At 47.0% G+C, this 57671-nt stretch carries 52 protein-coding genes and 1 tRNA gene (1 of these 53 running past the window's edge); 17 read left to right on the top strand and 36 right to left on the bottom strand.

The window, feature by feature from the left end; all coding sequences use genetic code 11:
• The 6 genes from LSG37_RS08910 to rlmD form a co-directional block, all read right to left on the bottom strand.
• Window positions 1-369 carry the start of a hypothetical protein gene (locus LSG37_RS08910; protein ID WP_233079539.1) on the bottom strand. It extends 537 nt beyond the left edge of the window, so only the first 369 of its 906 coding nucleotides appear in the window; it begins with the start codon at window positions 367-369; its stop codon lies off the left edge, out of view.
• Window positions 370-415: 46 nt separating this feature from the next.
• Window positions 416-748: a hypothetical protein gene (locus LSG37_RS08905; RefSeq protein WP_233079538.1), complete on the bottom strand. Its 333-nt coding sequence runs from the start codon at window positions 746-748 to the stop codon at window positions 416-418.
• Window positions 749-840: 92 nt separating this feature from the next.
• Entirely contained in the window at window positions 841-981 is a 141-nt protein-coding gene (locus tag LSG37_RS08900) for a hypothetical protein (RefSeq protein ID WP_233079537.1), read from the bottom strand.
• A gap of 319 nt (window positions 982-1300) precedes the next feature.
• Complete coding sequence (gene mazG / locus LSG37_RS08895; protein WP_366515552.1) at window positions 1301-2089, bottom strand: nucleoside triphosphate pyrophosphohydrolase; 789 nt, start codon at window positions 2087-2089, stop codon at window positions 1301-1303.
• Between the two features lie 66 nt (window positions 2090-2155).
• Window positions 2156-4348: a GTP diphosphokinase gene (gene relA, locus LSG37_RS08890; RefSeq protein WP_233079536.1), complete on the bottom strand. Its 2193-nt coding sequence runs from the start codon at window positions 4346-4348 to the stop codon at window positions 2156-2158.
• Window positions 4349-4351: 3 nt separating this feature from the next.
• Entirely contained in the window at window positions 4352-5692 is a 1341-nt protein-coding gene (rlmD, locus tag LSG37_RS08885; RefSeq protein ID WP_233079535.1) for a 23S rRNA (uracil(1939)-C(5))-methyltransferase RlmD, read from the bottom strand.
• 86 nt (window positions 5693-5778) lie between these two features.
• Here rlmD and barA point away from each other — a divergent pair, with 86 nt between their 5' ends.
• Entirely contained in the window at window positions 5779-8553 is a 2775-nt protein-coding gene (gene barA, locus LSG37_RS08880; protein WP_233079534.1) for a two-component sensor histidine kinase BarA, read from the top strand.
• On the opposite strand, the gene LSG37_RS08875 is transcribed toward barA, so the two are convergent.
• The 16 genes from LSG37_RS08875 to rpoE form a co-directional block, all read right to left on the bottom strand.
• Window positions 8550-9224, bottom strand: coding sequence for a hypothetical protein (locus LSG37_RS08875; RefSeq protein WP_233079533.1), 675 nt, complete (start codon window positions 9222-9224; stop codon window positions 8550-8552). The two genes, barA and LSG37_RS08875, sit on opposite strands and share 4 nt — an antisense overlap.
• Before the next feature lie 96 nt (window positions 9225-9320).
• Complete coding sequence (locus LSG37_RS21390; protein WP_233079532.1) at window positions 9321-10973, bottom strand: GGDEF domain-containing protein; 1653 nt, start codon at window positions 10971-10973, stop codon at window positions 9321-9323.
• Between the two features lie 99 nt (window positions 10974-11072).
• Window positions 11073-11348 (bottom strand): hypothetical protein, encoded by a 276-nt coding sequence (locus tag LSG37_RS08865; protein ID WP_233079531.1) that lies wholly within the window; start codon window positions 11346-11348, stop codon window positions 11073-11075.
• Between the two features lie 140 nt (window positions 11349-11488).
• The gene (locus LSG37_RS08860; RefSeq protein WP_233079530.1) at window positions 11489-12007 is read right to left on the bottom strand and encodes a GNAT family N-acetyltransferase; all 519 of its coding nucleotides are present in this window, start codon (window positions 12005-12007) and stop codon (window positions 11489-11491) included.
• Complete coding sequence (locus LSG37_RS08855; RefSeq protein WP_233079529.1) at window positions 12004-12798, bottom strand: SAM-dependent methyltransferase; 795 nt, start codon at window positions 12796-12798, stop codon at window positions 12004-12006. The genes LSG37_RS08860 and LSG37_RS08855 overlap by 4 nt, the downstream gene beginning before the upstream one ends.
• 132 nt (window positions 12799-12930) lie before the next feature.
• Window positions 12931-13308 carry a holo-ACP synthase gene (gene acpS, locus LSG37_RS08850; RefSeq protein WP_233079528.1) on the bottom strand — a complete coding sequence of 126 codons (378 nt, stop codon included), beginning with the start codon at window positions 13306-13308 and terminating at the stop codon, window positions 12931-12933.
• Window positions 13308-14039 (bottom strand): pyridoxine 5'-phosphate synthase, encoded by a 732-nt coding sequence (gene pdxJ, locus LSG37_RS08845; protein WP_233079527.1) that lies wholly within the window; start codon window positions 14037-14039, stop codon window positions 13308-13310. The genes acpS and pdxJ overlap by 1 nt, the downstream gene beginning before the upstream one ends.
• A gap of 2 nt (window positions 14040-14041) precedes the next feature.
• A complete protein-coding gene (recO, locus tag LSG37_RS08840; protein ID WP_233079526.1) occupies window positions 14042-14722 on the bottom strand; it encodes a DNA repair protein RecO in 681 nt (226 codons plus the stop codon).
• A gap of 1 nt (window position 14723) precedes the next feature.
• Complete coding sequence (gene era, locus LSG37_RS08835) at window positions 14724-15620, bottom strand: GTPase Era (RefSeq protein WP_233079525.1); 897 nt, start codon at window positions 15618-15620, stop codon at window positions 14724-14726.
• Window positions 15610-16284, bottom strand: coding sequence for a ribonuclease III (gene rnc / locus LSG37_RS08830; RefSeq protein WP_008898016.1), 675 nt, complete (start codon window positions 16282-16284; stop codon window positions 15610-15612). Before rnc ends, era begins: the two co-directional genes overlap by 11 nt.
• The gene (gene lepB / locus LSG37_RS08825; RefSeq protein ID WP_233079524.1) at window positions 16284-17207 is read right to left on the bottom strand and encodes a signal peptidase I; all 924 of its coding nucleotides are present in this window, start codon (window positions 17205-17207) and stop codon (window positions 16284-16286) included. The genes rnc and lepB overlap by 1 nt, the downstream gene beginning before the upstream one ends.
• A 14-nt stretch (window positions 17208-17221) precedes the next feature.
• Complete coding sequence (lepA, locus tag LSG37_RS08820; RefSeq protein WP_233079523.1) at window positions 17222-19021, bottom strand: translation elongation factor 4; 1800 nt, start codon at window positions 19019-19021, stop codon at window positions 17222-17224.
• Window positions 19022-19181: 160 nt separating this feature from the next.
• Window positions 19182-19640, bottom strand: a complete 459-nt coding sequence (locus LSG37_RS08815; protein WP_233079522.1) for a SoxR reducing system RseC family protein — start codon at window positions 19638-19640, stop codon at window positions 19182-19184.
• Window positions 19641-20564, bottom strand: coding sequence for a MucB/RseB C-terminal domain-containing protein (locus LSG37_RS08810; protein ID WP_233079521.1), 924 nt, complete (start codon window positions 20562-20564; stop codon window positions 19641-19643).
• A 2-nt stretch (window positions 20565-20566) separates the two neighbouring features.
• Window positions 20567-21205, bottom strand: coding sequence for a sigma-E factor negative regulatory protein (locus LSG37_RS08805; protein WP_233079520.1), 639 nt, complete (start codon window positions 21203-21205; stop codon window positions 20567-20569).
• A 23-nt stretch (window positions 21206-21228) separates the two neighbouring features.
• On the bottom strand, window positions 21229-21804 hold the full coding sequence (gene rpoE / locus LSG37_RS08800; RefSeq protein ID WP_008898022.1) for an RNA polymerase sigma factor RpoE: 576 nt from the start codon (window positions 21802-21804) through the stop codon (window positions 21229-21231).
• A 212-nt stretch (window positions 21805-22016) separates the two neighbouring features.
• Between rpoE and nadB the strand changes: the two genes are divergently transcribed.
• Window positions 22017-23615 (top strand): L-aspartate oxidase, encoded by a 1599-nt coding sequence (gene nadB, locus LSG37_RS08795; protein WP_233079519.1) that lies wholly within the window; start codon window positions 22017-22019, stop codon window positions 23613-23615.
• Here the strand turns inward: nadB and LSG37_RS08790 are convergent.
• Window positions 23612-24013, bottom strand: a complete 402-nt coding sequence (locus LSG37_RS08790; protein ID WP_233079518.1) for a protein YgfX — start codon at window positions 24011-24013, stop codon at window positions 23612-23614. The two genes, nadB and LSG37_RS08790, sit on opposite strands and share 4 nt — an antisense overlap.
• A 22-nt stretch (window positions 24014-24035) precedes the next feature.
• Window positions 24036-24287, bottom strand: a complete 252-nt coding sequence (locus tag LSG37_RS08785; protein ID WP_233079517.1) for an FAD assembly factor SdhE — start codon at window positions 24285-24287, stop codon at window positions 24036-24038.
• A gap of 115 nt (window positions 24288-24402) precedes the next feature.
• Here LSG37_RS08785 and ygfZ point away from each other — a divergent pair, with 115 nt between their 5' ends.
• From ygfZ to LSG37_RS08770, 3 genes are all read left to right on the top strand, one after another.
• Window positions 24403-25377: a tRNA-modifying protein YgfZ gene (gene ygfZ / locus LSG37_RS08780; RefSeq protein WP_233079516.1), complete on the top strand. Its 975-nt coding sequence runs from the start codon at window positions 24403-24405 to the stop codon at window positions 25375-25377.
• An 11-nt stretch (window positions 25378-25388) separates the two neighbouring features.
• On the top strand, window positions 25389-25874 hold the full coding sequence (locus LSG37_RS08775) for an FKBP-type peptidyl-prolyl cis-trans isomerase (protein WP_233079515.1): 486 nt from the start codon (window positions 25389-25391) through the stop codon (window positions 25872-25874).
• Between the two features lie 87 nt (window positions 25875-25961).
• A complete protein-coding gene (locus LSG37_RS08770; protein ID WP_233079514.1) occupies window positions 25962-26426 on the top strand; it encodes a CreA family protein in 465 nt (154 codons plus the stop codon).
• 2 nt (window positions 26427-26428) lie between these two features.
• Here the strand turns inward: LSG37_RS08770 and LSG37_RS08765 are convergent, their stop codons facing one another.
• Both LSG37_RS08765 and LSG37_RS08760 read right to left on the bottom strand, forming a co-directional pair.
• Window positions 26429-27496, bottom strand: a complete 1068-nt coding sequence (locus LSG37_RS08765; RefSeq protein WP_233079513.1) for an efflux RND transporter periplasmic adaptor subunit — start codon at window positions 27494-27496, stop codon at window positions 26429-26431.
• A complete protein-coding gene (locus tag LSG37_RS08760) occupies window positions 27483-30566 on the bottom strand; it encodes an efflux RND transporter permease subunit (RefSeq protein ID WP_233079512.1) in 3084 nt (1027 codons plus the stop codon). Before LSG37_RS08760 ends, LSG37_RS08765 begins: the two co-directional genes overlap by 14 nt.
• Before the next feature lie 199 nt (window positions 30567-30765).
• Here LSG37_RS08760 and LSG37_RS08755 point away from each other — a divergent pair, with 199 nt between their 5' ends.
• From LSG37_RS08755 to LSG37_RS08745, 3 genes are all read left to right on the top strand, one after another.
• Window positions 30766-31572, top strand: coding sequence for a copper resistance protein NlpE N-terminal domain-containing protein (locus tag LSG37_RS08755; RefSeq protein ID WP_233079511.1), 807 nt, complete (start codon window positions 30766-30768; stop codon window positions 31570-31572).
• A 104-nt stretch (window positions 31573-31676) separates the two neighbouring features.
• Window positions 31677-32849 (top strand): S-methyl-5-thioribose kinase, encoded by a 1173-nt coding sequence (mtnK, locus tag LSG37_RS08750; RefSeq protein WP_233079510.1) that lies wholly within the window; start codon window positions 31677-31679, stop codon window positions 32847-32849.
• A 12-nt stretch (window positions 32850-32861) separates the two neighbouring features.
• Window positions 32862-33227 (top strand): VOC family protein, encoded by a 366-nt coding sequence (locus LSG37_RS08745; protein ID WP_233079509.1) that lies wholly within the window; start codon window positions 32862-32864, stop codon window positions 33225-33227.
• Here LSG37_RS08745 and LSG37_RS08740 read toward each other — a convergent pair.
• Together LSG37_RS08740 and LSG37_RS08735 are read right to left on the bottom strand one after the other, a co-directional pair.
• On the bottom strand, window positions 33224-35338 hold the full coding sequence (locus tag LSG37_RS08740; protein ID WP_233079508.1) for a peptidase domain-containing ABC transporter: 2115 nt from the start codon (window positions 35336-35338) through the stop codon (window positions 33224-33226). The two genes, LSG37_RS08745 and LSG37_RS08740, sit on opposite strands and share 4 nt — an antisense overlap.
• A 93-nt stretch (window positions 35339-35431) precedes the next feature.
• A complete protein-coding gene (locus tag LSG37_RS08735) occupies window positions 35432-36691 on the bottom strand; it encodes an HlyD family secretion protein (protein ID WP_233079507.1) in 1260 nt (419 codons plus the stop codon).
• A 168-nt stretch (window positions 36692-36859) separates the two neighbouring features.
• Here LSG37_RS08735 and LSG37_RS08730 point away from each other — a divergent pair, with 168 nt between their 5' ends.
• Together LSG37_RS08730 and LSG37_RS08725 are read left to right on the top strand one after the other, a co-directional pair.
• Window positions 36860-37816 carry an exo-alpha-sialidase gene (locus tag LSG37_RS08730; protein WP_233079506.1) on the top strand — a complete coding sequence of 319 codons (957 nt, stop codon included), beginning with the start codon at window positions 36860-36862 and terminating at the stop codon, window positions 37814-37816.
• Window positions 37817-38055: 239 nt separating this feature from the next.
• A complete protein-coding gene (locus tag LSG37_RS08725; RefSeq protein WP_233079505.1) occupies window positions 38056-40317 on the top strand; it encodes a TonB-dependent receptor in 2262 nt (753 codons plus the stop codon).
• 114 nt (window positions 40318-40431) lie between these two features.
• On the opposite strand, the gene ppc is transcribed toward LSG37_RS08725, so the two are convergent.
• Window positions 40432-43062, bottom strand: a complete 2631-nt coding sequence (ppc, locus tag LSG37_RS08720; RefSeq protein ID WP_233079504.1) for a phosphoenolpyruvate carboxylase — start codon at window positions 43060-43062, stop codon at window positions 40432-40434.
• Window positions 43063-43342: 280 nt separating this feature from the next.
• Here ppc and LSG37_RS08715 point away from each other — a divergent pair, with 280 nt between their 5' ends.
• Both LSG37_RS08715 and LSG37_RS08710 read left to right on the top strand, forming a co-directional pair.
• Window positions 43343-44230: an alpha/beta fold hydrolase gene (locus LSG37_RS08715; RefSeq protein ID WP_233079503.1), complete on the top strand. Its 888-nt coding sequence runs from the start codon at window positions 43343-43345 to the stop codon at window positions 44228-44230.
• 6 nt (window positions 44231-44236) lie between these two features.
• On the top strand, window positions 44237-45373 hold the full coding sequence (locus LSG37_RS08710) for an RNA polymerase sigma factor (protein ID WP_233079502.1): 1137 nt from the start codon (window positions 44237-44239) through the stop codon (window positions 45371-45373).
• 20 nt (window positions 45374-45393) lie between these two features.
• Here the strand turns inward: LSG37_RS08710 and LSG37_RS08705 are convergent, their stop codons facing one another.
• Together LSG37_RS08705 and LSG37_RS08700 are read right to left on the bottom strand one after the other, a co-directional pair.
• Window positions 45394-47394 (bottom strand): cation:proton antiporter, encoded by a 2001-nt coding sequence (locus LSG37_RS08705; protein ID WP_233079501.1) that lies wholly within the window; start codon window positions 47392-47394, stop codon window positions 45394-45396.
• 33 nt (window positions 47395-47427) lie between these two features.
• The gene (locus tag LSG37_RS08700; protein WP_233079500.1) at window positions 47428-48168 is read right to left on the bottom strand and encodes a fumarylacetoacetate hydrolase family protein; all 741 of its coding nucleotides are present in this window, start codon (window positions 48166-48168) and stop codon (window positions 47428-47430) included.
• Window positions 48169-48226: 58 nt separating this feature from the next.
• Here LSG37_RS08700 and LSG37_RS08695 point away from each other — a divergent pair.
• Window positions 48227-48300 (top strand) — tRNA-Gly (locus LSG37_RS08695).
• A 63-nt stretch (window positions 48301-48363) separates the two neighbouring features.
• Here LSG37_RS08695 and bfr (LSG37_RS08690) read toward each other — a convergent pair.
• Window positions 48364-48831, bottom strand: coding sequence for a bacterioferritin (gene bfr / locus LSG37_RS08690; RefSeq protein WP_233079499.1), 468 nt, complete (start codon window positions 48829-48831; stop codon window positions 48364-48366).
• A gap of 2 nt (window positions 48832-48833) precedes the next feature.
• Window positions 48834-49310, bottom strand: coding sequence for a bacterioferritin (bfr, locus tag LSG37_RS08685; RefSeq protein WP_008898045.1), 477 nt, complete (start codon window positions 49308-49310; stop codon window positions 48834-48836).
• A 310-nt stretch (window positions 49311-49620) separates the two neighbouring features.
• Between bfr (LSG37_RS08685) and LSG37_RS08680 the strand changes: the two genes are divergently transcribed.
• Window positions 49621-50316, top strand: coding sequence for a VC0807 family protein (locus LSG37_RS08680; protein ID WP_233079498.1), 696 nt, complete (start codon window positions 49621-49623; stop codon window positions 50314-50316).
• Between the two features lie 57 nt (window positions 50317-50373).
• Here LSG37_RS08680 and LSG37_RS08675 read toward each other — a convergent pair whose 3' ends face one another.
• Together LSG37_RS08675 and LSG37_RS08670 are read right to left on the bottom strand one after the other, a co-directional pair.
• Window positions 50374-51546, bottom strand: coding sequence for a cystathionine beta-lyase (locus LSG37_RS08675; protein WP_233079497.1), 1173 nt, complete (start codon window positions 51544-51546; stop codon window positions 50374-50376).
• A gap of 51 nt (window positions 51547-51597) precedes the next feature.
• A complete protein-coding gene (locus LSG37_RS08670; protein WP_233079496.1) occupies window positions 51598-52368 on the bottom strand; it encodes an EAL domain-containing protein in 771 nt (256 codons plus the stop codon).
• Between the two features lie 216 nt (window positions 52369-52584).
• Between LSG37_RS08670 and ubiD the strand changes: the two genes are divergently transcribed.
• Genes ubiD through fre form a run of 3 tightly spaced genes read left to right on the top strand, consistent with a single transcriptional unit; the run spans window position 52585 to window position 55082 of the window.
• On the top strand, window positions 52585-54096 hold the full coding sequence (gene ubiD, locus LSG37_RS08665; RefSeq protein ID WP_233079495.1) for a 4-hydroxy-3-polyprenylbenzoate decarboxylase: 1512 nt from the start codon (window positions 52585-52587) through the stop codon (window positions 54094-54096).
• An 8-nt stretch (window positions 54097-54104) separates the two neighbouring features.
• Window positions 54105-54371, top strand: a complete 267-nt coding sequence (locus tag LSG37_RS08660) for a 2Fe-2S iron-sulfur cluster-binding protein (protein ID WP_233079494.1) — start codon at window positions 54105-54107, stop codon at window positions 54369-54371.
• Window positions 54372-54386: 15 nt separating this feature from the next.
• Window positions 54387-55082, top strand: a complete 696-nt coding sequence (gene fre / locus LSG37_RS08655; protein WP_233079493.1) for an NAD(P)H-flavin reductase — start codon at window positions 54387-54389, stop codon at window positions 55080-55082.
• A gap of 69 nt (window positions 55083-55151) precedes the next feature.
• Here the strand turns inward: fre and LSG37_RS08650 are convergent, their stop codons facing one another.
• Complete coding sequence (locus LSG37_RS08650; protein ID WP_233079492.1) at window positions 55152-57179, bottom strand: S9 family peptidase; 2028 nt, start codon at window positions 57177-57179, stop codon at window positions 55152-55154.
• Window positions 57180-57671: the final 492 nt, after the last annotated feature.

The following is a 57671-nucleotide window of genomic DNA, read 5'->3' as shown; positions in this document are numbered from 1 at the left end:
AGAGACTGTCATTTCGTTTTGCAGCACTTTCCAGCTGATCACACCAAAACCAGCTTTGGCTAACGAGCTTTCAATTTGTGCCATTTCGACACCACAAGTGGTTTGCATGACGTTGGTTTCAGCCCGGGCTGTACCTGTGCGTTGTGACTGAGATTCACTGACACAAAAGTCCGGTGCTTTTACAGCAATAGTAGCAATACGCGGGAAGTTGGCTTCAAAACCCTGGCCTTTGGTAATAGTAGCGGGCACTCTTTCGGCCGCTGCACTCATTTTAAAGTTCGATTCCACCTGATAATAGCTATAAGAGCTACAACCCGTCATCAATACCGCAAAGCCGCTCAGGCAAATAAGTTTCAACAGATTCTTCATACCTTTATTCCTTTTTCTTTTAATGGATGTTGCTCTACAGAAAGCCTCAATAGATTTGCCAATACAGATCCGGCGGGGTCGACACTTCGGCCTGGCGGCCAACCACCCTGCCTTCTTTATTAAAAGCTTCCAGATTACTGCACGTCACAGCCAAGGGGATCACCAAACTGCGGCCGGTTTTCAGCTCTCGCGCCAATATTCTGTCGTTGCTGTCGTCATTGGCATCGCAGGAACGTTCGACAATACGGTCTATGGTTTCGCCTGTGGAGTTCACTACCGTCAGTTCGGGGGCTTTAACAGTGGGACTGTAAGGTTCTGCGCAAGACGCTATAAAAAACAGGCAGAAACCGGAAAGAAGAATGGGAGATATCTTAGTCATTGATCTGGCTTTGTATTTTAATTATTCCAGACCAGAGTATTGAACAAATTAAAAAAGCGTCAAGTTTTGATCAATTTTTAATCGTTAAATTTTTATTTTTCCTTGTTTTTCCAGTTTTTTACCTCTAACCACAACAGCTCCATTTCATCTAAGTACTTCAGGTTCAGGTCTGCAGTGTGCGTCATTATGGCTTTTTGCTCTTTACTGTCTATCACCGGAAAAATCAATTCCAACTACCGGCACCAATCCCCCATTGGGTGCTGCTTTATACTCACTTCGTTCGTACCCCTTCGGGGCCAGCTAAAGCTGTTCAACGCAAGCGTTGTCGCTGCGACCTGGGGTCGCCTTTTATGAATTACATCCATGTAATTCACCCTACGGGCCAGCCTTCGGCTGTTAGAAAGTGCTTCCTGCACTTTCTTGCTTTGCGCCGCTTTCTTTTGGCGAAGCAAAAGAAAGTATCTCGCCAAAGGCGAAAGCTTTAAAACAAATAATCAGACTTCATTGAATTCATTGTTGTACTGCCGCTTCGCGTCGAGTACAACCTACAGTTTATGTATTGCCCTGCTTTTCCTGCCGCTTCACCATCTCCCACAACCCATCCATTTCCGCCAAATCACTCTGTGCCGGGCTCGAACCTTGTTCTACCAGCGCCTGCTCTACCTGACGAAAACGCCGCTCAAACTTTTGATTGGCCTGACGCATCACTTTTTCCGGATCAAAACCTTGTTTACGCACTACATTGACCAGCGCAAACATTAAGTCCCCTAACTCTTCTTCCAGTTCGGCAGCACCTGCAGGTAATTCAGCCACTTCCTGAATTTCTTCCTGCACTTTATCCCAGGCCCCTTGTACATCAGGCCAGTCAAAGCCGACCTGCGCACAACGTTTTTGCAGTTTGTAAGCACGGCTTAATGCCGGCATAGCCAGCGGAATATTATCCAACACTGATGTTTTGCCAGAAGCAGTGCGTTCTGTGGTTTTTATCGCTTCCCAGTTTTGCAGCACAGCTTTGCTGCTGTCCAAATTCATATCAGCAAAGACATGAGGATGGCGGCGGATCAGCTTGTCATTAATTGCGGCAGCGCAGTCGTCAAACTCAAAACGGCCTTCTTCTTTGGCGATCTGGGCGTAAAACACCACCTGAAACAATAAGTCACCCAGCTCATCTTTTAACTCGGCATAGTCTTCACGAGCTATAGCGTCGGCCACTTCATAGGCTTCTTCCAGCGTATAAGGCACTATGGTCTGGTAAGTTTGTTCTTTATCCCACGGGCAGCCGTTTTGTGGGTCCCGCAGTCTGGCCATAATGGCCAATAGTTGTTGAAGTGGTTGTGACACGGTAGATCCTGCAGAAGAAGCAACCGGAGCTAAAACTCCGGTGCTGTTGGTTATTCAATTCACCAATTAATGAAAACGTTTGGCTTCGATCACATCATCAATCTGGCTAACTTTGGTCAGCAGTTTGTTCAGTGAATCCAGGTTATACAGCTCCATCGTCATAATGATAGTGGCCGTTTGCTGGGAGATATCTGAGTTACTGCTCATCCGCAGCACGTTGGCTTTTTCATTGGCCAGAATGCTGGTGATATCCCGTAACAAACCATTACGGTCATGCGCCACTATACGAATAGTCACTTCATAACCTGAGGCGTATTTATCGCCCCAGGTGGCTTCAACCACCCGTTCACGATGCGCTTCCTGCAAAGTTTTAAACTGGTCACAGTCATCGCGGTGCACAGCTATACCGCGGCCCTGAGTGATATAACCAACTATCGCATCACCAGGCAGCGGCTGACAACAACCGGCCATATGGGTTAATAAGTTACCAACGCCCTGCACCACCACATGGCTTTTTGGCTGAGCCGACATAGGTTTGCTAATCAGGCGCGGGTCGATTTCAGGCTGTTGAATTTTGCCCGACTGACTTTGCACATAATGCACAACCTGGGTGACTTTAATTTCACCGCCACCAATACCAGCCAGTATCTCTTCCATGCTGTTAACGTTAAAACGCGCCAGCACTTTAGGAATATTGTCGATACTCAAATTCAACCGGCTTAATTCGGTGTCCAGCAGCTCTTTCCCTGCTGCTATGTTTTTATCTCTGTCCTGCAGACGGAACCAATACTGCACTTTGGAACGGGCACGACTGGATTTTAAATAGCCTGAGTTTGGGTTTAACCAGTCGCGGCTTGGGTTAGGTTCGCGGCCTGTTAAAATTTCAATTTGATCGCCGGTTTTCAGCTGATAGGTAAAAGGCACTATACGACCGGAAATTTTCGCGCCTATGCAACGGTGGCCCACATTGGAGTGCACATAATAGGCAAAATCCAGCGGCGTTGAGCCTACAGGTAAGTCAACAATATCGCCTTTAGGTGTAAACACATAAACCCTGTCTTCTGTGACCTGGTTTTTTAACTCTTCGGCTAAATCCGAGCCATCGACCAGCTCTTCCTGCCAGGCCAGCAGTTTGCGTAACCAGCTGATTTTCTCATCCAGTTGGCCTTCGCGAGCTGCATGACCAGCGCCTTCTTTATAGCGCCAGTGCGCCGCTACACCCAGTTCGGCATCGTCATGCATCTGATGGGTACGAATTTGAATCTCCACAGGGCGACCGGCAGGGCCAAGCACCACGGTATGAATAGACTGGTAACCATTTTGTTTAGGTGTGGCTATGTAGTCGTCGAATTCTTTTGGCAGATGACGCCAGGACGTATGCACTATACCCAAAGCGGCGTAGCAGTCCTGCACTTTAGTGGTGACTATACGCACGGCGCGAATATCGTACAGCTGATCAAAAGCCAGCTGCTTTTTCTGCATCTTTTTCCAGATGCTAAAAATATGTTTAGGCCTGCCGTACACTTCAACCGAAATAGCAGCGTCCTGCATTTTTTGCCGCACTGAGCCGACAAAATCCTGCATATATTGTTCGCGGTCTAAGCGTTTTTCTTCCAGCAAACTGGCAATTTGTTTGTAGGTTTGCGGGTGCAGGTAACGGAAAGCTAAATCTTCCAGCTCCCATTTAATTTGGCCTATGCCTAAGCGGTTGGCCAGCGGGCCAAAAATAGCGTTAGTTTCTTTGGCAGCCAGTACCCGGGTTTCTTCGTCGGCGTTTTTAACAGAGCGCAAGTAACAAATTTGTGCGGCCAGCTTTAACACCACTGCTCGCACATCTTCCACCATGGCCAATAACATACGGCGCAGGTTGTCGGCTTGTTGTGGATTGCTGCTTTGATTTGGGCCGACTGGAATAGAACGAATGGCTTCCATCTGGCGCACTGCGTTTAGCATGGTCAACACGGCGGAACAAAACTGGGTTTCCACCTGCTCCAGATCAATAAGTTTGGCTTCGACCAAAGGAAACAATAAGGCAGCGGTTAAGGCATCTTTGTCCATACGCAAATCAGCCAGAATTTCGACCATTTCCCAGCCCGTCTGAACTTCGGGCTCTTGATCAGTTAAATTCTGTTGATGTAACCAGAGTTCGACATCCAGCAGTGCATTAATTTTTGCTTCAGGTAAACCTAAAGCACTTAACCAGCTCTGAGTGCCGCCTGGGTGGTATTCGGCGCTATGTGATTGCCTTACCGTTACCATTCGCTACTTTCTCCTGTAAAACAAAGCCATCAACTCCAGATGGCTGGTTTGTGGAAACATGTCCATCGCACTGATTTTATCCAGCTGATAACCACAAGCCAGTAAAACTTTTGCATCCCGGGCAAAAGTGATCGGATTGCAGGACACGTACAATATCTGTGCCGGACTTAAAGCCGCTATTTGCTCCACTGCCCCCACAGCACCAGCACGGGCTGGATCGAGCAGTACTTTTTGGTACTTCGGCTTATTCCAGTCGGCTTTGGGCCAGGGCAAATGCAAATCAGCCTGACTAAAACTCAGATTGGTCAGGCCATTTAGTCCTGCATTACTTTCCGCCCGCTGCACCATAGTGGTGACGCCTTCTAAAGCATGCACCCATTTGGCGCGCTGCGCTAAAGCCAGACTGAAGTTACCTATACCAGAGTACAGCTCTAACACTTGATCGTCAGGTTGAAGATTGAGCCAATCCAGTGCCTGCTGCACCATTTGCTGATTAATGCTCTGATTTACCTGAATAAAATCAGCGGCAGAAAACTTCAGCTTTAAACCCAGTGCTGGCAACTCATAACAAGGTTCTGCAGTTCCGACTTGCCAATGCTGATAAAGTTCAGGCTCTGCTTCGCCTATCCATAGGGCGCCGGGCCAGGTCTGGATCAGTGCTTGTTGATCGGATTCTGGTAAAGGCCGGATATGCCGCACTATTAAATACACCTGACCATCAGCATCCAGCGCTTCAACATGAGTAATAGCAGAGCCTTGTTGCAGTTTTGGCAGCTGTTGTTGTAATACGCTAAACACAGAAGTTAAAGCCGGACTGAGCACCATACAGTGTTCAATTGTGGTAATAACTTTGTCGTTGGCTTTACGAAAACCCACTGTAAATTGCTGCGTTTTTTTATCAAACCAAACGCCAATGCGGGCTTTACGTCTATAACCCTGGCCTTCGCTTTTCAGCGGGGACTGCCAGGGTAAACTGGTTAAACCGGTTTGATGGCGGATCAGTTGATCCACGCCCTGCTGTTTTAATTCCAACTGATCTTCTGCCGACAGATACTGCAGTTGACAACCACCGCACTCGGCAAAATGCTTACATAACGGAGCTTGGCGCAATGGTGAGGCTTGCAGCACTTTGACTACTTTACCTTTGGCCGATTTATCTTTTTGTTCGGTCAACTGCACTTTTACCCGTTCACCAGGCAAAGCACCACTGACGAATACGATACGCTTTTGCTCAAAGCCTATGCCCTGAGCTTCGTGATCCAGACGCTCGATCTGCACTTCGATTTGTTTTAACTGTTGAGGTTTATCTCTGGTGCCTTTGGCAGCCTGATAAATTTTGACCATCTGGACTTAGTACCTGTGGTGGGCTTTTGGTAAGCCTTGTGTCATTATAAATTCGCTCCGGACTATTCTATCAAGCAGCGCTACAGATGACGAAAATTGGTTTAAGAGATTGGGTCTTATTGACCACCCTAGTGCCGACCTTGCTGGTCAGTTTATGCCTTGGGGGTTATTTTAGCTATGCCCGCCATCATGATTTAGCCCAGTATCTGGAAGATCAGGCTGAAAACATTGCTGTGCCTTTAGCTATAGCCAGTGAACATGCCTTATTACATAACAGCAGGCAAGACGTCAAACGTTTGCTGGATGTCAGCCACAGAAAAAACTCAGCGCTGGTGAAAAGTATCGCCATTTTTAATGCCGACCACGAGCTCTTTGTCACCACTAATTATCATAAAGACTTTGCCATGCTGAAGTACGAGCCAGACAGTGCTATTCCGCAGCAAAGCACCATCACCGACCTTGGCAACTGGCTGGTGATCCGCACGCCTATTTTGCCGGAACAAGCTGATTTCAGCACAGATCCGGCCGACCAGCCGCTAGGTTACATCTCAGTGCAGGTCGCTAAAGACAAAGTGATGCTGGCGCAGCAAACCTCTTTGCTCAGCAGCTTGCTGATTATTTTGGCAGGGCTTGCCGCTTGTGTGTATTTCAGTTTGCGCCTGATTAAACGTGTTAGTCGTCCTCTGCAACAAATGGGGGATGTGATAGACCAACTGCGCGAAGGTCAGTATCAAAGCCAGTTACAGCAGCCGTTTTTAGGCGAACTGGAGCAATTGCGCTCTGGCATTAATGCACTGGCAACGGCGCTGAAAACCCATGACGAAGAAATGCAGCAAAGCATTGAACAGGCGACCAGCGACTTACAACAAAGTATGGAACAGCTGGAGATGCAAAATATCGAGCTGGACCTGTCCCGTAAAAAAGCCATGGAAGATAACCGCAGCAAATCTGACTTCCTTGCCAAAATGAGTCATGAATTACGCACACCACTGAATGCTGTTATTGGCTTTGCCCGTCAGTTGCTGAAAACCAACCTGACGCACAACCAGCAGGATTATCTGGCCACTATTCAAAAATCTGCCAACAGTTTGTTAAGCCTGGTCAATGACGTGTTGGATTACGCCAAACTGGAAGAAGGCAGAATGCCGATTAACCCCGAGCCTTTTTCATTACGCGATTTATTAAATGATTCGGTGGAGTTACTGGCCTCGAATGCCTTTGATAAACAGCTGGAACTGGTCTTGCTGGTTGAGAACAGCTGCCCCGATGATTTAATAGCCGACCCCATGCGGATTAATCAAATTCTGACCAATATTGCCGGCAATGCGATTAAATTCACCGAACAAGGCAGTGTAGTGATCCGCGTTAGCTGTCGCCCTATGCCGGATGAACAATGGCAACTGCGCTTTTCAGTGCAGGACACAGGTATAGGTATTCATGAAGAGCAGCAAAAAAGTTTGTTTGGCGGTTTCACTCAGGCCGACAACAGCATAGGCCGTCGTTATGGTGGCACAGGCTTAGGCTTAGTGATTTCGCAGCGTTTAGTCACAGCTATGGGCGGTAAAATTGGCTTCGACAGCAAAGCAGGCGAAGGTTCGACCTTCTGGTTTACGTTGCTGTGCAAACGTCATCACCTATCCATAGCTGAACCTTTGCCTTTGGCAGAGCTGAAGCAAAAAACTGTGTTGTATTTTGAGCCTCAGCAGTATTCCCGTGAAGCCATGTTGGCTCAGCTGGATCATTGGGGACTCAATATCATCAGTTGCAGCAATATGAGCCAGTTGAGCCAGACTTTGGCTTTACAGCCGCAAATTGATATGGCGCTGATTGGCCGCTCTATTTCACTGAATCAGGTGAATCAGGTGATTGAATTGCTGCAGCAGTTACAGCTACACAGCGAACAGCTGTATTTGCTGGTTAATACCTTGTCGCCGAATTTACGTGAAGTATTACAAGCCTCAGGCGCCAAAGCTGTGTTATCCAAGCCAGCACATTACCGCAAACTAGCGATGACGCTGGCTCAGCCTTATTTAGATTTCCCAGAGCAAAACCCGTTACAGGACAAACCCAAAGCCCGCTTACGGGTGCTGTCAGTGGATGATAACGAAGCCAACTTAAAACTGATTAATACCCTGCTGTCTGAAATGGTCGAGCAGGTCGATTCAGCCCGTAATGGCGCTGAGGCTTGGCAAAAGGCCAACCAGCAGCACTACGATCTGATTTTTATGGATATTAATATGCCGGTGATGGACGGCATTCAGGCTTGTCAGCGTATTCAGCAAAGTTCGCTGAATGAAGCCACCCCTATTATTGCTGTGACTGCTCATGCCTTAGAGGGCGAAAGAGAGAGGCTTTTAGCTTTAGGTTTTTGTGAATTTTTAACCAAACCCCTGGATGAAAAATTACTGCATTACACCTTGCGTGAGTGTTGCCCTGATTTCCAACAAGCGTTGGCAGCTTCTGTCAGTGAAACTCAGTTGCCACAAAGCAAACAGCTGGACTGGACTCTGGCTTTGCAAAGAGCGGGCGGCAAACTGGACTTAGCCAAAGAAATGTTATGGATGCTGGTGCAGTCTTTACCTGAAAGCCTGGCTTTGATTCAACAGGCGATGCAACAACAGGATGCAGAGCAATTGCTGCAGCATATTCATAAACTGCATGGAGCCAGCTGCTACACAGGTTTGCCAGTCATCAAACAACTGACAGAACTGATTGAAACAGAACTGAAAAAAGGTAAACAAGCTGAACAACTGGAACCTGAGTTATTTGAACTACAGGACAGGGTCCAATCCTTATTGCAGGACGCCAAAAACTGGCCGCCGTTGGTCACTGAGCCAGCACCAACAAAAGTATCAGGCTAATCATTAGCGTAAGTGCGACGTTTCTGCAAAATATCCTTGATTTGATCCACCGTGGTATCGTCATTGCAGGATGTGCCTGCAAATAACCATAGTGCATTTTTACCTGCATCAGGAGGCGGCACTCTCCAACACACCCCATGCGCATTAATCAACGAACTGCCGTCGGTAAAGGCTTTTACTGGTTTAAACATATCAGGCGCCAGATCAGTATCGACCGGATTGATGGATCTGACCACCACTTCACGTTGTTGGTTCCACTCTGTCATTGGCTCTGAGGCTTTAGCCGTCACAGAAGCAAGTGCGCGATCTGCCAGCGACATAGGGCCAGCCGCTTCGGTTGGTTTTTCCTCACGCATTTCTGCATTGGCTGTGGCTTCAAGGGCTGATTTTAGTTCAGCAGCCGGAGTCACGGCTGTGGTTTCAGAAGTTTTGGCCTTGCTAACGGCCGTATTTTTTTTAGCTGAAAGCACAGATTGTGGTGTTTTGTTTTTAATGATCACTTGCTGTTCAGCTGCAACAATGGCTGGCGCTGGTTTCGCCCGAATTGCAGTGTAACTGTAACTTTGAATAACAGTTGAAGCTGAGGGCTTTTCAGGCGTTGGGATCACCACAAAGGAGAGCGCCCACAGCAATAAAGCATGAACTACAATAGAAAATATCCATATCTTCACAACAGCACTCCGATGTCAGGCTGAGGTTTCTGACATCGGAGCAACTCAAAGATTCAATAGGGCAGAAAAAAGTTACCAACTAAGGTATTGATAATATTAACCTTGGAAGAACTGGACTTTGTTACGCCCTTGCTGTTTTGCCTGATACATGGCGGTGTCGGCATCTTCAATCAGCTTGGTAAAATGATAACCAGATATTTGCGCTGAAGTGACACCAAAACTGGCGCTTAACTTAAACTCATAACCCGAAACGGCGGTATCTATATTGCTGATCGCATCCCGGCAAATATCGGCCAGCAAGTGCGCTTTATCGCTTTGGCAGCCCGGTAATAAAATGGCAAATTCTTCCCCGCCAATACGACCAAACACATCGTTATTGCGCATAAAGTTGCGACAGGTGTCCACTGTCTGACGTAAAGCCCAATCACCAGCGGCATGACCATACTGGTCGTTTATTTGCTTAAAATGGTCCAAATCAAACACAATAAGGGCGGCGGGTAACTGACCTTTTTCGCATAAAGCTAGAGCTTCTTTGGCCGAAGCAGAAAAGTGATACCTGTTGCTGATTGCCGTTAAATCATCGTATTCAGCCAAAGCTTTAAAGCGCTGACGGGCAACAAAACTGCGGTAAGCCATAAAGGCAAGACCCAGTACCAGCAGCACTAAAGCAACAATCAACAGTTTGTTAAAGGTAGCCTGATGTTTAAGTGCAGTTTGTTCGTACTGCAGCAACTGATTGTCTTTATCCAGCAAAGCAATTTTTTGATTTTGCGCCAGAATTTCTGAGTGGGCTGTGTGATAAGCCATTTGTTGTGCTGACTTATCATCCATATAAGCGGTAAAAGCTGCCATATATTGCTCATTGTACTCTAGAGCTTGTTGGTAGTTTTTTTCGGTTTTAGCAATTTGATGCAATACCGCAAATGTTTCCGCCGCGACTAAGCTGGATCTGTCTTGTTTTAAAGCATCAGTAACTTTTATCGCATGTTCTTTTGCTAAATCAACCTGACCAAGACCGTAGTAGGCTTGCGCAAGGACACTATCAAATTTAAGTATCAATGAATAATAGCGGGTAGATTCAACCTGATTATTATGAGACAGCAGCAAGCTGATCGCACCTTGATAATCGTTCAGGTCTATCTTGTGTCTAGCGATAAGGGCCACGATGATGTTTGCCCATAAAGGTTCATTGTGTTCTGTGCAGTAGGTCAGACCTTCAGCAGATTTCAACTGAAAATCATCTGTACGGCCAGACAGATACAGCGCTTCAGCTCTCAATTGATGCGCGGCGCATACCGCATTTGAACTGGGCTTTTCATTAATTAGCTGATCGATATAACTTAATGACAAATCATGTTTGCCTATCAGGTTGTACATCAGAGCGATCACCCTCATCCCCTGCTCACGGGCTTCCGGCTGAGAGACCATATCCAGTTGGATGATGAGTTGTTCAAGGTACACAAAGGCATCAAGATAGCGGCGCACCAACACCAAACTATTGATGGCCAGAGCTTTTGCTCTGAACGAAATAACAGCATCTGCCTGTTCAATCAGTGGCATCAAAATGCTCAGAGCTTGCTGAGTATTGCCCTCATACACTGCACTGTATGCTTTCAGCAGCGTTAAATACTCTTGTTCAAAGCCTGACAGTTGATTTTCGTCAGCCTTCAGCTCATTCAGCTTTACGGAAAACTCTTGAAAATCACTGCTTTTAATTCTGTCTAAATACAACAGTTTATCAAGCCACACTGTGGCGAGGACAGGTGTAGAAAAACAAGCAAACAGAAGCGGCAGCAGAAAAAGCCGCACACCTCTGATAAACCTGGGGTTGATTGTTAAAAACAACATTTATCCAACTTTCAGAAAGCTGATTTTCTCTGTTTCTGGTTCTTGCTCCGGCTCTGCCGGTTCATCACCATCTGGTTGATCTGCTGGATGCACACCACAAACAACATTAGTACGGGCTCCTAACATTTGCTCTAAGGCTTGCTGGTCTCCACTGATTACAGCTGCTACAAGCATAGGATCGGTGTCCGCCATTAACTCTGCTAATTGCTCTGCATCAGCGTAACGTAACTCTGAGCTTTGACCCATTTTTTCTAATAACTGAATAACAACTGACATAGTAACTCCCTGACTTTACGAGAAAGATCTGCAATATGTCGCAGACAGGCTCAACAACCGAATCCACTGTAAAACGATAAAATTAAAAGCACAAGGAAAGCAGGTCATCCTGCTGAAAATAGCTATAAAGATACTTTGACTCAGTCTGGTGTATACCAGTACCTGCCATACTGAGCGGGATCAGCACTATAGCCAGCAGCAATGTTCGAGCGGACTGCAGCCTTGTTGTCCGGATTAGTCTGAGTCCATACCTTCACGCCAGTGAACACTTGGAGCACTCGTTGACTGAACGCTAGTTTAGCCTCAGTGCCATACCCCAGACCTTGCCAGTCAGGTAATAACATCAAGCCCACTTCAGCAGTGGCCGTCTCTGATTGCCACTGATTGACCGCACATAAACCTATAGGGTGGCCATCACGGCATATCGCCAGAAATAATCGCTTAAAAGGCATTTTAGTATTGAGGCGCAACGCAATCTGAAAGCTATTTTTGGCTTTTTCTGTATCAAGGGGTGGACCAATAAAGGCCATCACTTCAGCGCTGGTGTATAAATCCAGATACAGCTGCTGGTCTTGTGGCATAAAAGGCCGGATCAATAAGCGCGGTGTTTGGATCACAAAGTTATCTGCAACAGCAGCTTTAGCCCAGTCCGCTGTCATACCAGGCCTTCTTGCGCCACCACAGCTTTTAACTTATCCAGAATAACCTGATTGGCTTTGGCTACAGTAGCCGGAGGTATAACTAAGGTAGTTTTTAAATCCATCTGGGCTTTGGGTAAGTCAGACAAAGGGATACGCTCGATACGGGGTTGTTGAATAGGTAAAGTGACGGCTTCGTATAAAATCACCTGATGATCCAGCGGGTACCATTGGCTTAGCAGTTCTACTAACACATCACGATAGGCGCTGCCGGTCGTGAATTTAGCCAACGACTTATCACCTGCCACCCCTGGTTGCCATAAAATTAAATAGGCAGCGGTATCGATCGTTCGCTGGTAAAACATCAGATTGCTGGCTTCGTAATGCTGGCAGCCATAAGTGCCAGGGTCTAAACCCAAATCTGCATATAAACAGTCTTCGGCTGAAATGCCTGGCTCCATATGAGCCCGATAGCCTTCAGCTATAGCTTCTTTAATAGCCTGATGTGGCACCCAGGCAAACACTCCTGGGTGACCATAAAAAGCCCCACAGACTTTTTTGCCAGCATGTACTTCCGCCAGCATAGCAGCCACCATTTGTTTGTAGGTGATCATGCGGGATTGGCCTTCAGAGTAATAAGGCTGCAGGCTTCGTACATCAGCATTCATGCCCTGGATCCACAGCTCAGTAGTACCATCAGCCACCAATACAAAAACAACATCAGCTTGTTCTATATAACTGCGGGATAAAGGACTGATATGAGAACCCAAAGTCATACCTGTACCTACACAAACTAAACTGCCTTTTTGCATTTACTTCAACTCCTGCCGTAAGTGAAGTACTTATACCCTAATTAGGCAGGAAATTGGTAGGGGCGCGGGTTTATCCCCGCCCGTCTCAAATTACAATTCAATGTCGCACGAGTTTATCCCCGCCCGCAGAGCTTAGGATTCTAAAATAACAGTAGCACAGGCATAAGCCTGCTCGTCGCTGATGGAGAGCCAGACTGAACGCACTTGCATTGAATCGGCCAGCTCTTTGGCCGGGCCTGTGAGTTCAAGTTGAGGGCGACCTGAAGGGTCGTTGCTGACTATAAAATGTTGAAAGGAGATACCACGGCCTATGCCGGTACCAAGCGCTTTAGCAGCTGCTTCTTTGGCGGCAAAACGTTTGGCGAAATAACGGGCTGGCTGGCCATGAGCAGCTAAGATTTGCTGCTCAGATTCAGTGAGGACCCTTTGTATTAAACGGGGTGAGCGCGTCAGGCTTTGCTCTATACGCGCTATTTCGATGATGTCGGTGCCTAAACCAACAATGGCCATTAACGGCGCGCCTCCACCATCAGGCGTTTCATTTCAGCCACAGCTGGGCCTAAGCCAGAGAAAATGGCGCGGGCAACAATAGCATGACCAATATTCAGCTCGTACATTTGAGGAATGGCGGCTATAGGCTGCACATTATGGTAATGCAGGCCATGACCAGCATTGACTGTTAAACCTAAAGAGGCAGCATAAGCCGCGGCTTCGGTAATGCGCTCAAGTTCCGCTTTTTGTTTTTTCGGATCCGTCGCTTCAGCGTATTGGCCTGTGTGAATTTCAATATAAGGCGCGCCAGCTTTAGCCGCTGCTGCTATTTGTTTTTCATCGGCGTCGATAAACAACGAGACTAAAATATTGTCCTGCTGCAGGCGTAATACTGCTTCCTGAATTTTATCGAACTGGCCTGCTACTTCCAAACCACCTTCTGTGGTCAGTTCCTGGCGTTTTTCCGGCACTAAACAGCAGAATTCAGGTTTTAACTGAGCGGCAATACCTAACATTTCTTCAGTCACAGCCATCTCAAAATTCAGACGAGTAGCGATGGTTTGGCGCAATACAAATAAATCGCGGTCCTGAATATGGCGGCGGTCTTCACGTAAATGCACAGTGATACCATCAGCGCCAAATTGCTCAGCCAATAAGGCAGCATGCACAGGTTCAGGGTAATAAGTACCACGGGCCTGACGTAAAGTGGCGACGTGATCGATATTGATACCTAAATAAATGGCGCTCATAGCTAGTTCCTGACAGGTTGAAATAATGCTCTGCTGGTTAAAGGTTTACTGCCAAGCAAAGGGGCTAACAATAAGCGGCTTAACTGCTTGGCGGTTTTTAATACGTCGTCTTGCTGCCATTGCTGCTGGCCTATAGCTTTCAGATTTTCGCCTTTCCAGCCTTTACCTGAAATTTGCCAGCCTTGCTCCGGCCACCACTGATACAAAGCGCCGTCCTGTATAGCTTCGCCCTGAGAATCGTAATCCCAGTCCACTGGCTGACCTAATTCAGTCAATAATGAAAACTCAAACTGACGTAGACAAGGCTCCAGATCGTTAGTTAACAGTTGCTGCAAGGTCTGCTGGTACAACTCAAATAAAGCGTCGGAACCTACATTTTCCGGCCATAAGCGGCAAATCAGCTCGTTTAAATACATGGCACCAAACAGCTTTTCACCTTGCAGCAAAAAGGCTGGGCCTGCTTCTTCAGCTTTACTGACAGTTTTTAATTCAGAACGACCCAGCAGTTCCAGTTGTAACAACTGAAAAGGCTGCAATGACAAACGTTGTTGTTTTTTACTGCTGGATTTGCGGATCACAGCACTGACCCGGCCCAGTTCAGGCACCAGCAGCTGCAATAACAACTGCTGTTCCTTAAAAGCGCGGCTGTGCAGAATAAAAGCTGGCCAGCTGCGATTGTCCATTTTAGTCTTCGCCGTAACCTAAGCTGCGTAATGCACGCTCGTCATCAGCCCAACCTGATTTCACTTTCACCCATACCTGTAAAAATACCGGCTGTTCAAACAAGGTTTCCATATCTTTACGGGCTTCAGTGGCTATGGTTTTTATCCGTTCGCCTTTTTTACCTATCACCATCTGCTTTTGTGTGTCACGTTCAACCAGCACTAAAGCGGCGATATGGTAATGTTTTTCTTCCCATTTAAAGCGTTCAATTTCAACTGTCACTGCATAAGGCAATTCGTCGCCAAGGAAACGCATCAGCTTTTCGCGCACTATTTCCGAGGCCATAAAGCGGCTGCTGCGGTCAGTGACATATTCTTCAGGGAAGAAAAATTCACAAGGCGGTAATTGTTTTTGTACCAGCTCGCGTAACGACTGTACATTGGTGCCTTTTTCCGCGGACAAAGGGATGATTTGCTGAAAATCGAGCTGACTGCCAAGCCATTGTAAATGCGGCAGCAAGTCTTCTTTGTCTTTGTACAAATCGACTTTATTCACCACCAACAGCACTGGTTTTTTTGCCGCGATCAAACGGTTTAATACCATCTGATCGTCGTCCGTCCAGCGAGTGCCTTCCACCACAAAAATAATCAGCTCTACATCCAGTATGGTACTGGCAGCCGCTTTATTCATCAGACGGTTAATGGCGCGTTTTTCTTCGATATGTAAACCTGGCGTGTCGACATACACAGTCTGGTAATTATCCTGTGTGTCTATACCAACAATACGGTGGCGGGTGGTCTGTGGTTTACGTGACGTAATACTGACCTTCTGACCCACCAGCTGGTTTAATAAAGTGGATTTACCCACGTTTGGACGGCCAACTATGGCAACCAATCCGGCAAAAGTCTCAGAGGTCATTTTTTACTTGTTCCAACAAAATCCGCGCTGAATCCTGTTCAGCTTTACGTCTGGAATTGCCAGACGCGGTAACAGGCGCTCTGCCCTGCACAGTACAACGCACGGTAAATATTTGATCGTGATCGTCGCCTTGCGTATCTATCACTTCATACAAAGGTAAAGGCAAACGACGCCCTTGCAGGTATTCCTGCAACTGGGTTTTACTGTCTTTATGCACGCCTGGCTGAATCACAGTTAAACGGCTGCCATACCAACTTAATATCCGCTCTTTACAGGCTTCAATGCCAGCATCTAAAAAGATAGCACCTAAAATGGCTTCGACGGCATCAGCCTGAATGGATTCACGGCGTAAGCCACCGCTTTTCATTTCACCAGGGCCTAAGCGCAGGAATTCGGCCAGCTCCAGTTCTTTGGCAATTTCAGCTAGCGTAACGCCTTTCACTAAAGACGAACGCATGCGGGTTAAGTCGCCTTCGCGGGCTTTCGGAAAATGGATATACAGGGCTTCGGCAATCACCATACTTAATATGGCGTCGCCTAAAAATTCCAGCCGCTCGTTGTGCTCACCTTTACAACTACGGTGAGTCAGGGCTTGTTCGAGTAACGCGACCTGTTGAAACTGGTAACCCAGCTTTTTCATCAGGCCGCTAACAGGTTTTTGCATTAATTAATTTTGCCTAAACGTTCAAAACGCACGCCAACCGGCACCCATGAAGGCAACCAGTTATCCGGGTCTTCACTAAATTCAAAACTCATCCAGATAAATACCGCTTTACCCACCAGATTTTCTTCAGGCACAAAACCCCAGGCACGGCTGTCACGGCTGTTATCGCGGTTATCGCCCATCGCAAAATAGTGACCTTCAGGCACAATAAACTCTTCGATGGCAGTCCCTGGCTGTTTGTAGTACTGCATTAAATCTTCTGCTTTAAACGGATGCTGCAGTATGTCGTGTTTATGCTCGCCAAATTGCTCGGAGTAGCGTTTGGTTGGCAATTCGCCATCCATAAACTCGCCTTCAGCTTGCAAAGTCAAAGGCACTGCTTCTAAACCAGGGCAGGTACTTTTGTCGGCTGCAGCACAAGCAGGCTGGATAAACAGCTGCTTGTTTTTGTAGATAATGCGATCACCAGGTAAACCCACAGTACGCTTGATAAAATCAATAGTAGGTTGTTCCGGGTATTTAAATACAATCACATCACCCCGTTCTGGCCGGCCTGTGGTGATCAGCGGCTTACGCCACACTGGATCCTTCACGTCGTAGGAGTACTTTTCCACCAGAATAAAGTCGCCGACCAATAAGGTGGGCATCATCGAGCCTGATGGGATCTGAAACGGCTCGTATAAAAACGAACGGATAATGGTAATAGCTAAAATCAGCGGGAAAATTTCTTTGGCAGTTTCTGCCAGATAAGAAGGTTTTTCCAGCTCTTCAATAGCGCTTAATGGCAGACCACCCGCTGCAGCCGCCTGAGCGGTTGCAACTTTAACTTTACGTTTTGGCGCAAATACCAGTATATCAATCAGCCAGATCAAACCACTGACTAAGGTCAATACTACGAGGAAAATTGCAAAATAACCTGCCATAACTACCCTTGTTGTTATTTACCGACTTTCAGAATGGCAAGGAAGGCTTCCTGTGGAACTTCCACATTACCTACCTGCTTCATACGTTTTTTACCGTCTTTCTGTTTCTGCAACAGCTTTTTCTTCCGGCTGATATCGCCGCCATAACATTTAGCTAATACGTTTTTACGTAATTGTTTTACCGTAGTACGGGCAATCACGTGTGCACCTATAGCCGCCTGAATAGCGATATCAAACATCTGACGCGGGATCAGCTCTTTCAGTTTTTCAGCCAACTCACGACCACGGCCCTGAGCAAAGTCTTTATGGCTGATAATAGCCAAAGCATCAACACGCTCACCGTTGATCAGAATATCAACCCGTGACATCTCAGAGGTCTGGAAACGTTTAAAAGCATAATCCAGCGACGCATAACCGCGGCTGGTGGACTTTAAGCGGTCAAAGAAATCCATCACCACTTCAGCCATTGGCAGTTCGTACACTACGGCGACCTGACGACCGTGGTAGGTCATATTCATCTGCACACCACGTTTTTCAATACAAAGGTTAATGACGTTACCTAAGTATTCTTGTGGGACCAGAATATGAGCTTCAACTATTGGCTCACGGATTTCATCGATATTGCCCACAGGCGGCAGTGCGCTTGGGTTATCAACCATCACTGTTTCGCCAGCTTTGGTGACCACTTCATACACTACGGTAGGTGCTGTGGTGATTAAGTCCAGATCGTATTCACGCTCTAAACGTTCCTGAATAATTTCCATGTGTAACATACCAAGGAAACCAATACGGAAACCAAAACCTAAAGCGCTGGAGCTTTCTGGTTCATAAAACAGGGAAGAGTCGTTTAAGCTGAGTTTTTCCAATGCATCACGGAAATCTTCGTAATCGTCTGAAGACACAGGGAATACACCTGCATACACCTGTGGCTTAATACGTTTAAAACCAGGTAAAGGCTCAGTGGCTGAGTTTTTCGATAAAGTTAAAGTATCGCCCACCGGCGCGCCTTTAATTTCTTTAATACCACAGATAACAAAACCTACTTCACCTGTATTTAAGATACCTGTGTTGTTGGCTTTAGGGGTAAATACACCCACTTTGTCCACTTCGTAGACCATGCCAGTCGACATGACTTTGATTTTGTCTTTTAACTGAATTTTACCATGTTTTACACGCACCAGTGACACGACGCCCTGGTAAGGGTCAAACCAAGAATCGATGATCAAAGCCTGAGTTGGGCCATCCGGATTACCTTCAGGGCATGGAATATTGGCGACTATAGTCTCCAGCACATCTTCGATACCTAAACCGGTTTTGGCAGAACACTGCACAGCGCCTATGGCTTCGATACCGATAATGTCTTCAATTTCTTCGGCAACGCGATCTGGATCGGCTTGAGGTAAGTCGATTTTATTCAGAATTGGTAAGACTTCGAGGTTCATTTCCAAGGCTGTGTAGCAGTTGGCTACGGTTTGAGCTTCAACACCCTGGCCCGCATCAACCACCAATAAAGCACCTTCACAGGCTGCTAAAGAACGGCTGACTTCATAAGTAAAGTCAACGTGGCCTGGCGTGTCGATAAAGTTCAGCTGATAAGTTTCGCCGTCTTTGGCTTTGTAATGCAAAGTTACGCTTTGCGCTTTAATGGTGATACCACGCTCACGTTCCAGATCCATTGAATCTAAAACCTGCGCCTGCATTTCACGATCGGTTAAACCACCACAAAACTGGATCAGACGATCCGACAGCGTCGATTTGCCGTGGTCTATGTGGGCTATGACTGAAAAGTTACGAATATGAGTAATTTTTGGCATTTTTTCCGCTAAAGCTGCTATCAGGTGGCCCCACTCTGACCCTTATGGTCACAAACCGGGCGAACACCAAAGTTGATTCAGATAAATTTGCCGCGAATTGTACTCGATCTCGGCATTGGTTGCTATGTGTTCAGATGTTACAGCGGATTTCAGCGGAGTATTAATCTGTGATACGGATATGTTGTACCGCCAGTTCCGGCAATACCGCAAGGATCTCTATTTGCTCTTGCTGTGCCGATGGACCACTGATGAAGCGCGCCACAGCAAAACCAGCAGCTAATGCAGATAAAGAACCCAGCACTATGACAGTCTCTGCCAATTGCAGCCGACTTAATAAAGCAGCCACTGCAATCAGACAAAACAAGGGGAATAAATACAGCAAAGCCGCAGCAGACAACAGATGTTGTTCGCTGACAGCTATTTTGACTTTTTGCCCTTCCAGTAACTGCAACTGACTTTTGACAAAAAACAGATTTTCACGTGGGGTTAAAGCTTTAGCTACCACACCAGTACCACAGTCGTTATTAGACTGACAGGCATTGCAGCTACTGATACTTTGAGTTTTCAGCCAGACACCATCGCTCTGGCTTTTCATCACAGTAGCAATTTCTTCCAGCATTTAACGCACCGATTCGGCGATTTGTCGGGCCGTCTCAATAGACACAGGGCCTATCACAGTGACATCAAACTGGTTTTTTGGCATGACAAATATAGTGGTCGCTCCATCGCGGAAAGCCTGAGCAGGCAAACTTGCACTGGGCTGCACAAATACAGACACCTGATGTAAGCCGTCATATAACAACCATTGCTCCAGAACCTGTTGCGGCACCATAGCTGCCGTGACAGAAACTTCCTGATAACCATCAGGTAACCAGGACAATTCCAGCGGGCTTTGCGGCAAAGCTACGTTGGGTATTGTTTCAGCAACAGCTGGTAATTCCGCATTGGCAGCCACATTCAGTATTTCAGGCAAAGTGGCGTGGGGCAAAATATGGGTAACCACCCACCGCTCCAGCACTTCATTCTGAACAGTTAAAGTGTCTATTTTCAGCGGAAAACCTGTCTGACTGTCTAACCACAACCAATAGCCCGGCCTGCCACTTTGCAAAGGCGTTAAACGCAATAACTGAGCAGAACGACCCGATAATTGAGTCGCACCGCCAGGCACTGCATCGTATAAGGTTTTGATGGATTCGATATCACGATACAACAGAGCAGGAAGTTCTTTGATAGTACTGCTGCTGGTTGCCAGAGGCGCTTTTTCAGGTGCAATGTAATACACCATCTCACCACGACGCAAAATTTCAACGCCACTTTGTTCCAGTGGCATCAGTTGCTCTATCTCTGAATCATTGTGTACGCCATGCACCCAACGGTAGCTGTCTACCTGATTGGGTTTGATGACAACAAAGGAAGCTTCAAAATTAAATTGACGAACCGAACTCTGACTTCGCTCAAACCACTCCCATCCCGAGACTTCGGCGAAGCTCAGGCTGGAGTAACACAAGATGATCAAGGCACTGCTTAAGCCTTTCCAACCCATATTTATTGCTCTTGTCTTGGTTTCTCAGCTGGAGTTTCTGGAGTGTTCTGCTGTGCAGTGTCCATTACTCTGATTTGCTGACGATGTGCCTGCAGCAGTTGCTGCAAACGTTGTTGCTGTTCCAGCATAGCCTGACGTTGTTCCTGTTCAAAACGGGAATTTACTGACGTCTGACTCAAACTAACAGGTGTGGCAAAACCAGCAACAGGCTGAGTTTGTAACACAGGTAAAGGTGAATTCAGATCTGCATCCTGGCCTGCCCCCTGGAACTGTTGAACACCTAGCACAGCAACTAATGCCACGCTGGCGGCTACAGTGCCTTGAAAACCAGTTTTAAACCAACCCGTATTGGCGGCTTCACCCAGTTTTTTCCAGAACGACACAGCTGTTTGTTGTCCCTGTACTAGTGGGCTGCTTTCTAACTGATAAGCAGGCTCTTGATCCAACAGGCTGGCAAAGTTATCTGCAAACTGCATATCCAGTTGAGCTGGCAATTCATTACGAATGGCAGCACCAATCAAATGATAACGCGCAAAGCTCTGCTGTAATTCAGCGTCTTGCAGTAATCTGTCTAATTGTTCCGGACTGATTGCCTGGTTATCACTAGCAGCCGAGAGCCAATCTGATTTTTCTGACGACATACCGATTCCTGTTTAGTAGAGGTTCAACTAATGAGCGGTTTTAACTGCGCATCAATAGCTTCACGTGCACGGAAAATTCGACTTCTGACTGTTCCTATTGGGCAGCCCATCACTTCCGCAATCTCTTCGTAACTTAAGCCATCCAATTCACGCAACGTAATAGCTGTGCGTAATTCGTCTGGCAACTTTTCAATGGTATCGAACACAACATTACGGATTTCATCGGATAACAAAAGTTTTTCCGGAGAATCCTGCTCTTTTAACGCATCGCTACCGTCATAAAACTCGGCATCATCCGCATCTACGTCTGTAGATGGTGGCTTGCGTCCTGTCGCTACCAGGTAATTTTTAGCGCTGTTCACAGCTATCCGGTACAACCAAGTGTAAAATGCACTCTCACCACGAAAGCCGGGAATAGCACGGTAAGCTTTAATAAAGGCTTCCTGAGCTACATCCGCCACATCGCCATGATTAGAGACATAACGTGAGATTAAGTTCGCAATCCGATGCTGGTATTTTTTTACCAACACATTAAAGGCTGCTTTATCCCCTTGTTGTACCCGCTGGACAATCTGCCAATCCAATTCTTGCTCGCTCATCCGAGCCTTTCCCCTAATGCTAAATACTACTTTCTTTTTGCAACTGGCGCTCGTCAAGCGTACCCTTATGACTGGAAGCTATATGAATAGTTCTTGGAATAAGTAAAAAAAGTTACAATTTGCCGTTTCTGATACGGCCAGCCGCCGGAAAGTAGCGTATAAAGACCCAAATTACAGACATTTATGTGTTTTTGACTGAATAAGTGTATCGCATGCAACAACAAAAAAAACATCTTTGTGACGTATTAATTATCGGCAGCGGTGCTGCGGGTTTATCGCTGGCTTTGCATCTGGCCGACACTGCCAAAGTGATAGTGCTGAGTAAAGGCCCTTTGCGTGAAGGCTCTACCTTATATGCTCAAGGTGGCATAGCTGCCGTATTTGATGAAAACGACAGTATCGCCTCCCATGTGGATGACACCTTAATAGCTGGCGCCGGCTTATGTGAAGCTGCCGCAGTGCAGTTTACTGCTGAGCATGCCAAAGAAGCCATGGAATGGTTAATTGGTCAGGGCGTGCCTTTTGATCAATACAAAGACGAAGATGGTGTGCTGAAATACCACCTGACCCGCGAAGGCGGTCATAGCCACAGACGTATTTTGCACGCAGCAGATGCCACAGGCCGGGCTGTACAAATAACCTTGGTTGAGCAAGTCAAAGGCCATCCGAATATTCAATTGCTGGAAAACTACAATGCGATTGATTTAATCACCTCCAGCAAGTTGGGCTTAGCAGAACAAAAATGCCATGGCGCTTATGTCTGGAACCGTGAAGAAGAACATGTAGAAGTGATTGGCGCTAAATGTATTGCGCTTGCCACAGGCGGAGCCAGTAAGGTTTATCTTTACACCAGTAATCCTGATGTCGCCAGCGGCGATGGCATAGCTATGGCCTGGCGTGCCGGTTGCAGCGTAGCCAATATGGAATTTAATCAATTCCACCCGACCAGCTTGTATCACCCTGAAGCACAGAATTATCTGATCACTGAAGCCATGCGTGGTGAAGGTGCGTATTTAAGACGGCCTGACGGCAGCCGTTTTATGCCGGATTTCGACGAACGCGCCGAATTAGCACCGCGCGACATCGTAGCCCGCGCTATCGACTATGAAATGAAAAAGCTCGGCGCTCATTGTGTTTATCTGGATATCAGCCACAAGCCGAAAGACTTTATTATTGAACACTTCCCCACCATTTATGCCAAGTGTTTAAGTGTAGGTATCGACATTACCAAACAACCCATTCCTGTGGTACCAGCAGCGCATTACACCTGCGGTGGTGTGATGACGAATCTGAATGGCCAGACTGATATTTCTAATCTGTATGCTATTGGTGAAGTGGCCTATACAGGGTTACATGGCGCTAACCGTATGGCCAGTAACTCCTTATTGGAGTGCGTGGTTTTTGCTCAATCTGCAGCACGGCATATTAAGCAGCAGCTCGAGTCAGCCCGCTTAGTCACTGAACTGCCTTGCTGGGATGAAAGCCGCGTTATAGATTCGGATGAAGAGGTAGTGATTACTCACAACTGGCACGAATTGCGGCTTTTTATGTGGGATTATGTTGGCATAGTTCGCACTGAAAAACGCTTAGAACGCGCCTTGCACAGAGTAGAGCTATTGCAACGTGAAATTCAGGATTATTACCGCAACTTCCGCGTTAGCAATAATTTGCTGGAGTTGCGTAATTTAACCATGGTAGCAGAGCTGATTATCCGCAGCGCTATGGAGCGCAAAGAAAGCCGTGGCCTGCATTACAATCTGGACTACCCGGATCAATTAGCAGAACCCACGCCAACCATTTTGAAACCTTAACGCCGGTTCACTGAGCCGGCTTGCTGCTGCCATTTTACGGTCTGGCATACCCTCGCCAGACTGCGAAAATGCTCTTCAGATAAATTATCTCTGTACAGCCATAACTGTTGGGCTTGTTGCTCTGTATCACGCCAGCGCAACCAAATGCCCAGTTGCGACACCAAAGACTCTGCCGACAACTGCCCTGCTGGCAGTTCATCCTGCCACCATTTCAGCTCGCCTTTTTCAGTTAAAAACAACAGTCGCGCTTTGATGGGTTGTTGCCATTGCCCTAACAGTTGATAAAAGCAAAAAAACAGCCAGGGCCAAAGCAGCAGCCACCAGAGGGCATAAAAAGGTTGTAGCAGGAAAATAAGCAGGATTAATAAGCATTGCGCCAGATATAGAATCCGGCGCATGCGGGATGGCACGAAGCTAAGGTTATACCCGTACTCTGTTAACAATGATATTCACCATAGCCTGCAGCTCTGGATCGGTGGATTTGCCATGGCCCATAAACCAGGCGAACAAATCCGGGTCATCACAAGCTAACAAGGCTTCAAAAGTATATTTTTGTGCTTCTGTTAAAGCGTCGTACCCTTCTTCAACAAAAGGAGCCAGCAAAACGTCCAATTCCAGCATGCCACGACGGCAGGCCCAACGCAGGCGGGGTTTACCCATTAATTCTTTCATCTACAGCTTTCCTTTTGTTGGTATTGACCGGATTCTAACAAAAAAACCTTACAGGGGTTGAGCTTTTAGCCAAATCCCCCAATGATCACCTTAGTATTCTAAGAGACTTACCCTTATGCAAGCATCCTGGATCAGTGCCGATCAACTCGCTTCTTTATCTACGTCAGTGCAAGGTGCCTTTATCAGTCCGTTGCCGGGCTTTGAAAGTCTGATTATTGCCGGACCAGATAGCCGTAAATACCTGCAAGGACAAGTGACTGCAGATCTGAATACGCTAAATGCTGACAACTTTCTGCGTGGCGCTCATTGTGATGCCAAAGGCAAAATGTGGGGCCAATTTCATTTATGTGCCAATGACGAAAATCTATGGTACATCGGCTTTCGTGACGAATTACAGGCTTCAGCCACCCAACTGAAAAAGTTTGGTGTGTTTTCTAAAGTCAGTTTTGAAGCGGGCCATGACAGTCTGGCTATTTTAGGCATTAGCGGCTCAGGTACCGCCGCTTTACTGGAAAAACTGGGTTACGCCCAACCTGCTGCTGCGGGTCAGTTAAGTTCAGTTGCTGGTGGTAAACTAATGCGTTTGGCGGACGAGCATTACCTGTTAGTGCTGGATTTTGTCCACGCCAGACAATTATTAGCGGAACAATCTGCCCGTTTGGCTGCTCCAACCTTGTGGTTAGCCCAGCATATCCAACAAGGTTTTTCCTATTTAGAGCAGGCGGTGATTGGCGAATACGTGCCACAGATGCTGAATTTACAAAGTATCGACGCCATTAGTTTTACTAAAGGTTGTTACATAGGCCAGGAAACTGTGGCCCGAATGAAATATCTGGGTAAAAATAAAAGAGCTGCTTATATCCTTACCAGTCAAAGTGAGGAAACTCCGGCCAGCGGCACAGATATTGAAGTACAATGGTCGGAAAACTGGCGTCGGGTTGGCCAGGTCATTAATGCGGTGAATATTCAGGGGCAACTTTGGGTGTTGGCGGTGTTACCGAACGATATTAACCCAGCTGATCCACTGCGATTAGCAACTCCGGATGCATCGGTTTTAGTGTTATCACCTTTGCCCTATTCACTCGCGTAACTGAGGTTTGCATGAGCATACAAGCAGAAAAAGTAGTCGCCATTCATTACACTGTGGCTGACAAAGCAGGCAACGAATTAGATAGTTCGGCTGGCGGAGAACCGCTGGTATTTATTTTTGGTACAGGCGCTTTAATTCACGGTTTAGAGCAAGCTTTATTAGGTAAAACTGTGGGCGACAAATTCAAAGCTGAAGTACCAGCAGCAGAAGCCTATGGTGATCGCCATGATGAATTAACTCAGGCGGTGCCACGTAATTTATTCGAAGGCATGGATGTACAGGTTGGCATGCGTTTTCGCGCTGCAGGCCCGGACGGCCGTGAGCAATCTGTCATTGTGTTAGACGTGACAGAAGACGAAGTGGTCGTAGACGGTAATCACCCACTGTCAGGCATTGACCTGACTTTTGATGTGGAAGTGATTTTAGTCCGCGACGCAACCGAAGAAGAATTGGCCCATGGCCATGTGCATGGTTTAGACGGCCACGCCGGACATTAATCAGAATCAACGGAGTCGTAAGACTCCGTTTTTCTTGTGGGTCTATGTAAGCTTTGGGTATTCATACATTAAAAGGATGACTGAACTATGAAAAAATGGCTTTTGGTGTTTACAGTGCTTGGGCTTGCTGCCTGCTCTGATAAAGAAGTAGCGGATGTCAGCTTAGGTTTATTCACCACCAAAGACATTAAAATTCAGACTTTCGACGACCCGAAAATTCCTGGTGTCACTTGTCATATCAGCCATGTTGAAGCCAATCTGGATTTTGCCGACCCGTCCGACATGTCGATAGCCTGTCGTCAAACCGGTGAAATCACCACAGCTATGCTAAAAGACATCGATCGTTCTAAAAACGGCGAAGTGATTTTCAGCACGTCCAAAAGCATTTTATTTAAGCACTTAAAAATTCGTCGTATTCTGGATAGCAGCAGTCAGACTTTGTTGTACTTGTCGTACTCCACCAAAGAAACGACCGGCAGCTACAAACATTCGCTGACCAGTGTGCCACTTTGGGGCACTGCGGCATGGCAAGCTCCGGCATCCGGCAAATAGCCTTAGGTTTTTACCGGAAATTCCAGATCGGTCAGCACCTTAACTTTATCGCCCTGGGTTAAGGTGTCACCACCTCGGACCACGATGTGCTCACCAGCCGACAGTTCTGCATCTACAGCTATTAACTTGCCCATGCCCTGTCCTAATTGCACAGTCTTTTGTTGTGCTTTTTGTTCGCCATCCACCACAAACACAAACTGACCTTCGCTTTTCACCACCACAGCGTCCCGTGGCACCAACAACTGCTGGCGGGCTATTGCAGTAGGCACAGCAACAGACACCAACTGGCCAACCTGAAAGTTCGCCAACAGCTGCTCTGGCACCTTAATTCGGGCTTCAAAGGTTTGTGAGCGCATATCAGACACAGGGATCAGATTCCGTACAGGCAACTGGCTTTCACCTCCGCTATGAAATACCTGCAGCAACTGATTTTGCTGCAAGAAAGCGGCATATTTCAGCGGTGCAAACACCACCACTTCCAAATCACTCAAATTCACCAGCCGCACCAAAGCATCTGTTCTGCTGATATCTTCACCATGCTGATGAAAACGTTGCGCCACTACACCGGCAAAAGGTGCTTTGACTGAGCTGCGGTCGATCTGATCCTGCAACTGCGCCAGTTGAGCCCGCAGTAATTTAAGTTCAGCTTCAGCGCTATCGCGATCAGCACTGATTTGATCCAGCTGAGTTAAAGCCACACTGTTGTTTTTACTCAGCTCTAACAGTCGGGCAGTATCTTTTTGCAAACGCCGCCATTGAATATCCGCCCTGCTGATTCGGGCATGCATTTCATCAACCCGTAGCTGCAGCGGCGTGGTATCCAAACGGGCTATTACTTGATCTTGTTTAATCTGGCTGCCAGGTTCCGCCAACCATAATAAACGCCCTTCTACACCAGCTGTCACATCAGCCTGATAACGGCTTTGCACCTGAGCCGTCACCATGGTATGTGGCAACATCACCTGCTGCTGTACTTGTGCCACACTGACCACCTTCTCTGGTGACGTTTGTGCGATAAGGTAAGGGCTACAGAACAAAGCCGCGGTAGCGACCCATTTATGAAGTTGCATCAGAAATCTCCAAAGGAAGAGTAGCCCGTTTTGTCTGACGGGCAGAAGTCACACGCAATAAAGCTGGGATCAATACCAGACTAAACAGCATACTAAAGGTCATGCCGCCGACTATCACGGCAGCTAAACCCCGGTAAATTTCGGAACCAATGCCGGGTACCAGCACCAACGGCAACATGCCAAAAATGCTGGTCAGGGTGCTCATAAAAATCGGTCTGGATCTGGTCAGAATGGCCTTGAACAAAGCAGCGTCTAAATCTGCACCTTCCCGCTGCTGCTGCCGGCACTGATCCACTAACAAAATGGCGTTATTAACCACCAGCCCAAGCAAAATGACGAAACCTATCATGGTCAGTAAGTCCAGCGACTGAAAAGTCAGCAGATTCAGCACTCGCAATGCCACCACACCACCCAAAATGGCCATCGGCATGGTCAGTACCACCAGTAAACTGTCTTTGGCAGAACGGAATAACGCAGCCATCAACAAAAACAGAATAAATACTGCCACAGCAAAGTTTTCTCCCATCTCTGTCATGGCATGAGACAAACGGTCGGCATTACCTCGGAACTGCACTGAAATTTGTTCCGGCATTTCATCTCGCAATGGGGTCATTAGCTCTCGTTGTAAAATTTGCATTGCCTCATCCAGTGGCATAGTGGCGGGAGGTGTCACCTGCAGGCTGATGGTGCGCAGGCCGTTAACCCGCTGCAAAGATGTAGGGCCAGTGGTGTAATTCAGCTCACTGAGCTGGCCCAATGTCTGACCACCAGCACCTGGGGTATACAAAGGTGTTGCAGTTAACTGCTCTGGCGTTTGCCAGCCCTGACCTTTGAGGATAATATCCATCCGCTCGTTACCATCAAAGTATTCACCTATGTAAATACCATCTGTGACTGCACGCACCATATTCGCAACAGTGAAACGATCCACTCCACTCTGAGCGATACGGTTTTCATCCGGAGTTAAACGGAGCTCAGGCTGAGCCAAGGCTAAATCAGGCACGGGTCGCACTGTAGCACCTGGCAATAAGGTTTCAATTTTTGGCATGGCGTCAGCCGCCTGCTGCATAAGCTGCGGCACATCAGGGCCCTGGAAATCTAAGTTTAATTCGCGGCCACTGCCAAAACCGAAGTTAAATAATGAGCCTTGCACACTAAAGGTCTTGGTGTCAGGTAAGCCCACCAGAATCTCTTCCCGCAATAATTTGATCATATCGTCGATGCTGTCCGGGTCCTCAGCGTAGATAAAGAGTGAGTTAAAGCCCCTGTTGATCGACAGGTTATACCCTTTGATCGCCGGGTATTTTTTATCCTGATAATAAGGCCGTAAACGAGTGACCAGCAAATTACCAATCTCCTGCTCCAGTATCTGTATATTCGCACCAGGAGGTAGTGAAAAACCTGAAAACACAGTATCAATAGAAGCCTGTGGCAGGAAATCGGCTTTGGGCAGTAACAATGTAATCAATAACATAGAACCTGGCACAAACAGGGTCACCCAGCCTAAAGCCAATTTGTTGTTTTGAGTCAAACGACAGACTCTGCTGGCAAGTGTTTGCCAGAAGAAAGCTAAAGAAACTGAACTGGCCTCTGGTTTTAACCAGAATAATGAAGCGACAGGTAACAGAGTTAAAGCCACCAGCAAAGATGCCGTGACCGCGACAGCCAAAGTTAAAGACAAATCATAAAACAGTTGGCCTTCAACACCCTGCATAAATAATACAGGCACAAAAATAGCAACTGTGGTTGCCGTTGAAGCCCAAAGTGCCGCACTCACCTGAGCAGTACCCTTTTTTACCGCCTGTTCCAGTGCCATGCCCTGCTGAAACAGACGCATGATATTTTCCTGCACTATGATAGCCGCATCCAGCACCATACCTACCGCAAAAGCCAAACCCGCCAAAGAGACTACATTCAGTGAGCGGCCAAATAAATCCAGCACCATGATAGATATCATCAGAGAGACAGGAATAGTTAAACCAATCAGTAAGGTTGCTTGCCAGCCTCGCAGAAACAGATACAAAATCACCAAAGCCAGCGCTATGCCCAGCACCAGATTGCCATTGACCAGCTCTATCGCTCTTTTGATATGCACCGAAGCGTCATAACTCAGTACTATTTCAATGCCTTTGTTCTGCAGCTCATTTTGATTTAAATCGGCAATTTCCTGATTCAGTGCGTCAAGAATTTCGACAGTGTTGGAGCCAGCGGCGCGCTGCAAGCTGATGTAAAACGCCGGGTAACCGTTACGTTTGGTAAAGCCTGTCCGCTCAGCGTAATCAATTTTTACTTGTGCGACTTCATGCAAATACACAGGCCTGTCATTCTGATAAGCCACTACCATTTGCTCGTACTGAGCAGGATCGTACTGACCGACAAAACGTACAGTGAATTCACGTCGCCCTACTTCGGCAAAACCACCTGACACATTACTGGCACGGCCAATACGTGAACTTAATTGATCAACAGACAAACCCAAAGCAGCCAGGCGATAAGGGTCAAATACGATATGCAGCTCTTTGGCGCGGCGGCTGGACAATTCGACTTGAGAGATACCAGCTATAGCTTTTAATCGTGGGTACACCACATCATCAATCACGGGCTGCAAGGCCGTAAAGTCAGCGTCAGCGTTTTCATCTAACTTGCGGATCAATAAACTGGCGACAGGACCTGCACCACTGTTTAGCGAAACCACTGGTTCAGCGGCTTCCCTTGGACGCGGAGGAGCCTGATTTAACGCATTGATCACGTTCAGCATGGCCTGCTGCATATCCTGGCCAACGTCAAAGGTCAGCGTAATAAAGCCAAAACCGGCACCAATAAAGCTGCTGCTTTCTATCACGCCCGGTACATTGCGCAGCGCAGCTTCTTGCGGTTCAATGATAGTGGATTCCATTTCTTCAGGAGCAGCAGCGCGCCAGCCATTCTGAATAAAAATTTGCGGTTGTTCGATGGAAGGTAAAAGCTGAATAGGCAACTTCGCCACTGCAAGCAAACCAAATAACACCATAATCAAGCTGACCACTACAACAGCAGCAGGATTTTTTAAACTGGCTCGGGTTAAGTTCATTCTGTTGCTCTACTCTTGATGGGCACTATTGCTATTCCATGGAAGTGTAACTGTGGCAAAAATGCGCACTAGCGTGCTGTGACCAGCGGTTGTGAATATAGGTTGAGGTCGTTTTTTTCCGATCAATTCAGTTCTGGTAAAGCCCCGCGCCTGTAAACTGCAGCAAAATTCAATGCTCTGTATTAACAAGGAGATTTTTATGTCTAAACCCCTGATCTTATGTCTGACCGCCTGGTTAGTTTTGGCAGCTTGCGGACCGGCGCCAACGGAACCATCCGCAACAATAGCCACGGAAACGGCAAAGGCTGAAACTGTGGTTGACCAACACAACAGCCAAAACTCTCTGGATTGGGCCGGGACTTACCGAGGACTGCTGCCTTGTGCAGACTGTGAAGGTATAGATACCCTGTTAACACTGAATATGGACAATAGTTACCTGCTTAGCACCACTTATCTGGGCAAAGAAGGTGGAGCTATCCAACAACAGGGCAAATTTGAATGGGATGCTAAGGGTTCGGCTATCCAACTGCTGAGTCAGCAAGATGCTCCGGCTTGGTACAAAGTGGGGGAAAACCAACTGTTCCAACTGGATATGTCCGGGCAGCTGATCACTGGTGATTTAGCAGACCACTACAAACTGACAAAACAAGCTCAGCAAGCAGACCTCAAACTGACAGGAGTTCGCTGGAAGCTCACTGAGTTAATGGGGCAAGCTTTACCAGCAACAGAGCCTGACATGACCCCTTATCTGGAGTTTGGGGCTGATAACAGAGTCAGTGGTTTTGCCGGCTGCAACCAATTTACCGGTGCTTATGAGGCCGAGGGCCTACGCTTAAGTTTTAAACCTATGGCCACTACCCAAAAAGCTTGCCTGAATGGTTCTGTAGAAGATCAATTCCTTAGCATCATTCAGGGGATCGACAACTACAGTCTGAATGACTCAGGTTTGGCGTTTTATAAAGCACGTACAGCAGCTATGGCTCGCTTCATTGCGGTACAACCTTAAGACCCGTTAACCTAAACTGCCGCTTAGTAGTTTCAATAGGCCATTGTGCGGCCCGATAGGGTTTGCGATGATGGCCTTTTGCTTTTTTATGGATTTATTATCTGATGCCTTATCAAGCTTTAACCCCCAAAGAAGCTGCGTTATTTGCCGACAAGCACAGCGATTTATTTGGCGACCACAGCCAATTAACCACTGAGCTGCTGAAAAACGATGGTATGAATCAGGTGTTCAGAGTAAAAAACAACAGAGGCACCAGCCTTATTGTGAAACAAGCCTTGCCTGCGCCTTCAGCTTTCACTCAGCACTGGCCTGTCAGCTTAAACAGAGCACAAATTGAAGCTGATGTCTTAAAACACCATGCCAAAATCTGCCCGGATTATCTGGTCGAAGTCTTGTTTTATGATGCACAGCTTTTCGCTTTATTGCTGGAAGACTTATCAGATTGCATTAGTTTACGCACAACCATAGCGACCGGAGTGTTACCACAGGACACAGGCATGCATCTGGGGCGTTATCTGGCCAATACCTGTTTTTACAGCAGCGACTTTGTCTTAACAGGCCCAGTGAAAAAAGCCCGGCAACTGCAATTTAGCAATCCGGAACTCTGTTTAGTGATTGAAGATTTGGTCTTTACTGACCCCTACTGTAACCACGAACGTAACAGCCTGAGTTTTGCACAACGACCACAAATGCAGGAGTTATGGTTCAACGAAACTCTGCAGGCAGAAGTGGCTCAGTTGAAAGCTGGTTATCTGGCAAAACCTCAGGCCTTGCTACATGGTGATTTACATTGTGGCAATGTGTTAGTGAATCATCAGCAGCATAAAATAATAGGTGCCGAATTTGGCTGCTACGGCCCCATAGGTTTTGATACCGGAACTTTTTTGGCCAGTCTGATTTTAAACTTACTGACTCAGCAGCCTGCCAGAGAAGCTACCTTACGCCATTATTTGTTAAGTCAGATCGAGTTATTCTGGCAAGAGTTCTCCGCAGTATTCAGCACCCTGATGCAAAAACAAACCACAGATCAGAGCTTTCAGAATGCGTCTTACCAACAATGGTATTTGCAGCAATTGTGGCAGGACACTTTAGGTTATGCAGGCTGTGAGCTAATACGCCGCACTATCGGCTGGGCACCTGCAGAAGAATTAAGACAACTCAAAAACGAAGCGTTTAAACAACAAGCTCAGCAGCAGATACTGGTTTTGGGTCAGAAGTTGATTACGGAGCGCCAGCAAATGACGTTACAAGATTTATTATCCACCATTGCTCAATAACCGAGGTGATCTATGCAAAAAGTAACAGGTATAGGAGGAGTCTTTATCCGGGCCAAAGACCCGCAGGCACTGGCACTTTGGTATCGGCAGCATTTAGGTATTCCGCTTTGCCCTGATGCACCTTATGGCAGTTTTATCGCAAAAGCTGCTGATGAAACCGTCTGGTCAACTTTTGCTGCAGACACTGCTTACTTTGGTTCAGTGAACCAGCAAAGTATGATCAATTACAGGGTGACGGATTTAGAGGCGATGTTAACGCAACTCAAGGCGGCCAATGTATGGGTCGATGAACAAATAGAAGACGGCGACTATGGCAAATTTGGCTGGGCTATGGATCCTGAAGGCAACAGATTTGAACTCTGGCAACCCAAAATCTAAAGCACCGGAGCATGACTTAGTGGCTGAGGTGAGTTATGCAATTGACGGAATTCTCTTGTGATATCCGTCAGTTGACCTTGCTGCAGCAACAAAATGCGATCTGCAGTTAAAATGCTGTCGGGCCTGTGTGCAACTATAATGCGCGCAACCTGCAACTGCCGAATGGCCTGATTAACCCTCGCCTCTAACGCAAGATCCAAATGACTGGTTGCTTCATCCAGCAGCAATACTCTGGGCTTGTGGTACAAGGCTCTGGCGATCAGTAAACGTTGTTTTTGCCCACCGGATAAGGCCGATCCCATATCACCAATCAAAGTGTTGTAACCCATAGGCATGGCAATAATATCCTGATGGATAGCCGCTAGTTCTGCGCAATGCATCAGATACTGCACATCAGGTTTAGGGCTGAAAAAGCTGATATTGTCCATCACAGAACCTGATAACAACTGATCATTTTGCATCACTGCGGCAATCTGGCTGCGGTAATGCTGCAAACCAAAGCTGCTTAGTTCCATACCGTCCACCAGCACTTTGCCTTGCTGTGCAACGGCCAACCCCAGAATAACTTTTAACAGACTGGTTTTGCCGCAGCCGGACGGCCCGACAATGGCAACGCTTTCGCCCGGAGATAACTGAAAACTCAGTTGATGAAACAGCCAGGGGTCCTGCGCCGCCTGCTGAAAACTCAGGTCGCGTAATTCAATATGACCTTGCAACTGTAAATAAGGCTGGCTCTCTCCTAAGTTCTCGGTGTCTGTCAGCGCAATATCCGCCAGACGTTGCAGGTGTAGCTCAAGCATGCGGAATTCGACCCAGTGGTCAATAAAAGCAGCAGCTCTTTGGGTAAACTGGCTTTTGTAACTGGCAAATGCAAACAACATTCCGACACTAAAAGCATTGTCGATCACTGCAAGGGCTGCCAGATAAATCACTACTATATGCTCAATACCAAATAACAATTGATGCACAGCATGCAATGATAAGTGCCAGCGCCCCAGCCGGAATTGCTGATCCACAGCATCCGAGTACTGATTTTGCCACAAGCTTAGCCTTTGGCTTTGTTTGGAGAACAACTGCAAACACTGTATGGCGCGGACACTCTCCATAAAGCCGGACTGTTCTTTCGCCTGAGTCACTATGCTTTGTTCAGTACATTGTTTCAGTGGCGAATAAAAAACAAACCTCAACAACGCATAAAGCAGCACAGCCACCAGCACCACGGCGGCCAACACCGGATGATAAACAAATAGCAAAACCAGCACAGTACAAGCCATAAGGCCATCAATCAGCGCCTCAATCAGGCTAGTCGTCAGCAATTCCCGCAACTGCTGCAAAGAACCAAAACGCGACACAATATCGCCCATATGGCGTTTCTCAAAAAAGCTCATTGGCAAATGCAGTAAATGTCGGAATAAATTCGTGGCCAGTTGCAGATTTAATACCGACCCTAAATGCAGCACCAGCCAGCTACGCAGAATATTGGTCAGAATTTGCAACAGCAGCAACAAGGCAAATCCTATCGCCAGCACATGCAATAAATCCAAATCCCGGCTTACCAGCACTTCATCCACAACCAGTTGCAGGTAATAAGGGGCCACCAGTAAGAAAAACTGTAGCACCAGCGACATCAACAGTATTCTGAATAATGCCGACCACAACCCTGAAGCCGAAGACCAAAACTGCCGCACACTTAACTTTTGCCGTTGATCTTGTTTTTTAAACTCAGTGGTCGGACTCAGCTCAAGAGCAATACCGGTAAAGCACTGATCGACATCAGCAAAGCACAACTCACGTTTACCACAAGCAGGGTCATGGATCTGAATTTTTTGCCCTTTCACTTTCACCAGCACGACAAAGTGGCTCATCTGCCAATGCAAAATGCAGGGCAACTTCAACTGAGCCAGCTCTTCAGGCTCCAGTCGTAAAGCCCGCCCCGCCAGTCCCAGATTGTCAGCCAACTGCATCAGATGCTGCAAAGTTAAGCCTTTAAGCGACAAAGGATAACGTTGACGCAAACTGGCCATATCGGTTTTATAGCCATAAGCACCAGCCACCATAGCCAGACAGGCCAATCCACACTCGGCCGCCTCAGATTGATAGATGATCTGCATCTGAATGCTCTAACAAAGGCCTTGAGTATTCGTCAGTACAGGTCTGTTTTTTATCATCCGCTTCTCCATCATAAGCTCCCTACAAACTCTGGTTTAAATTTGAAAACGCCCTTTTAAGCTGAACAAAGGTTCCAGCAACCAGCTCAACACCGAACGCTGTTCCAGTACTATGTCAGCACTTAACAACATGCCGGCCTGCAACGGCATTTGTTCGCCATAAGCTTCAATAAATTGTTGATTCAGCCGCACCTGCACCTGATAAACCGGCTCCTGGATTTGCACCGGACTATCGGGGTCTTGTGCCATCAGCACGGCTTTTGAAAGCTGGCTGATTTCCCCCTGATACAAACCAAAACGCTGGTAAGGAAAAGCATCAAAACGCAACCAGGTGGTCTGGCCGGGTTGAATAAAACCAAAAGCCCGGGTTGGAACTAATAATTGAGCGTATAAAAAACCCGATTCCGGCAGCACTTGCATTAACACTTGACTGCCTTGCAGATACTGGCCTGCGCTCACCACTAAATTTGTCACTCTGCCCGCAACCGGAGCTGTTAATACCACTTCTTTGCGAGCCAGCAATTCAGTTGTCTGCTGCTCCAAACTCAACCGCTCAGCTTGTAATTGCTGAAGCTGACGCTGCTGATCAACAGGCAAAGCCTGAAGTTGATTTTCCCACTGGATCTGTTGCTGAAGAATGGATTGAGCCAAAGTTTGAACCTCAGCCAATTGTTGCTGCAACATCAAGTGCTGATCCTGCTGTTGCTCCAGTTGTAGCTTTGGCAGATGGCCTTTGAGCGCAAGGTCCTGCTGGGATAGTAAACGTTGAGTCTGTAAATCAATGCGCTGAGACAGCAATTGCTGCTGGCGTTGGTTTTCTGCCAGCTGCCGTTTGACATTACTGATTTGCGCTGCCAATTGTTGACGCTGCTGGTCAAAACTTTGAATCAGTTCAAGCCGCTTCTGCGCATTTAATGCCAACTGAAGTGCAAGGCTGCTTTGCAGGTGTTCGGTCAGACTTTCTCCGGCAGCCAGATATTCGTCTGTACTCAGCAAAGCCAGTTTTTGACCCGCCTGCACTAAAGTGCCGTCCTGAATATAAAGTTGTTTCAGTACAGCTGAACGCTGACTCTGAATACGAACCACACCGCTGGACGGTTTCAGATAACCCACCACGGTTTCTTTGCGGGAAAAGCTTGCCTGGTGCAACAGCAGCAATAAACTGAACAGGATAAAAACTAAACAAAAACACAACACCGAGCTGCTGACGGGCTGAACAATACTCACCTGCCCTTCCAGGCGTTGCTGTTGTGCCTGCAGAGCTTTGGATCTAAATAAACTCTGTTCTGTCGTCATAGTGAAACTCCGTGCAGTTTTGTACACTGCAAAAAGACTTTTCACTTTGTGCCGACAGGCATAGACCCGACACAATTAAAAAAGCTGTTACTAAAGTAAGACCAAGTGTAGTTCAAGCATAAAAACACACAAATAATTAACAACAAAAACACAAATTGGCACAACTCTATGTCCAGTCACACTACAGAACCAAGCAGAACCGCCATAGAACTGATCTGGGTTCAGCGCGCATGGAAAGCAGGAAAACATAATGCTTTTACAGACTTATGTTACTTCAGCCAGCGCTATTATCTGGTGTTCCGTCAGGCATCCACACACCACTCCAAAGATGGTGTGCTGCGGATCATGAGTTCAGTGCAAGGCAAAAAATGGCGTACTGTGGCTGTACTACACAACCCTGATGCCGATTTAAGAGATGGCAAACTAAGTGTAACGCCAGACGGAAAACTACAATTGTTGGCTGCTGCAGCTTTTCATGACAAAACAAAGCAGGCCTATCAATCTTATCTTTGGTCGTCAACTGATGGTAAAACCTGGTCTGCACCTCAGGCTGTAGGTGAAACTGACTATTGGTTATGGCGTTTAAGCTGGCTACGCGATCAGGCGTATGCAATTGCCTATAAATGTGGTGCCGATCGGCATATTCGTTTGTATCAACAAGAGGATGCAGGCCAGTTTGACGTTGCAGCCCCCAGAATCTATTCGGAAGGCTATGCCAATGAAGCCGCCTTGTTGTTTGATCACAAGGACAGAGCCTGGTGTTTATTGCGCAAAGATCCAGACCATGGCCAGCTAGGTTACGCTCATGCTCCCTATCATCACTGGAACTGGCTGGATATTGGCTGCCGTATTGGAGGCCCACAGGCTATATTTACGCCATCAGGACAGCTGCTGGCGGTAGTGCGGCTTTATGATCAAAAAGTACGCACCAGCCTGGTTTCATTAGATCAACACAGCGGCAAGCTGACCGAGATACTGGCTTTACCTTCAGGCGGAGATTGCAGTTATGCCGGTATGGTATTGCAGCAAAACAGCTTGCTGATCAGCTACTACTCTTCCCATCAGGGCCGTTGCTCCATTTATACCGCACTTGTGCAGATTAAAGACAAAACAGAAACAAGTTAGCACCATGTAAACCTGATTTTGCTTAAATAGATATTGCGCAATTAACCACCTGCCAACCTGAGGTTTTTTGGCTATTTTCTCCGCCAGATCGGCAAAAATAGCGGCAAAATGCTATAGTAGCCGCAGGTTATCAGGGCAAACACTGTGGTCACTCCAGAGTTTGTAGGGTTCGCTTTGATAACAGACCAGCAGGACGCACCAGAGTATCTATAACAGCCTAAAAATAAGGTAACACATTGATGAAAACATGCAAAAAGTCTGTTCTGGCATTGAGTATTCAGGCCAGTCTGCTCGCTGCAGCCATGGGTCTTTCTCCTGCTTTATTCGCGCAGGAAAGTGACAAAGATCAGGCTGCTGAAGAGACAAAGTTGGAACGCATTATGGTGACTGCGCAAAAACGCGTGCAAAGCACCCAGGAAGTTCCTATCTCTATTGCAACTTTAAGCGGTGAAAAATTCGACGCTTTGTTTGCAGGTGGCGAGGATATCCAGGCTTTATCTGGAAAAATTCCAGGTTTATACGCTGAATCATCAAACGGCCGTGCGGCACCACGTTTTTATATTCGTGGTTTAGGAAACACAGATTTTGACCTGGCCGCTTCTCAGCCAGTTTCTGTGATTATGGATGACGTGGTGATGGAAAACGTGATCCTTAAAAGCTTCCCGCTATTTGACGTAGCACAGGCTGAAGTGATCCGTGGTCCACAAGGTACTTTATTCGGCCGCAACACCACAGCAGGTATAGTGAAATTTACCTCTGTAAAACCAACTCAGGACTTTGAAGCTTATACCAAAGCAACGGTAGGCAGCTTCGGCACTGTGAACGTGGAAGGTGCTGTTGGTGGTGGTTTAACTGACGAATTATCAGCCCGTATTTCCTTGATGAACCAAAACCGTGACGACTATGTCGACAACGGTTTTACCGGTGAAAAAGATTTTACCGGTGGTCATGACGAAAAAGCAGGTCGTCTGCAGTTTTTATACGACACTGACGATTTCTCAGCTTTATTAAACGTACATGGTCGCAAACTGGATGGTACATCTTCTTTGTTCCGTCGTAACGTTTTGACTCCTGGTAGTAACGAGCTGAATGAGAACTACGACCGCGATACTGTTTATTACGATGCAGGTGATGGTAACTTCCAGAAATACGATAATTTCGGCGCTTCCTTAACACTGGAATTTGAACTGGACGGTATGACTTTCACTTCTATTACTGCTCAGGAAAATGCTGATGGTAATGGTAAAGGTGACATAGACGGTGGTAACGAAGCAGGCCCTGGACCATCCGACCCAAATTTTGCAGTGACTGAAGATCAATTAAATGATTTAGAACAGTTTACTCAAGAGTTCCGCTTAGCAAGCGATACCAATGAAGCTTTAGAATGGCAAGTCGGAGCATTTTACTTTGACTCTTCTTTTGGCGTCACCAGTGTTGATGGTTTCTTCGGTGCCACTACGGTTTACCACGGCAACGAAAGCTGGGCTGTATTCGGCCAGACCACTTACAATTTAAGCGACCGTTGGGATATCACAGGTGGTATTCGTTATACCCATGACGAAAAAACTTTTTCCGTAGGTCAGCAAAACATTAACGGAATAGCACTAAATGTCCCTGGCCCAGATGGTAACCCTCTTGCCAGTATTCAGGACTACGACCCAATCAAAGTGGATGACGGTCAGGTCAGCTGGGAGTTAAGCAGTAACTACCGTTTAACAGACAAAACCAGTCTGTATGGCCGTCTGGCCAGTGGTTTCCGTGCTCAGTCTATTCAAGGTCGTGATGTTGCGTTTGAAGCACCACCCTCAGTGGCTGAATCTGAAACCATCACCTCTGTTGAAGTGGGTACCAAATCTGATTTACTGGATGATTCATTGCGTCTGAACGGTGCTTTGTTTTATTACACCATTGACGATATTCAGTTATCCGCTATTGGTGGTGCCACTCAGGGTAACCAGTTAATCAATGCTGATAAAGGTGTGGGTTATGGTTTTGAAGTGGATGCTGAATGGCGGGCTACCAAAAGCCTGGTGTTTGGTGGTGGCTTCAGCTACAACAAAACTGAACTGAAGGATCAAAACTTACTGGTTGCTCCTTGTGGTTCAGACATGTGTACACCGACAAACCCATCCAACGGTGCTGGTCTAGTCTTTATTGACGGCAACCCGTTCCCACAAGCTCCTGAAACCATTCTAACGGCCAATGCCCGTTATGATATTCCGGTCAGCACAGGTGAGATTTATTTTTATGGCGATGTAGCACGTCAGGGTAAAACAAATCTGTTCCTGTACGAATCTATGGAATACAACACCAACGGCAACTTTGAAGCAGGTTTACGTATTGGTTATCTGAACTTTGATAACGACTACGAAGTAGCTTTATTTGGCCGTAATATTACGGACGAAGACAACCTGAAAGGCGCAATCGACTTTGCTAACCTGACTGGCTTTGTGAACGAACCTCGTATTATTGGTGTTGAGTTTAAGAAAAGCTTTTTCTAAGTTTTAGTGTTAGACAAAAAAAGGGCATACACTGTATGCCCTTTTTTATGTACAGGATGTACGGTATGTCGCAACTGTCAGGAACGTTGTTGCGACGCATTTGAAAACAGCCTCTTAACCCGAGTTACGCATCCCGGCTGCAATACCAGCGATAGTCACCATCAAAGCCCGCTTAATGCTGTCGTTAACCGTTTCAGGCTCATGCCTGACCCGATTTAACAACTCCACCTGCAAAATATGCAGCGGGTCGACATAGGTATTTCGTAGCATAATGGATTCACGGATCCAGGCCTCTTTCGCCATCAGCGTATCGCTTTGAATCAACTTCAACAGCAAGGCTGTATCTGCGGCCAGTTGATCACGTAATTGCTGACCTAAAGGCAGCAAAGCTTCTGGCACCAGTTTTTCATCGTAGTAGGCGGCTATTTCAGCATCGGCTTTTAAATACACCATTTCCAGCATCGACAAGCGGGTCGCGAAAAACGGCCACTTCGCCCGCATTTGCGCCAGCAGTTCTGTTTTGCCCTGTTCCACAACAACAGCCAAAGCGCTGCCAGCCCCTAACCAGGCTGGTAACATCAACCGGTTTTGCGACCAGGCAAAAATCCATGGAATAGCACGTAAACTCTCGACACCACCATTTGGATTACGTTTTGGCGGACGGCTGCCCAGCGGTAGCTGCCCTAACTCCAGCTCTGGCGTAGCAGCGCGGAAATAAGGCACAAAATCCGGGTGATGCCGCACGACGGCACGGTAAGCTTCACAGGAGACTGTTGCCAGTTGTTGCATCAGCTCACGCCAGCTTTGCTCCGGCACTGGTGGTGGCAATAACACCCCTTCCAGTACAGCACTGGCATACAAAGCCAGACTACGCTTTGCTAAGCCAGTTAAACCAAATTTAAAGCGGATCATCTCGCCTTGCTCTGTCACCCGCAAACCACCAGCGAGTGATCCCGGCGGCTGAGATAAAATAGCGGCATGAGCAGGACCACCACCACGGCCTATAGTACCGCCACGACCGTGGAATAGCGTCAGTTGCACTTTGGCTTGCTGGCAAATAGCCACTAAAGCTTCCTGCGCACTGTACTGTGCCCATGCGGCTGCAAAAGCGCCGGCATCTTTGGCTGAGTCCGAATAACCGATCATGACTTCCTGCCGGCCATTGATATAACCTCTGTACCAGTCAATGGCCAACAGCTTACTGATACATTCTGGTGCGTTGGTTAAATCGGCCAGGGTTTCAAACAAAGGCGCGACAGGCATAGGGAAGCTAATACCAGCGTCTTTCAGCAATAACTGCACAGCCAACACATCTGAGGGTTTACCCGCCATTGAAATCACATAAGTGGATAAAGCTTCAGCGCCATGACGAGCCACTATGTCGCAAGTATCCAGCACTTCTTTGACGTCAGGGCTGGGTTGCCAATTACGTGGGAACAATGGCCGCTTACTGCTCAGCTCGTTCAGTAAAAAGGCCTGGCGGGCAGGTTCATCCCAGTCAGCATAATCACCAATACCCAGATAACGGGTAAACTCGCTGAACACTGCAGTGTGACGGCCCGATTCCTGCCGCACATCCAGCTTCAGCAAGGTTAAACCAAAGGCATAAGCGCGGCGGATGGTGTCTTTCAGTAAACCTTCTGCCACCACCTGCATTTTGCAATCGAGTAAGGACTGATAACACAGCAGCAAAGGTTCCAGCAGTTGCTCATTGTGCCAAATCAGATCGTCAGGGCGTTGTAACCTGTCGTGCTTTAAGGCTTCGGTCAGCCAGTCTCTGGTGTGCAACAACTTATGGCGGAAGTCTTTCAGTAACTTACGATAAGGCTCTGATGCGTCCCCAACTACAGCACGCAAAGCATCATTGACCTGATCCATAGACAGCTCGTTGGCCAATACATCCAGATCACGGCTGAATAAATCGGCCGCTTTCCAACGGCTTAATAACAGCACCTGACGCGTGACTTTGGCGGTCACAAAAGGATTCCCGTCTCTGTCGCCTCCCATCCAGGATGAAAAACGAATAGGTGTGGCATCTAAAGCCAGGCCATGCCCCAGCACTGGGATCAGTGCCGTATCAAGTTCACGAATAAATTCTGGCACCGCGTCCCAAAGTGAAGTTTCAATCACGGCAAAACCGGATTTTGCTTCATCTACAGGTGTGGGTCGCTGTTCTCGAATTTCATTGGTATGCCAGGCCTGCGTGATCAGCTGATACAGACGGTTTTCTGTTTTTTGCTGCTGTAAAGGTAATAAATCCTGCTCCAGCTCCGCTAAGCAGGCCGCAATTTCCGTTAGTTTATGAATAAGAGTACGGCGGGTGACTTCTGTTGGATGTGCAGTCAGCACCAGCTCAATCGACAGGTCAGCAACGGCCTGTTCAATCCGGTTTTTACTGATCTCTTTATCCTGCAACAGTTGCAGTAATTCGGCTACTGGTTCTGGTTTTTCAATAGAAGCACGGCCTGCTTTACTAATGGTATGGTGCTGCTCTGCTAAGTTGGCCAGATTTAAAAACTGCGCAAAAGCACGGGCCACTGGCAGAATTTCCTGATCCGTTAAACTGGCCAGCACTTGTTTTAATTGCTGATCCTGCAGCTCTGTGCCCTGCCTTGCTTCTTTGGCTAAAGCACGAATTTGTTCAATACGTTCTAAAACTGCATCACCTAATTGATTGCGTATGGTGTCACCCAACTGGGTGCCCAACAATCCGACATTTGCCCTCAAGGCAGCATATTGCGACATCACCCACTCTCCTCGTTGCACTGCCTGCAGTTTGTTCTGCACTTTTTCTATCGTTATCTTTGTAGCTATCGTTCTCTTTACAGCTTTCTGATCCACCCTAACGGGTATTTGTTTGGTGCTCAAGCCTGACAGATTACAAAACGACCAACAAAATAGAAAGCCAGAAGTTTAGAAGTCTGAAATATTTATGCAGAACTCTGTCACAAACTACAAAGCCCAAGGTACTTGGTAGAAGTGCTGCAGAAATGCGCAGCTTCACCAACCTTCAGGAGTGACCTTTATGTTTAAAAAGTACCTGCTTATTCTGCTGTGTTCCACAGCATTTATAGTCACAAGTCAAAGCCTTAAAGCTGATGAAATGCCTGAGCCAAGCTTTCAGGTGCAGGTGGAAGGCCAGGGCAAGGCTATTATTTTGATCCCTGGCCTGATGTCTGATCAGCGGGTATGGCAGCAACTGGTTACAGAGCTAAAAGCGGATCACCAGTTACATCAAATCAACATCGCAGGTTTTGCCGGGACCAAGGCTTTGACCAGCCCACTGAAACTAACGCAAGTCACTCAGGAACTGGCCGCTTATATTCAGCAGCATCAGTTACAGAAACCTGTATTGATTGGCCATAGCATGGGAGCGTTTTTGGCCTTTCAGCTGGCCAGCTCTTACCCGCAACTGACCGGAAAAATTATAGCAGTGGATGGCTTGCCTTATCTGGCTCCGGTTTTTAGCCGCGACAGCAACACCACAGTGGCGCAAATGTTGCCACAGGCTAAGATGATGCAGCAGTATTATCAGCAAATGACGACGGACCAGTTGGCAGAAAGCACCAAACAAGGCATAGCTGTTCAGGTCAGCAGTGCAGAACATGCCGCAATAATCACAGAAATGGCGGGGCAGTCCGATCCAGCCACAGTAGGGGCTGTCATAGCTGAACTACTCACTACAGACTTGCGCAGCGAAGTGCATAAAATTCAACAACCTGTATTGCTGTTAGGAGCTGGTGGTGCTTTGCCTTCGGACGCTATGCGCCCTGCGGTTCAGGCTTTATATCAACAACAAATTAACACTATTGCACAGGCGAAGCTGGACTTTAATTGGCAGGCGCGGCATTTTATTATGTGGGATCAGCCGGAGTGGCTGTTGGCGCATATCACTGATTTTATAAAGGAATAATAAAAAATGTTAACTACAGTGGAACAGAAATTATTACCTGACGTGATTGCAGCCACAGCGGGCGATCGCTACGCCTTTGAACGCCTGATCAGCCAGTGCCGCCATACGGTCACCGGCATAGCTTTGGCGATAGTGAAAGATTTAGATACCAGCGAAGAAGTAGCACAAGAGGTGTTTATTTATATCTGGCACCAGTTAGGCAGCTTGCGCGAACCAGCCAGCTTTTTACCCTGGGTCCGCCAAATGACCAGGCACCGCAGTTACAACTACCTGCGGGATAACAAAGTAAAACAAAAAGTGCTGGGTGAAGAAGCGGAAAGCCTGTTGGAAAACTTCGCCGACCCGGCGGCTTCAATGCAAGAGCTGCTTGAGCGTGAGCAGCAGCAAATTATTATGCAGGACTTTATCAGCCAGTTACCGGAAGACAGCCGGGAAATCGTTTTACTTTATTACCGGGAGGAGCAATCCAGCCAGCAAGTGGCGGATTTATTGGGGTTAAGTGACGCCAACGTGCGGAAAAAACTATCCAGAGTGCGTGAGCAATTAAAAGACAGCTTACTGGCGCGTTACGGTCAACTGGTACTAAGCACAGCACCAGGTTTAGGTTTCAGTGCTGTGATAGCAGCAGCACTGACCAGCGCTGCACCTCCTGTCGCTGCTGCGACTTCAGTTTCTGTTGCAGCACAACAAAGTGGCTGGCTGGCCAAAATTGCAGTGCTGCTGGGTGGTGCCATGATAGGAGCTTTGGCTGCTGTGGCTGGAGTGGTCTTCGGCATGCGAGCCGTACTAAAAAAAGCCGATAGTGAGGATGAAAAAGCTGCATTAAGAGCCTTACGTAACAAAACCATTGTTTGGGTGTTGTTATCAGGACTGCTATTAACAGCAGCTTACGAACTGACCAGCGGCGCCTGGGCTCCAGTCTCCGCTTTTGTGCTGATGATAGCCGGACTGATCTATAGCCAGCTACAATTGCAGCAAATCATCAGCCCTCGTCTGCAACGGCAATACCCGGATGCCGCAGAGCATGCCAGAGTAAAACGAAAAAATGCACTTTGGTGTGTGCTGGGCATGACTGCAGGTTTTAGCGCTGGTTTATTTGGCTTGATTTATGGCCTGATGCAAAGTGGCCGCTGGCACTGGTGATCACCAGCGCCAGCGCTTTTTTATTCGTGCGCCTCTTCTGGTTCAGCCGGATAAATCACCAGTAAATTTGCGTTAGGAAACTCAGCCGCTATGTTGGCAGGCAGCTCTTGTAATGACGAATGCCATGCCAGCCCCCCTTGCCTGACGCCATAGCTGACAATCAGTTGATCAGATGCGCCATGCTCCTGTAGTACTGAAAGCAAGCTTTGCTCTGCAGGCACAACCAGATAACTGACTTCATCTGTCACTTTGAGCTGTTTCAGTTTTTTCGCTATTTTTTCCTGTTGTACATTTTGTATCACCAGACTAAGGCTAACGCCTAATTGCTGACAAAGACGACGCACCAAAGCTACAGCTTCAATAAATCCATGCTCAGACTCTGCATGATTGGGTAAACACCAGAATAAACGATTACAGGTTTGCCATGGATGTCGGGTTCGGCTGACTAATAAAGTGTAGTGGCGGTCAGCAAGTAATTTTTCCAGCATAGAACCAAACAAATACTCTGGAGCAGTAGTGTGTTCACTCCAGCCAACAATCAACTCTGAACCATTCAGCTCCTTGCGGGAACGCATAATGCCATCCGTGATATTTAAATCCAGACGCGTGACAGGCATAGCGGGCACCTCGGATTCAGCAAGAGACTTAACCGCCTGATCCACTATTGCAGTTGCCAGCTTAACCCTATCTTTGGTGCTGTCCGTATCAGGTACTACAGTCAGAGGATAAACAGGTTGCGCATGCTGTGGATCACGCAACAGGCGAGCCAGCTCTAACAACTCCCCGCTCTGAGCCTGATCCGCTAACGCAACTATGATACGTTGTTGCCGTATGTCGGTATCTCCATCATCCTGCTGATTGGCAATAGCCATTTTTCTGCCGTAACGGTCCACCATCAGTGGTGCCAAGAAACAAGTCACCAGAATCATCAGAATAGCGCCATTGACTACAGTCTCATCAAACAAGCCGATTTCGTGGCCCACTATAGTTGCAGCCAGAGTAGCAGCCGCCTGAGCGACGCTTAAACCAAACACGACTTTTGCCTGATCGTTGCTGTAACCTAAAAATAATCGGGTGGCCTGCGCCGCCAGCCATTTAGTGGAAATAACAGTGATGACCATGGCAAAGGCAATAAGCCAGGCTCTAACTCCGCCAAAAAATACACTTAAGTCCAGCAGCATCCCCACAGAAAGCAGGAAAAAAGGAATAAAAATAGCTTCACCAGTGAACTGAATACGGTTCATCAGGGTGCCGTTGTGAGGAATTAAACGGTTTAAAGCCAAGCCAGCTAAAAAAGCACCTACTATAGGCTCAGCTCCGGCAAGATGAGACAAGCTGGCACACAAGAACACCATCGCCAATACAAACACAAACTCAGCGACCCCATCGCCGCCCACATTGCGGAAAAACCAACGAGCGAGCCATGGCAAACCAAAAAGTATTAGCGCGACATACAAAGACAACGACACACCAAGTTTGTACCAAAAAATGTCGTTCATTTCGCCTCTGGTCATGCCGGCTATTACGGCCAGCACCAGCAAAGCTAAGGTATCGGTTAAAATAGTACCGCCGACAGCAGCTGTTACCGCCTGATTTCTTGATACGCCAAGCCGACTAGCAATGGGATAAGCCAACAAAGTATGAGAAGCAAACATACTGCCGAGCAAAATAGCGGCTGGCCAGTCGAAGCCAAACAACAGTCCGACTCCTGTCCCTACACTTTGCGGAATAGCAAAAGTTAATAAACCAAAGACTATGCTATGAGTTTTGTACTTTTTTAACTTCGCCATATCAATTTCAAGTGCGGCGGTAAACATGATGTACAACAAACCCACAGTGCCAAAAAGTACAAAAGACTGATCTCGGGCCAACACATTCAGGGCGTTAGGGCCAAGCACAGCACCAGCAAACAATAAACCAATCATGCCGGGTAAACGGTAACGCGCCATCACAATAGGCGCCAGCAACATCAACGCCGCCACCAAAGCAAAAACCAGCACCGGATCTTTAATAGGAAACATCAATACATTCTCTTTGTGCTAACAAACCTGCAATCAGGTTCTGAAGGATAAAGCAGGATAACCCATAAAGGTTAAAGTAATAGGTTGCTCAGCAGGAATAGTCAGTACACCAGCATAAGAGCCAGTGATCACCCATTGACCTTGTTTTAAACCAATACCTTGCTGACTTAAATGATTCACCAGCCAATACAAAGGCAATAGCGGGTCCAGATTTGGATGCTGAGCATCAAACTTCTGTTGCTGGCCTGAATACTCCAGCACCAGCTCAAACTTTTCTGATAAAGATTCTTCAGCTAAAGCAGGGCCTATATATAAACCCTGATTAAATAAACCAGCCGCCAGTTGGTCAAAAAACTCTGCGTCAGCATCGGCTTTGTAAGGCCGGATAATCAGCTCAAGCGCCAAATGAGTGGCAGCAATGGCTGCTTTGATCTCAGCTTCGCTATAAGGTTCATGACGGGCAGGTAAATCGGTCGACAGCAAAAATGCCAGTTCAGGCTCAATACTGTACTGCTCTGACTTTTGCTCAAACAGGCAAAGTTCACCTTGCTGCACACTAGCTATAGGTGCCAACACCCATTTATCAGGCCCGGGCAGACCGGCTTTCCAACCGACAACTGGCAAGTCCAACTCAATAAACAGCCACTGCTGGATAGCAAAAGCTTCAGCCAATGACGTAGGACGCAGCTCTGCCGGCAATAAAGGCGCGGCTTCACCACGACGGCGATAATCTGCCAGCCAGGCCGCAGATTGTTGAATTTGTTCTGGAGTCACGCGGTATCCTTCAAGCTTTGTTGACAGTATCTACAGGGCTTTGTACTTTAAGCCGCATGCGGGTGTAGTTCAATGGCAGAATGAAAGCTTCCCAAGCTTTAGACACGGGTTCGATTCCCGCCACCCGCTCCAGCTTCAGGCAGCTTTAAACCGAAAAAGCACCCGAAGGTGCTTTTTGGCAGACAGACAACAGCCTTAGATTTGCGACTGAATATAGTTTGGCAAACCAATCAGCTTGATCAGGCGCAGCTGTTGTTCCAGCCAATGGGCGTGATCGTTTTCTGTGTCGTCCAGCAAGGTCATCAGCAAATCGCGGGTCACGTAGTCCTGCACAGATTCACATAAAGCTATGGTTTTCTTCAGCAAAGCACCTACCGAATACTCAACATTTAAGTCATTCTGCAACATAGAAGGTACATCAGTACCTACCTGCAAAGGATCACGTTTGGATAAATCCGGTGTACCTTCTAAAAATAAAATACGTTCAATCAGCGCAGCAGCATGAGCTTTTTCATCCGTGACTTCGTGATCGATGCGCTCAAATAATTTGTGTAATCCCCAATCGTGATACATACGGGAATGAATAAAATACTGATCCATGGCGCTGAGTTCATTCGACAGCAGCTCGTTTAAGGCTGCAATAACCTGTGTATTACCTTTCATTCTTAGTCTCCTGAACCCATTTGGCTTTGCAGATAATTTTCCAGACCTACCAGCGTAATTTGTTGCTGTTGAGTGTCTATCCAGTCCACATGCTCTTCTTCGTGCTCCAGAATTTCCTGCAGCAATTCACGGCTGATGTAATCCTGATGCTGTTCGCACAGTTTGATAGCGTCACGTAATAAAGGCAGCTGGTCGTACTGGAAATCCAGATCACACTGCAGCATTTCTTCGGTGTCTTCACCTATACGTAATTTGCCTAAAGCTTGCAGGTTAGGCAGGCCTTCCAGGAACAAAATACGCTCAATCAGCTCGTCAGCCTGTTTCATGTCTTTGATCGATTTTTTATAACAAACCGAATTCAACTGAGCCAAACCCCAGTTTTTATAAATACGGGCATGTAAAAAATACTGGTTAATGGACGTTAACTCAGAGGTCAGCACCTCATTAAGTTTAGCGAGCACTAAAGGTTGGCCTTTCATAACTGGTACCTGCAAATTCAAAAACTGTGCTTATTGTAGTCCAAATGCTGACAAACTCAAGAAAAAACCAATAAAATCAATAAGATGCCATTGAGAATAGTTCGTTTTAGTGCCAGAGTTCTTGCTAAGTTTTTACAATGTTCAGCAAATCAGTAGTTTAGAGCTTTTGCTAATCTAGTCTGCTGCGCCAGCCTTTCCATCGAGCCTGCAGCGCTGTTCAGCGTGATACTGCGTAACAGCGGTTAAATCAGATATACTCGGGCTACAGTAAGCAGCGGTTATAGTAAAACAGGCAGCATCGGTAGCATTTATGAGTCAGACAGAAAAGAAAAAGTCATCCGGGTTTTTAGTAAACCTGCTTTTTAACATCGTTATCCCTACGCTGATTTTAAGTAAACTCAGTGAAGAACATCAGCTCGGGCCTGTTTGGGCTTTAGTGGTCGCTTTGGCTTTCCCCTTGGGTTTTGGTTTGTGGGAATTACAGCAAAGCAAAAAGGTGAACTTCTTATCCGTATTGGGTGTAGTTAGTGTATTGCTGACAGGCGGCATCAGCTTATTGCAGCTGGATCCAGCCTACATAGCGATAAAAGAAGCTGCTGTACCAGGTTTAATTGCTTTGGCTGTTTTAATCAGTCAACGCAGTAAATACCCGTTGGTACAAAAGATCCTGTTAAATGACGAACTAATGGATTTAACCAAGCTGGAAGCCAGTTTAAAAGCAAACAATGCGGAACAACTTTTCGCCGCTAAATTACAGAACTGTGCTTATCTGGTGGCAGGCTCTTTTGTGGTGTCGTCGATTCTGAACTATGGTTTGGCCAAATACTTGCTGGTTAGTGCACCCGGTACAGCGGCATTTAACGAAGAGCTGGCAAAAATGACTGCTCTTAGTTTTCCTGTGATCGCCTTGCCTTGCACCATTATGTTGATGGTCGCCATTTGGTATCTGTTCAGTCAAATTGGCAAAGTAACAGGCGAAAGCATCGAGTCTTTTTTACGCCAGTAAAACCATTCAATAGCAGGCGCTGCAAAAACAGCGCCTTTTGTCTATCAAAGCAGCTGCTTAAATCACGCTATTAAAACGCTCAAAGGCAGCAGCTAAGTCGGCAATTAAATCTTCCGTATCTTCCAAGCCAATATGCAAACGAATTAAAGGCCCGCTGTAAGGCCAACTGCTGGCTGTTCTGAGTTTCTGAATATTTAAGTTTGGAATAATCAGGCTCTCGTAACCGCCCCAGGAAAAACCCATTTTAAAATGTTCCATACCTTCAATAAAAGCCGCAATAGCTTTGGCATCCCCTTGTTTTAACACAAAAGAAAACAAGCCATTGCTACCGGAAAAATCACGTTGGAAAATAGCGTACCCAGGGTTTTCAGATAAAGCAGGATGACGCACAGTTTCCACTTCTGGTCTTTGTTGTAACCATTTCGCGATTTTCAATGCATTAGCTTCATGCTGAGCTAAACGCACTTTTAAGGTCCGTAAACCACGGCTGGCTAGATAGGCATCATCGGCTGAGGCACAATATCCCATCAGGTAGCTATGTTCACGCAGTTGAGGCCAATGCTGTTCATTGGCCGTGGCAATACCCAGCATGGCATCTGAGTGCCCCACTATGTATTTAGTAGCTGATTGAATACAGACATCTACACCCAGACCATAGGCATCCAATAACAAAGGTGTACCCCAGGTATTGTCCAGCATCAACACTATGTGATGCGCTTTCGCTACAGTGCTTATGGCAGGAATATCCTGTAGTTCCATAGTCAGAGAACCTGGAGATTCCAGAAAAATAACTTTGGTATTGGGTTTCACTAAGGCGCTGATACCAGCACCAATCAAAGGGTCGTAATAGGTAGTTTCTATGCCTAAACCTGCCAGTAACTTGTCGCAAATAGCGCGGGTCGGTTCATAGGCGGTGTCGACCATTAAGAGATGATCCCCCTGCTTTAAGAAACACAATAAAGCGGCGTTAATAGCAGCTGCACCACAAGGGTATAAAGCACAACCAGCTGAGCCCTCCAGATCGCAAATAGCATCCTGCAGTGCGAAATGAGTGGCGGTGCCACGACGGCCATAATAAGGCACCCTGTCACCACGATGTGCTGTGGCATGTTTCAGCTCTGCCATCGTATCAAAAACAATAGTCGAGGCTCGCACCACAGGCGGGTTAACGGCAGATCCTGTCCATTCCTTGCCACGACCAGCATGGATCAGTTGAGTCGCTTTTTTCATGAAGAACACCTTAGACATCCAGATGTCTGATAATCTACAGTTTTTTTCAGCTTAGCGCCAGCCGTTGATTTCTGAATGAGTTAACAGCTTTTCTAGTTGAGGTTTAGCAAAGTAATAGCCCTGATACCAATTGATACCGGCACCGACCAGATAATCCAGTTCGGCTTTACTCTCAACGCCTTCGGCCAGCACTTTGGTACCGAGTTCACAGCAGACGGTTAAAATGCCTTTCAGCACAGCTTGTTTGACTGTGTCCTGATCAATATCCCGTATTAAGCCCATATCCAACTTCAATACAGCGGGCCGCAGCGAGGTTAACCAAGCTAAGCCAGCATAGCCTGAGCCAAAATCATCTATTGCTGTGATAAAACCCCGCTTGGCATAACTTTCGAAAATACGTTTCAGCTTGCCTTGATCGATAATCTGCTCACCTTCTGTCACTTCAAACATAATTTGAGTGATATCAAAACCAAACAGATCACCCGCTTCAATAGTGGCGCGGATGCAGGTTTCGGGGTTATAAACGGCATTTGGTAAAAAGTTGATACTTAACAGCTTTTTCAAACCTAGTTTAGCTGCAGTTTCTATCGCTTTGACTCGGCAGGCCTGGTCAAAATAGTATTTGTTGCTGTCGTTAATTTGCTCAAACACCCAGCCAGCGCCCTGGCCTTCAGGGCCGCGGACTAGCGCTTCATAGCCGATAATGTCTTGCATTGACCAGTCGATAATAGGCTGAAATGCCATACGGATTTCAAAACCAAGTGACTGGCCACTTAAACAATCCATGCAGCTTTGTTGTTTAATTTGTTCAGGAAAATCCATAAAACTGACTCCATCATGAGCTTTTATATACCACATTAGATGACGAAGCAGTCGAAACGCAAGTTAACTGCGTCCAGATGAAGATGACACGTGACGACAGTAGATTGGTCTTATCTGCCCTTTGCTTCGTATTGGTCATAACCACAAAGCAGCACAGGCTGGTTTGCCTATACCAGCCATGTATAATAGCCCCACACTAAGCAGAGCCAGAGCCTTATGAAATACAAAGACCTGCGTGACTTTATCAGTCAGCTGGAGCAACGTGGATTGCTCAAACGAATTTCGATGGAAATCGATCCTTATCTGGAAATGACCGAAATCGCTGACCGCACCTTACGTGCCCGTGGCCCTGCTTTGTTATTTGAAAACCCAAAAGGTTTTGATGTTCCGGTGCTGGCTAATTTATTTGGTACACCAGAGCGTGTTGCTTTAGGTATGGGCCAGACCGATGTCGCTGCTTTACGTGAAGTTGGAAAGTTGCTGGCCTTTTTGAAAGAACCAGAACCACCAAAAGGTTTGAAAGACGCCTTCAGCAAGTTTTCTATTTTCAAACAAGTACTGAATATGCCTGCCAAAGAAGTAAAACGAGCTCCTTGCCAGCAAGTAGTGCTTTCTGGCGATCAGGTAGATTTAACCAAAATTCCGGTGATGACCTGCTGGCCCGGCGATGCAGCACCTTTGATCACCTGGGGTTTAACAGTCACTAAAGGCCCACATAAAGAGCGGCAGAATTTAGGTATTTACCGCCAGCAAGTGCTGGGGAAAAACAAAGTCATTATGCGCTGGTTATCGCATCGTGGTGGCGCTTTAGACTTTTTAGAATGGCAAAAAGCTAATCCAGGTCAGCGTTTTCCGGTCGCTGTTGCTTTAGGTGCCGACCCGGCCACCATTTTAGGCGCTGTCACTCCTGTGCCTGATACCTTATCTGAATATGCCTTTGCTGGCTTATTGCGTGGCGATAATACTGAAGTAACCCGTTGTATCAGCAATGATTTACAAGTACCAGCCACTGCTGAATATGTGCTGGAAGGCTATATTGAGCCGGGTGAAATGGCGCCTGAAGGTCCTTATGGCGATCACACCGGCTATTACAACGAAGTAGATTCCTTTCCTGTGTTTACCGTGACTCATATCACCCACAGAGAAAATCCGATTTACCACAGCACTTACACAGGCCGTCCACCAGATGAGCCTGCGATTTTAGGTGTGGCGCTGAACGAAGTTTTTGTGCCTATTTTGCAAAAACAATTTCCGGAAATTGTCGACTTTTATCTGCCGCCAGAAGGTTGTTCCTACCGTATGGCTGTAGTGACCATGAAGAAACAGTACCCTGGTCATGCTAAACGCGTGATGATGGGCGTCTGGTCTTTCCTACGCCAGTTTATGTACACCAAATTTGTCATTGTCTGTGACGACGATATCAATGCGCGCGACTGGCAGGATGTGATTTGGGCTATCACCACGCGCATGGATCCAGCGCGTGATACGACCTTAATAGAAAACACGCCAATCGATTATCTTGACTTTGCTTCGCCGGTATCGGGTTTAGGCTCCAAAATGGGCTTAGACGCCACCAATAAATGGCCTGGCGAAACAACCCGCGAATGGGGTGAACCTATAGTGATGGATCCGGCAGTCAAAGCCAAAGTAGATGATATCTGGGCTGAACTGGGCATAATGCCTGCAGAACAAGCAGTTGCTGCGCTAAAAGTGCCAGGCCAAAAATGAGCCATCAGGTGACAATACAACCAAGTGGCCTGAGTTTTCAGGTAGACAGCAACGAAACTATTCTCGATGCGGCATTACGCCATGGCATCGACTTTCCGTTTCGTTGCAAACAGGGGGTTTGTACCTCTTGTGTTTGTCGCCTGCGCTCCGGCTCTGTGTCTTATCTGCCACCCGAACCTTTGTCTGATATGGATAAAGAGCAAAAATTTACCTATTGTTGTCTGGCTTATGCCGAGTCAGATCTGACCTTACACCACCCTTTTATTCGTGGCTAAGCCGCAGGATTATTCATGACCAAAGTGATTTGTACCGTCGACAAAATTCAACCCTTAACTTCAGGAGTGCACCAGATACTGCTGACGCCACAACAGAAGGTTGAATTTAAACCTGGCCAATATTTGCAGCTGTGCTTAACAGATCAAGACAAGCGGCCTTTTTCTGTTGCTTCTATTCCAGTACAGGATCAACTGGAACTACATATTGGCGGTGCAGTTGCGGATCAATATTCAGGTCAGGCGTTATCACATCTGCAAAGCAACGATGAAGTGACTGTAGAAGTGGGTTTAGGTCAGGCATTCTGGCGTGAAGACAGTCATAACCCTATTTTATTGCTGGCTGGCGGCACAGGCTTTTCTTATATCTACAGCATTGCGCAGGCGATAGCAGCTGCAGGTGTGAAAAGACCAGTGTTTTTATATTGGGGGGTACGTCACGAGGAAGCTTTGTACCATATGCCAGAATTGCAGCAATGGGCAGCCACTTACCATGATTATAAGTTGATGCCAGTAGTCCAAAGCCCAACAGATAACTGGCAAGGCCGTTCTGGTTTAGTGCATCAGGCGGTGCTGGATGATTTTGTTTCGCTGGATGCATACGATATTTATATCGCCGGCCCTTTCCCTATGGTGGGTGTAGTACGGGACGCTTTCCTAGAACAAGGTGCCAAACGCGAACGAATGTTTGCTGACGCTTTTGCTTATATCTGAGTAATACCCTAAAAAAACAAAAGGGCCGCTTTATTAAAAATGGCCCTTTTTAATTACAGCTACAAAACTCTACTTTTTATATTTGTTAAACCAGTAGGTGATATAAGCAGGCTTTGCCATCATATTACTGGGTCTGATATGAATGCCATGCGAAGCACCTGGGATCCTTACCATAGCGGTTTCTATACCCCTTAATTGCAGCGCCTGATAAAACTGTTCAGTTTCAGAAATAGGGGTGCGGTGATCTGCTTCGCCCGTCATCAGCATGGTTGGAGTTTTGACATTGCCCACATAACTGATGGGTGAATGTTTCAGGTAATGCTCTGGTTTCTCCCATGGCATGCCAGGAAACCAGTACTGGCTGAAGTAGTTGTACATATCGGCATTCAATACAAAACTAAACCAGTTAATCACAGGGTTTACCGCTACCGCAGCTTTAAATCTGTCGGTATGACCTACTATCCAGCTAGTTAATAAACCGCCGCCACTGCCGCCAGTCACAAAGAGTTGTTCAGGATTGATAAAACCTTTAGCCACTGTAGCGTCCACCACATCCATCAAATCATTGTAGTCTTCACTTGGGAATTTATGGTGGATCAAGTTGGCGAATTCCATACCATAGCTAGTGCTACCACGAGGGTTGGTATACAACACTACATAACCCTGAGCAGCCATTAGCTGCAATTCCATCGCAAATACAGGACCATAAGCGGTATGTGGGCCACCGTGGATTTCCAGTATGAGTGGGTATTTTTTGGTTTTATCGAAGTTAGGCGGCAAAATCAGCCAGCTGTGTAACTTGCGCTGATCAACAGAAGAAGTCACCCAAAACTCTTCTACTTCACCTATATCACGTGATAGCTGCAAATCTTTATTCAGTTCGGTCAGCTGTTTCTTTTTGCCACTCTGCCATAAGCTGAGTTCAGCTGGCGCCTGAGTCGACATTTGGGTATAAGCAATGTCGCCATCATCAGACACGCTAAAACTACCGCCAGTATAAGGACGACTGTAAGAGCCGCCACCAACCTGGTCGACCAGAACTTTACGTTTTCCGCTCAGAGGTTGTAAGGCAATTTTGCCCTGCGCCTGATCGTCATATTGAATATAAAGCGCATCACTGTCGCCGTCCCAACTAAAGCCATCAATGGCCCGGTCTAAATCTGCAGTAAGAGCTTTAATCTCGCCAGATTGCAGGTTTTTGACATAAAGCTGATTGGCCTGATGGGCCAGCTTTTTATCGTCATAGCCCAGATAAGCCAGCCATTTGCCGTCAGAAGATAAAGCGGGCGAGTGATCTGGCCCAAAACGGTCAGTGACTTGGGTCAGGTTTTTATCAGCGATAGTTAACTTGTACACTTCACTATTTTGCGCCTGAGCTCTTTTGTCAGATTGACGATTGGCAGAGAAGTAAAACGCTTTACTGTCTTTTTGCCAACTGATGTCCCCGCCATGATCAAAATCACCGCTGGTGAGCTGTATGGGAGTACCACCATCAGCAGCCATCAAATAAATATGCCGATAGCCTGCAGCTAAGTAGCCTCGGCCATCGGCTCTGTATTGCATAGTGTCTATATAAACAGGCGCTTTAGCCCAGTCGTTTTGTTCAGGCTTACCCGGCAAAGTGACCGGATTAACTGCTTTTTTCGGCGTAAACATCGAAAAAGCCAGCCACTTACCGTCTGGTGACCAGCTCAAACCTGAAGGAGTTGCTGGTAAATGGCTGATTTGGCCACTTTGACCATTGTCCATCCAGCGAATATGGATCTGTTGTTTACCCGAAGCCGATGAAATAAAAGCCAGTTTTTTGCCATCTTCTGACCATAAAGGCGAGCTGATATCTGCTTGTTCTGACACTAAAGGCCGCAACTGACCGGTTTTCGTATCACTGAGCCATAAAGATCCAAGACGTTTATCAAGCACCTGATCAAAACGATTACGCACAAATACGACCTGATCGCCATCGCTGCTGATCTGAGGGTCTGACACAAACTCTAACTGGAATACATCTTCATATTGCAGCGGTTGCTGTGCTGCGATTGAGCTCAAACTTATACCTGAAATCGCCGCAAATACCGCAGTTTTAATAAATAAATGCACCTGGACCTCGTTATTCTGATTATGGGTTGAGCAGATACTAAGTTGGGTTTGATGACTATTGCCAGAGGGATGCGGCTAATGGGGGTATTTTGGGGGTGGGGATTGGTGGAATTAACTGCAGGGGGCGTTCTTTGTGGGCTGCTGTGGTTTGGTTTTTGTGTGAGAGTTGAGCTAAATATGTTCGGAATTCAAGCGGAACGGTTCTGAATTTGGGGGCGGTGAACTACATTATTTCGGGCGGTCAGGCGACAGCAGACCGTCTTGTCCGGCCATTTAACAGCGGATTTGTCCTGAATTCGGGGCGGTGAACTACATTATTCCGGGCGGTCAGGCGACAGCAGACTGTCTTGTCCGGCCTTTCGCAGAGCTCAAGGCGTGAAACAGGCGTGACGCAAAACTGTTTGCGTCCCGTTTTCCCTGTTTCACCCTGGCGACCGCCTGTGGCAACGCAAATAAGCAAAAAGGCCCAGTCTTTCGACTGGGCCTTCTGGC

It is taken from the genome of Rheinheimera soli (genome assembly GCF_021290985.1).
Classification (GTDB): Bacteria; Pseudomonadota; Gammaproteobacteria; order Enterobacterales; family Alteromonadaceae; genus Pararheinheimera; species Pararheinheimera soli.
The sequence above is the reverse complement of the archived record's forward strand: the minus strand, read 5'-3'. Positions and strand labels throughout refer to the sequence as shown.

What these genes read in the sequence shown, in the direction of transcription:
- LSG37_RS08770 (WP_233079514.1), top strand. Translation starts at nt 25,962, where the DNA reads ATGAAAAAATGGCTTTTGGTGTTTACAGTGCTTGGGCTTGCTGCCTGC.
- lepA (WP_233079523.1), bottom strand. Translation starts at nt 19,021, where the DNA reads ATGCCAAAAATTACTCATATTCGTAACTTTTCAGTCATAGCCCACATA.
- fre (WP_233079493.1), top strand. Translation starts at nt 54,387, where the DNA reads ATGACCAAAGTGATTTGTACCGTCGACAAAATTCAACCCTTAACTTCA.
- LSG37_RS08785 (WP_233079517.1), bottom strand. Translation starts at nt 24,287, where the DNA reads ATGAAAGAATTAATGGGTAAACCCCGCCTGCGTTGGGCCTGCCGTCGT.
- LSG37_RS08815 (WP_233079522.1), bottom strand. Translation starts at nt 19,640, where the DNA reads ATGCTGGAAGAAATTGCTACTGTGATGAAAAGCCAGAGCGATGGTGTC.
- LSG37_RS08715 (WP_233079503.1), top strand. Translation starts at nt 43,343, where the DNA reads ATGTTTAAAAAGTACCTGCTTATTCTGCTGTGTTCCACAGCATTTATA.
- LSG37_RS08740 (WP_233079508.1), bottom strand. Translation starts at nt 35,338, where the DNA reads ATGCAGATCATCTATCAATCTGAGGCGGCCGAGTGTGGATTGGCCTGT.
- LSG37_RS08735 (WP_233079507.1), bottom strand. Translation starts at nt 36,691, where the DNA reads ATGACGACAGAACAGAGTTTATTTAGATCCAAAGCTCTGCAGGCACAA.
- LSG37_RS08675 (WP_233079497.1), bottom strand. Translation starts at nt 51,546, where the DNA reads ATGAAAAAAGCGACTCAACTGATCCATGCTGGTCGTGGCAAGGAATGG.
- rlmD (WP_233079535.1), bottom strand. Translation starts at nt 5,692, where the DNA reads ATGGTCAAAATTTATCAGGCTGCCAAAGGCACCAGAGATAAACCTCAA.
- mtnK (WP_233079510.1), top strand. Translation starts at nt 31,677, where the DNA reads ATGCCTTATCAAGCTTTAACCCCCAAAGAAGCTGCGTTATTTGCCGAC.
- pdxJ (WP_233079527.1), bottom strand. Translation starts at nt 14,039, where the DNA reads ATGAGCGCCATTTATTTAGGTATCAATATCGATCACGTCGCCACTTTA.
- bfr (WP_233079499.1), bottom strand. Translation starts at nt 48,831, where the DNA reads ATGAAAGGTAATACACAGGTTATTGCAGCCTTAAACGAGCTGCTGTCG.
- acpS (WP_233079528.1), bottom strand. Translation starts at nt 13,308, where the DNA reads ATGGCCATTGTTGGTTTAGGCACCGACATCATCGAAATAGCGCGTATA.
- lepB (WP_233079524.1), bottom strand. Translation starts at nt 17,207, where the DNA reads ATGGCAGGTTATTTTGCAATTTTCCTCGTAGTATTGACCTTAGTCAGT.
- LSG37_RS08745 (WP_233079509.1), top strand. Translation starts at nt 32,862, where the DNA reads ATGCAAAAAGTAACAGGTATAGGAGGAGTCTTTATCCGGGCCAAAGAC.
- nadB (WP_233079519.1), top strand. Translation starts at nt 22,017, where the DNA reads ATGCAACAACAAAAAAAACATCTTTGTGACGTATTAATTATCGGCAGC.
- LSG37_RS08730 (WP_233079506.1), top strand. Translation starts at nt 36,860, where the DNA reads ATGTCCAGTCACACTACAGAACCAAGCAGAACCGCCATAGAACTGATC.
- LSG37_RS08710 (WP_233079502.1), top strand. Translation starts at nt 44,237, where the DNA reads ATGTTAACTACAGTGGAACAGAAATTATTACCTGACGTGATTGCAGCC.
- LSG37_RS08725 (WP_233079505.1), top strand. Translation starts at nt 38,056, where the DNA reads ATGAAAACATGCAAAAAGTCTGTTCTGGCATTGAGTATTCAGGCCAGT.
- LSG37_RS08805 (WP_233079520.1), bottom strand. Translation starts at nt 21,205, where the DNA reads ATGTCGTCAGAAAAATCAGATTGGCTCTCGGCTGCTAGTGATAACCAG.
- LSG37_RS08905 (WP_233079538.1), bottom strand. Translation starts at nt 748, where the DNA reads ATGACTAAGATATCTCCCATTCTTCTTTCCGGTTTCTGCCTGTTTTTT.
- LSG37_RS08855 (WP_233079529.1), bottom strand. Translation starts at nt 12,798, where the DNA reads ATGCAAAAAGGCAGTTTAGTTTGTGTAGGTACAGGTATGACTTTGGGT.
- rnc (WP_008898016.1), bottom strand. Translation starts at nt 16,284, where the DNA reads ATGCAAAAACCTGTTAGCGGCCTGATGAAAAAGCTGGGTTACCAGTTT.
- LSG37_RS08765 (WP_233079513.1), bottom strand. Translation starts at nt 27,496, where the DNA reads ATGCAACTTCATAAATGGGTCGCTACCGCGGCTTTGTTCTGTAGCCCT.
- LSG37_RS08705 (WP_233079501.1), bottom strand. Translation starts at nt 47,394, where the DNA reads ATGTTTCCTATTAAAGATCCGGTGCTGGTTTTTGCTTTGGTGGCGGCG.
- ubiD (WP_233079495.1), top strand. Translation starts at nt 52,585, where the DNA reads ATGAAATACAAAGACCTGCGTGACTTTATCAGTCAGCTGGAGCAACGT.
- LSG37_RS08810 (WP_233079521.1), bottom strand. Translation starts at nt 20,564, where the DNA reads ATGGGTTGGAAAGGCTTAAGCAGTGCCTTGATCATCTTGTGTTACTCC.
- LSG37_RS08670 (WP_233079496.1), bottom strand. Translation starts at nt 52,368, where the DNA reads ATGGATTTTCCTGAACAAATTAAACAACAAAGCTGCATGGATTGTTTA.
- recO (WP_233079526.1), bottom strand. Translation starts at nt 14,722, where the DNA reads ATGGACAATCGCAGCTGGCCAGCTTTTATTCTGCACAGCCGCGCTTTT.
- LSG37_RS08860 (WP_233079530.1), bottom strand. Translation starts at nt 12,007, where the DNA reads ATGACAGCGGACTGGGCTAAAGCTGCTGTTGCAGATAACTTTGTGATC.
- LSG37_RS08775 (WP_233079515.1), top strand. Translation starts at nt 25,389, where the DNA reads ATGAGCATACAAGCAGAAAAAGTAGTCGCCATTCATTACACTGTGGCT.
- LSG37_RS08760 (WP_233079512.1), bottom strand. Translation starts at nt 30,566, where the DNA reads ATGAACTTAACCCGAGCCAGTTTAAAAAATCCTGCTGCTGTTGTAGTG.
- ppc (WP_233079504.1), bottom strand. Translation starts at nt 43,062, where the DNA reads ATGTCGCAATATGCTGCCTTGAGGGCAAATGTCGGATTGTTGGGCACC.
- LSG37_RS08755 (WP_233079511.1), top strand. Translation starts at nt 30,766, where the DNA reads ATGTCTAAACCCCTGATCTTATGTCTGACCGCCTGGTTAGTTTTGGCA.
- relA (WP_233079536.1), bottom strand. Translation starts at nt 4,348, where the DNA reads ATGGTAACGGTAAGGCAATCACATAGCGCCGAATACCACCCAGGCGGC.
- ygfZ (WP_233079516.1), top strand. Translation starts at nt 24,403, where the DNA reads ATGCAAGCATCCTGGATCAGTGCCGATCAACTCGCTTCTTTATCTACG.
- rpoE (WP_008898022.1), bottom strand. Translation starts at nt 21,804, where the DNA reads ATGAGCGAGCAAGAATTGGATTGGCAGATTGTCCAGCGGGTACAACAA.
- LSG37_RS08790 (WP_233079518.1), bottom strand. Translation starts at nt 24,013, where the DNA reads ATGCGCCGGATTCTATATCTGGCGCAATGCTTATTAATCCTGCTTATT.
- era (WP_233079525.1), bottom strand. Translation starts at nt 15,620, where the DNA reads ATGACCTCTGAGACTTTTGCCGGATTGGTTGCCATAGTTGGCCGTCCA.
- barA (WP_233079534.1), top strand. Translation starts at nt 5,779, where the DNA reads ATGACGAAAATTGGTTTAAGAGATTGGGTCTTATTGACCACCCTAGTG.
- LSG37_RS08680 (WP_233079498.1), top strand. Translation starts at nt 49,621, where the DNA reads ATGAGTCAGACAGAAAAGAAAAAGTCATCCGGGTTTTTAGTAAACCTG.
- bfr (WP_008898045.1), bottom strand. Translation starts at nt 49,310, where the DNA reads ATGAAAGGCCAACCTTTAGTGCTCGCTAAACTTAATGAGGTGCTGACC.
- LSG37_RS08865 (WP_233079531.1), bottom strand. Translation starts at nt 11,348, where the DNA reads ATGTCAGTTGTTATTCAGTTATTAGAAAAAATGGGTCAAAGCTCAGAG.